The following is a 55,987-nucleotide window of genomic DNA, read 5'->3' as shown; positions in this document are numbered from 1 at the left end:
AAGCCGCTGAAATGTGCGAATATTAGCGGTAAGCTATCGATATAAAAACGCTCGTCCTCAAACGAAACAACCCGTCGCAACATATTCCAATAGGCGAAGTTCGCACCAGGGTCCCTAACGATAGAAATCTTACTCGTAAACGATGGTATTAGGTCTATGAATTTCTGGTCTGCGAAAACACCTTCTTCGATCAATGTCACGCAGTTAAATTGAAGCTTCTCAGCCCACCAATCAACTAGTGGAATTGATTCGGCAGATGCAGCGATGCCGATGAAACCTAAATTGAAGGTGCCGTGCCGAAGTATTGCAATATCGTCCGGTAGATCAGATTTGACTGTCGGCTTCAAAAGGTGGGGCGTCAAAATGAAATCAGACCCAGCTTCCATAAGCCCAAAGTATCGGTCAAGCGTTTGAAAGACAGCTATGTCGCTGTCAAAATACAATACCTTTTCGTAGCCCATTTCAAAGAGGTACTTAAAATAATAGGGTTTTACAGCTGTACATAAATTGAATGCGCTGTACCGAAATAGAAAGCTCTTTTCATCAGGCAGCCTAATATCCTCGACAGATATAATTTTGCAACCCTCAGGGTAGCTGCCATCATGCGCCCGATCAACAAGACCTAAGATGAGATCGCACTCTGGATTATGTGTTCTCAGCGTTTCAAATAGCAGACATGCCCACGGAAGCTTCTGGTTCGTGGTCAGGGTGAAGATAGCGCGACGCAATTTATTCATGACGGGATCATAGCGAGGGCAATCAGGCTCTATAAGATGCCGAGTACCATTGAGGCTTGGCGTGAGTCACGGAAAACCCGCGCATGATCGGCTGACATGAAAGAGGCAGCCGCGTTGTCTGCCGCCCAGCCAACAAGATCGGACTGTCCCCGCTCCCCCATGATCTGATCGGGATGGGGGCCGGCGGGTGGCCATCGCAGTGAACGACCCAACGCTTCGCGATTCGGACGAAGCCCTGCTGCTCAATCTCGCTCCGAACCTGCGGCACAGCCGGAACCGCAATTCAGCTCGCTTCTTTTTATCCAGGTGATATCTGAGCGGAGCGCAGCATGCCCACGAGAACGATCAGGCCCGTCATCAAACTCCCCAACGGCCAGGAAATCACTCCCGTCACGGTACTTGCCGACGGCAAGGTGCTGATCAGAGAGGTCAAGCTGAGCGACTGACGACGGGCCGCGTGCGACGCCGGCAGCATTGTTGAGCATGCGTTTCGCCTCTCGCCGCGGGCCGTGGTTTTCAGAGGCATCAGACGTGCGAGAGCGCAATCTGCAAAGCTGACAGGTCAGCTGGGCGCCCCCTCGCATGGATCGCCCGGCTGAGCCGCTGTACGCAGCCGGCATGTCAGCCAGCCCTTCACCCCTCCCGGATGCCGTCGCTCGTTGGCGCAGCGCCCTGGAGAACCTGTCGCCGCATGCCTCGCCCTGCCGCTACCTCGTCCCGGCAAAATGGGCGGCGATTCGCGAGGAGGCGATTGCTTTCTGCAATCAGCACGGCGCCGAAGCTCACCGCCTCGGCTGGACAGCGGCCGAACTGTTCGCAGTTCACCCAGAGCATGGGACGCTCCGCATCGACTACTGCGGGGCCCTCATGATGCCCGGGCTGAACCCGACGGCCGTTGAAGTAGACCGGATTGTAACGGATCGCGGATCCGCCCGCCGCAACAAGCCGGGGCAGGTATGGGGCGTGCCGGTTTGGGAGTTCGCCCGCAAGAGCAGCAAAGCCCAGTAGCGCTGGCTCTCGAGGCTCACACCGCATCCGTTCGGTTGGCCGCCTGTCCGAGCCGCCTCGAAACATTCCGAGTCTATTCCAGCCCGCCCGGTTCGCCGTGGCGGGCCTTCTTTTGTCTCACTTCGCGCCGAACTTCAGCGGCAATAATTTGGGCCTCTCAATCAATTTCTCTCCGTCGAAAGAATAATTGAGGGTTTTCACAATCGTAACTATTTCAGTGTGCAGCGGCTCTAGTTTCAAAGTCTCGTTAAATAGATAGAACGTATCTTCATAAAATGAGTATACGTTTAATCTAAGAAAATGCTTAGCCTCGCTCACAACGGCGTTCAGATGGCTAATTCCGAGACCCTTCATTATCGAGATTGGCTGACCGTTCGCTTCCACGACCGCCTTCGAAAACCGTTCGTCATAATGCGCGAGGGCATTCCTGACGCCCCGTTTTCGCAGTTGAGTCGCCGTTACGCCGCTGAGCTTCCTGCCAAACTCCCTAACTCTATCGAGTCTTAGTTCAGCCGCAGATTTTGACTCGCTCGGCGACTTATCCGCATCATTAAACAAACAGCCGTAGGCAAGCGCCTGATTGAACGCAATCCTGAGCAGCGCGTCCGATATACCATCTTCACTTAAGACATATCCGTATTGGCGATCCTCGAACTTTTCAACTGTAGCCTGTGTCTTGTGTCCGATCTTCCAAATAGCCTGTATGTCATTGACTATATCGCTTAGTGCGTCGATGCCTGCGTCAATAATAAACTCGTGCTTGTCAGAAAATTCGCGTCTCATCGGATAATTGGCTCCTCGAATCGATCACTCTCCAATCCGATAGATTATTGAGATCGGCATTTCACGGGCCCCGGCTTCAATATTGACCTGTTGCCATCACAAGATTTATCTCATGTCTCAATGACGAGATCGAAGGCTCGCTCACGGGGCATCGACCCCATAGGCTTTCACCGTCTCCCGCCCCTCTACAGTGAGAAACCAAGCCCGGCCCTCACGGTGCGCGGTTCGTGAAGCCGGGCGCTCCTCGACCAACCCCATCTCGACAAGCAGCGACATTGCGCTCGGATAGGCGGTGATCCGCAACCCGCCGGGCGTCGACGCGATGGCGCGCAGGGCCGCCAGTTGCTTGCCTCGGAGAGGCGGGACAGGAGTGTCCGCCCAAGCCGTCTTCCTCATTGATGATTTCCACCAGCGTCCACAGCCGTCCACATCGCCCCTCAGGTCTACGTCCGGCAGGAGGATGCCGCCGGTTGAACTACCGCCTAAGGTCAGGCTTGTTCCCGATGTGTTCTAGTCGGGTTCGGGCCGGATGCGAGAGATGTCGAGCGGATTGGTTGGGGATTGGGATCGAGGCCCCGCTTGCGAAGGCTCACGCCGATGAGCCTGCGACGCGTCGCAACGCTACCGGCCGAGGGGCCAAGCACCGTGCGCGTCCCCCTCGTCGGGCCCGCGCTGTGTGCCGGCTTCCCGTCGCCCGCCGACGATTTCCTGGAGGGCGCGCTCGAACTGCCGCGCTGGCTGGTGCCGAACCCGCCTGCCACCTTCCTGATGCAGGTGCGCGGCGAGAGCATGCGCGGCGCCGGCATATTCGACCGCGATCTGGCCTGCGTCGATCGTAGCCTCACCGCCCAACACGATAGCGTGGTCGTGGCGGTGGTCGATGCGCTGCTGAGCTGCAAGCGCTACCGCATGGAAGGCAACAGGCCGCGCCTCGCCTTCGATAACCCGGACCTGCCGACCTTCGCCGTCGACGAGGCGAGCGAAGTCGAGATCTGGGGCGTGGTGCGCTTCACCGTGCGCTGGCATCTCGCGCGGGGGCGGCTGACGTGAGCAGACCGGGCGACAGAGCGCGTGATCGGATCGGCGGCGGCCGGGCCGTCGCGTTGATCGACGGCAACAGCTTCTATTGCTCCTGCGAGCGCGTGTTCGATCCCAAACTCGCCCGCGTGCCGGTGATCGTGCTGTCGAACAACGATGGCTGTGCGATCGCCCGCACGAGCGAGGCGAAAGCCCTCGGCATCCGCATGGGCGAACCGTTCTTCAAGATCCGTGATCTCTGCCGGACCCAAGGCGTGCGGGTCTTCTCGTCCAACTACACGCTCTATGGCGACATGAGCGGGCGCACGAACGCCGTCTACCGGCAGTTCAGCCCGCGGGTGGAGATCTACTCGATCGATGAGAGCTTCCTCGACCTGTCGGACGTGGCCCCCTTGCTCCGGGGCGAACTAGCTCGTGACCTTCGCGCCACCGTGCGCGCCTGGACCGGCATCCCGACCTGCGTCGGGATCGGGCCGACGAAGACGCTGGCCAAACTCGCCAATCACATCGCCAAGACCGTCCCCGATCTCGATGGCGTCTGCGATCTGACGGATGTCGCCGCCTATGAGCACTGGCTGTGCCGGGTGGAGGTCGGTGAGGTCTGGGGCATCGGCCGGGCCTCGCTCGCCAAGCTGGAGGCGATGGGCGTCGAGAGTGTCGCGGATTTGCGGGACCTCGATCCCCGGCCGGTCCGCAAGGGCCTGACCGTGGTGGGCGAACGCATCATCCACGAACTGCGCGGCCTCGCCTGCTTGCCGCTCGACCTCGTGCCGGCCCGGCGGAAGGGCTGCGCCGTGACGCGCTCGTTCTCCGCACGCATCACTGACCGGGCGACGCTGGAGGAAGCAGTTGCTGCCCACGCGACCCGTCTCGGTGAGAAGCTGCGTCGGGAAGGCCTCGGCACCGATCACGTCACGGTCTTCTATCATACGAGCGAGCACGACCGGGACGCGCCGCAGCGCTCGGTGGCCACCACCGTCAGCCTGCCGGAGCACAGTTCGGACACGCTGGCGCTGATCAAGGCGGCACGGCTCGGTGTGGCGAAGACCTGGCGCGAGCCGAGTTCTGACCGGCCGGCCTGGCGCTATTCGAAGGCCGGCGTGGTGACGAACGATCTTGCGCCCCTCAGTCATAGCCCGCGCGCGTTAATCGGCGCGCTCGATCGCGAGCGCTCCGGTCCGTTGATGGCCGCGATGGACGCCTGCAACTCGCGGTGGGGACGTGGCGCTGTCGTTCCTGCGAGAGCAGGGCTGACGACGAAACGGGACTGGAACACGAAGTTCGAGATGCGGACGCCTCGCTATACGACGCAGGTGTCCGAGCTTCCTGTCGCTTTGGCCTGACCGCTGGGGCGAGCGAGGATGAGGCGGCGTTCGACGTGGCGTTGAAGATGATCGCTAAGAGTGTGCCGCAACCGAAAGGCAAGGCACCTTAGCCACCGGCATTGCTGACACCTCAGTTAAAGCAAAGTCGACGCGGAGCAGGATGAGGCCGGTCCCGTCTGTAACCTCAAGGTGCCAGTCATCGCAGGACAGAGCGCTCTTTGGATCGTCCTTTAGGATCTCGCCGGCTAGTCTGATCGCTACGATCCGTGCAGTTGCCCAATCGGGGAATTCACTGCCATCAACGTCTAATATACCTAAACCGTCATGAACGTTGAAATGATAGCGCGCCACCTAGAGCCTCCAATGGAAGGCGGGGGGTGTAGCCCTCACTTGCCAGCACGCCTTCAGTGAAGCCAGCAATTGATAGCTACATGGCACGCTAAAACTTGGCATGCACTTTACTGGATTAGCTTCTGATGTGCTGTGGCGATCCGCCACGGCCAAGCTGGTTCGCCGTTAGCAGCATCTGCGACCGCTATAATTGCCCTACTGCACCCTCTCGCTGACCGGCTGGAAGCCACGCCGGGTCGCGAGCCCGATCAGCTCCTCGTCCGTCATGATTAGGTCACCGATCCGCCAGCGCTCCATGTCAGGTCCGTCCGGCGTGATCGGCCAGCCGAGGGCAATAAGCGCCTCGGCCGCGTCTTGCGCGGCAAGGGTGGTGGTGATCGCGGCCTCGTCCATCGCCGCGAGATAGGGCGACAGGGGAGGGCGGCGATCCCGCGTCTAGGGAACGCAGTGAAGCAAGATCAACGGCCTACCAGGGCTTCCCAAGCTGAATGTCGTCGGTTCGATCCCGATCGCCCGCTCCAACTAACCCGCTGAAGCGTATGCTGTTCTGACAGTCTACCGCTGATCTCGCGTCCCCCATCGTACCCCAAAGCGTCCCTTATGGCTGTTCCGCGCCCGTTCCGGCCTTGCGGTGCGCGGCCCGCATCGTCGCGACTGCGCGCGATTTGCCGACTGCGCCGCGTGAGTAGCGCAGGGTGGTGGCGAGCTGGGCGTGAGCGGCTGACGAGCGGATCGCGTCGAGATCGGCGCCCGCATCCTCGGCTTCCGTGATGGCGCCGGCCCACGCATCCATGTTCCACACATTGTCCGGCACGCCGGCCGCCCGCGCCACGATCCGCCACTCTCGACCGTAGGCCGATTCCGCGTAGGGGCGCCCGGCCAACTCGTCTATGATCACCGGCCCGACGCGCCGACCCATGGGAAGCGGGCATCCGGCTGGCCGCGATGGGCGGACCATTGAAGCATCTCGGCCTGGAGACGAAGACAGGCGGCCTCGATCAGGACGCGGCCGGCCGGATCGTCGAGGCCGTAGGGCAGGCGAACGGTGGGCGGGCGATAGCCTGCTTTGACGAGATCACTGCGCGCGCACCAGTAAAGGCGTCGGCTTCCGTCGCGATTCGGCTTCGATTTCAAGCCGGGGGCTTTGAGATCAGAGGGCATTGAGGTTCTCCACGCCGTCGATGGCGGATGCCTCGACCGCGGAAAGACCGTAGCCGTGGGCGAGGTGTGGGGCATCGGCCGGGCCTCGCTCGCCAAGCTGGAGGCGATGGGCGTCGAGAGTGTCGCGGATTTGCGGGACCTCGATCCCCGGCCGGTCCGCAAGGGCCTGACCGTGGTGGGCGAACGCATCATCCACGAACTGCGCGGCCTCGCCTGCTTGCCGCTCGACCTCGTGCCGGCCCGGCGGAAGGGCTGCGCCGTGACGCGCTCGTTCTCCGCACGCATCACTGACCGGGCGACGCTGGAGGAAGCAGTTGCTGCCCACGCGACCCGTCTCGGTGAGAAGCTGCGTCGGGAAGGCCTCGGCACCGATCACGTCACGGTCTTCTATCATACGAGCGAGCACGACCGGGACGCGCCGCAGCGCTCCGTCGCCACCACCGTCAGCCTGCCGGAGCACAGTTCGGACACGCTGGCGCTGATCAAGGCGGCGCGGCTCGGCGTGGCGAAGACCTGGCGCGAGCCGAGATCTGACCGGCCGGCCTGGCGCTACAGCAAGGCGGGGGTGGTGACGAACGACCTATGGCCACTCGCCGACAGCCCCCGGGCGCTGATCGGCGCGCTCGACCGGAAGCGCTCGGAGCCGCTGATGGCGGCGATGGATGCCTGCAATGCGCGATGGGGCAGGGGGGCCGTGGTGCCGGCGCGGGCGGGGCTCACGACGAAGCGGGAGTGGAACACGAAGTTCGACATGCGGACGCCGCGGTATACGACCCAGGTGGGTGAGCTGCCGGTGGCGCACGCCTAAAGCACAACGCAACGGAATGAGGACGCCTTGGGCCGTCCTCATCTTCCATGCGATGCACAGCAGGGTCTGAATGCGACCCACCTCGGTCGCAGGCGGCAGCCAGCCGAATTCTCCAAAAGCGGACACTTGGAGGGTCAGCGAAAGCGTGACGTGTCCGGTAGGTCGATAGACCAAACTCGACCTTTAGAGCGCTCTTAGCCCATCGGATCCGGCTACCCTCGGCTATTGTCTTTGAGGCTAATCAAGAAGCCTAAAAATTCCACAATGCCATTAGGCGTTCACGAAGACGCGAACGAAACGTCTATTAGGGGATAAGACACTTGGGCGTGTTATGAGATACTCGGCCGTTCAAATATAGAAGGCCCCGCCCGGGGCCCGCAAGGAGCGGCCGGGGGAACACGAAGCATGAACCGTTTCCGTCTAGCCGTCCTCGGCGTCTCGCTCGCCGTGCTGCCCGTTGCCGCGCACGCCAAGGTCTTCGAACTTCCTGAAGAGAAACCCGCGATCACGGTCACCTTACCGGACGCGTGGTCCCCCGAGGAGATCGAGAAGGGCGCCCAGGCCAACTCGCCTGATGGCTCAATCTTCGTCTCCCTTGAGATCGAGAAGGCGAAAGACACACAGAAGGCGGTCCTCGACGCCATCGTCTGGCTGCGGAAGAAGGGCGTCAAGTTCGACCAATCCTCGCAACGAAGGAAAGAGGGCGAAATTAACGGCTTACCTGTGGTTCAGCTCGAGTTCGACGGTAACGACAATGACGGCCCCACGTCTGTGGCACTCTCGATTTTTGTTCTTTCAAGCGAGAGAATTGGCATCCTCACGTTCTGGGGCTCGCCGAAGGGGCAGAAAAAATACGCGAACCAACTTGAGACAGTTCTCAAGAGCCTTCAGCCGCTGGGCCAACTAGGACCCAAAGCCGCTACGACTGCACCGTCCAGTGCGCCCGCTTCGGTGTCGCAGGCTCCCGCCACCGCGACCGTTGCAGATCTAGAAACTCAGGAGAATGCTACTGCAGCGGTTTGGGAGCGCCTGCCGTTTTCGTCGCGCCATGCCATGTTCGTGAACCGGGGGGCGAACGCCTACGGCGACTACGACGCTCGTTCATCGAACGTGTTTGAGCCAGGCGAGAAGCTGCTCACCTATCTTGAGCCGCTTGGGTATGCCTGGGCCGCCAAGGGCGACGGCTACCGTTTCGGTGTAAGTATCGATTTCGAGATCCTGTCCACGGACGGAAAGATCCTCACCGGTCAAAAAGGGATTCTGAAGCAAGAGTTGGACAGCCACTACCGCAACCGCGAGTTCTTCGTGAACAGCACTATGAGTATGGACGGCGCTCCCGCTGGCAACTACGTGCTTGCTTACATTCTGCATGACCTTGTCAACGGTCGCACGACGCGAGTGGAACAGCCGTTCACGATCAAGGGCACCGCGGCTGAGACAAAATAAGATTGGATGCTCCCCCGCCCCGTGTGCAGATCGGGGCGGGGTCTAGCCCCCGGTCTAGAACCTCAATGACACCGGGTCGCCCCGCTACGCACTGAAACGCCCGCGTCGTATCTCCCATTTGGGATATACGGCGATCACCTGATGAACTCGCAACCCCGCCCGGCTGCTACCGCGGCGGGTCTTTTCGTCGGAAAGCTCAACACTCGCTAGTCCCGCAATTCGTCATCGGCCAAGTGGTGTCATGGCTCTGGTGTTTCGAATCGCGCAGCTAGAACAATTACTGCGATGGCATTCCGAAGGGTCTTCTTGGGTGAGCCTAACCGCTGGCCGAGATCGAACTCACCACGAGATGCGGTGATGGCCGCTGCAATATCGACGCTATGGCCGCTGTCGTAAGGATAGGGGTCTCACGGCGGATCGAGACATACCGGTCAATCGCCGCGACGATCTCCGCGTTGGTGATCATGCCGGATCTGCGCGGATCAGCGAGGGTCGATAGCTGGGTAGAAGGAGCTGCTCTTTGGCTTAAATGGCCGAAATCAGAAAGGCGGGAAACCCACCCCGAGCAGCCATTCCAAGCGAGGCCCAACCTCGCGATCTGAACTGTCGTCGCCGCGTTTCGAATACAGCGACCTGTAATCACTCTGACCGGCAGCGTGTGAGTTTGAGCCGTTTCTTGCGAAAGCGGGCCGTCCAACCACTCGCACCGCTCCGAGTATCTGTGTAAAACATTCATTCAGCTCGCTACACTTTCGTGTGAAAGATCGAAACTACACACATTATTAAGAAGCGCAGTTCTTGTCGGAAATCAAATTATAAGAGCGCGCTTAGCAAATATTAACGGATAAATTACCGATCTATGCGATATAATACATCATCGATCTGGGAAATGCGGCTGCCGTTAAAATGAAAAATATTCGGATACTTCCGAAAATCTCTGCGGCAATCGCCTTCATTGCCGTAATCGTCGGTTGCTGTGTTTGGTACGCGCAAGGACGTATGACGCAAATCGATGATTCCTATACTAGATTTATCGACAACGAAGCGGAAGCCGCAACTGTCGCGCGGCGTACTAATCGCCTTATCTTCGAATTAAATTACTGGGTTTACAGAATAATTGCGGAGACCGAGGACGGCCAGATGCAAGCCGCCAACAAGGGCTTCGAAACAGCTCTGCCGAGGATGGCAGAGAGCCTTGCGACCCTCCGCGAGAAAGCGCCGACTTTCACGGCACGCATTGATGCCCAATCGGCACGGATCAACCGCTTTACCCGCGACGTCAGCGAGGTTCGCCGCCTCGGCACGTCCAATCAGAATGCTGAAGCGATCGCTCTCGTTCACAGTGCGATTGACCCGACCTTCAATACTATGGTCGAAGAGGGTAACAAGCTCGGTGATGATATTCAGGAGTTCATGCGCACGGGCTCTGCCGATCTCACCCATCTGACCAACACCACCCGCTATACGCTGATGGGTCTCAGCGCCTTGGGCCTGCTGGTCGGGCTCCTCGTCGCTACTTTGGTCTCGGTCATCGGTATCACGCGTCCTCTCGGCAACCTCGTTTCGGTGTTGCAGCGTATGGCGAAGGGCGAGATCGATGCGCAGATTGCCGAAGCCAACCGCGGCGACGAGATCGGCGCTGTTGGCAAGGCCGTCGAGGGCATCAAGGAGATGGTGACCCGCAAGGCCCTGGAAGAAGCCGAAATGAAGCGGTTAGCCGACGAGGCGGCCGCCCGCGAGCGCAAGCGCACCATGATCGAGTTGGCTGACAGCTTCGAGCGGTCAGTCGGTGGGATCGTCGGAATGGTGTCGTCGTCATCGACTGAACTTCAGGCGACAGCGCAGCAGATGACTTCGACCGCCGCCGAGACGGCCAGCCAGTCGATCACCGTCGCCGCCGCCGCTGAGGAGGCCTCGTCCAACGTCAACACCGTCGCGGCGGCAGCCGAGGAGCTGGGCTCCTCGGTTCAGGAGATTGGTCGGCAAGTGCAGGGTTCGGCTGGGCTGGCCCAAGCCGCTGTGGGTGAAGCTGCGCAAACCGCGCATCTCGTCCAGGCTCTCAAAGCCACTTCGGCGAAGATCGGCGAAATGGTTGGCCTGATCTCTGGGATCGCCGGTCAAACCAATCTCTTGGCCCTCAACGCGACGATTGAGGCGGCGCGCGCCGGCGCGGCCGGCAAGGGCTTCGCGGTGGTGGCGACCGAAGTGAAGGCCCTGGCCGAGCAGACCGCCCGTGCTACACAGGAGATCGCCAGCCAGATTGGCGAGATCCAGGGGGTAACGGACCAAGCGGTGTCGGCCATCGGCAGCATCACGCACCGCATCCAGGAAATCGACACCGTCGCGACCAGCATTGCGGCAGCCGTCGAAGAGCAAGCCGCCGCGACCCAGGAGATCGTGCGTAACGTCTCGCAGGCTGCGACCGGCACATCGGAAGTAACCGGAACCATCGCGGGCGTGGCCCAGGCCTCGGAGGAAACCGGAGCGGCGGCTAGCCAAGTGCTGTCGGCTGCTTCGGAATTGTCGCGGCAATCAGAGCATCTCAACGCCGAGGTTACTCGCTTCCTCGCAACCGTCCGCGCAGCCTGATCTCCGTTCTCAGCTTCGTTGCGCCGAATAAGTGCTCGCTTCCATTCCGTTCGGGTTGGAAGCGGGCACACGGTTTTCAGCCAATCCTGTCATTCGCTCAGTGGTTCGAGGTCGCTCATCACTTCAGCGAACGAACCGGGGTATGGGGTACGAGGGCGAGTAAAATCAGAGGCCTGTCAGGGCTTCCCAAGCTGAATGTCGTCGGTTCGATCCCGATCGGCCGCGACGGCACGGCGGCCCTCCGGCGATCGCTGCGATTGCTGATTGAGGGCATCGTCTGCCGAAGCAGTTTCCCGCTCGTCGTGTCCACTGGCGACGGCCGGACATGACGCGGGACGAAACCGCATTCCATGACCACAAATACTTTCAAAGTGGAAACTGAAATAATTCAGTTAAGTGCGAGTATTATGCCGTCCGGCCAAGATAGCGGCCATGAACGGCAAATTTCGACTGCCGCACCGGCATCGAGCAGATCGCGCACTCGTTCTTTGAACTGTACGCGTGATCGGCCGCGCGGACGGAAACTCTTGCTCGATGCCGCGTGAACCCCTCGCGCTCGCGCCGACTTGGCAGAGAGACGAGACCGCCGCGGAGGTTCGGCATGATAGAACCCGTTGACGCAGAGCCGAGTGACATGGCCGACCAGCTCGCCGCCCTGCGAGCTGATAACGCGCGCCTGCGCCGCCTGCTCGACGAAGCAGGCTTGCCCGACAGTCTGCGCCACGGCGTGCGAAACACGATGGCGATGCTCCGCACGATCATGCACCAATCGGCTGAGAGCGCTGACGAGATCGACGCCTATGTCGCTCATCTCGACGGACGCTTCAAAGGCATCCTGAGGGCGCAGGCCATCACTGACGCCTTCGGCGAGGCGGACCTGCAAACCCTCGTCTCCGACGAATTGATGGCCCACCTCGTGCGCGAGGGCGAACACGCCACGATCGCCGGTCCACGCGTGAAGCTCCGGCCGAAGCCTGCTCTGGTCCTGGCGCTGGCGCTGCACGAGCTGACGAGTAACGGGATCGAGCATGGCTCGCTGTCGCTCCGGCAGGGGCGGGTGACGGTGACGTGGCGGATCGAACCGAACGATCCTGAGCCGATCCTGGCCCTGACGTGGAAGGAGACCGGAGGCACGGCGGTAACGTCACCCGTCCGCCAAGGCTTCGGTACGACAGTACTGAAGGAAATGCTGGTCTACGAACTCGAAGCGCAATCGACGCTCACCTATGAGCCGGACGGGCTCAGCTGCGCGCTCCTCGTCCCATTCACGGCTCGGATCGGACGCCTCGCTCCGACGGACGCAACGCATCGGGAAGCCGATGAACGCGATTGAGGCAGCCCCGGAGAGTTTTTCGCTCGCAACTCTGCCTTCCTGCCCCAAGCGTTTGAGCGCGACGCGGCGGGTGCGGCGCCCAATGCCCGGCGGAGAACGACCATGACAAATCGCGACATCGTCGTCATCGGAGGATCATCAGGTGCGACCGCCTCGCTCAAGGTGATCCTCGGCGCTTTGCCAGCAGATCTGCCGGCGGCGGTCTTCATCGTCCTGCACATTCCGGCTCGCAGCATTGGGCTGCTCGCGACCGTCACAGCGGCTGCCGCACACCTGCCCGTCCACGCCGCACGTGACGGCATGATGATTACCCCCGGCAACATCTACCTCGGCGTGCCCGACCATCATCTTATCGTGCGAGACGGGCAAATCAGGCTTGGCCGTGGCCCTCGTGAGAATATGGCCCGCCCGTCCATCGATCCTCTGTTCCGCTCTGCTGCGGCGACCTACGGCCCCCGGGTCATCGGCGTCTTGCTCAGCGGCCTGCTCAACGATGGTGCCGCCGGTCTGGAGGCGATCAAACGCTGCGGGGGCGTGGCGCTCGTACAAGACCCGGCGGACGCCATCGCCGATGAAATGCCCCTCAGCGGCATGGCTGCGACGACCGTCGATCTGGTTGCGCCGAGTACGCGTCTCGGCGACGTTCTGTCCGAGCTCGTTCAAGAATCGCCCGGACCGCGCCTGCCGGTGCCGCCGGAGATTCGCTTGGAGATCGACATCGCCGCCGGTGAGCGGATCGACAGCGACGTGTTGCGCCGGATCGCGGATCCTGCGGCGCTGACCTGTCCGCATTGCAGCGGGGTGCTGTCGAAGGTCCGCGATGCTAAGCCGCTACGCTTTCGCTGCCAAGTCGGACATGCCTACACAGCGGAGGCAGTGGCCAGGGAGCAGGAGAACGCCGTCGACGAGGCGCTGCGCATCGCGCTACGCATCATCGAGGAACGAGCCGAACTCGTTGCCCGCATGGCGCAGGATGGACGAAGCTCCGGACGTCTTGCCGTTGCCGAAATGTACGACGAGCGCGCGGTCGAATACCGCGAATATGCCGACACGATCCGCCGGGCGGTCCTCCTGTCCCTCCCTGCGCCGGAACCATCCGGAAGCGAGGGCGCACAGGAAGAATAGGACCTGAGACCTCGACCGCACTCCATCCGCGCTGTGGTACGAGGGCTTCACGCTTCCTATAGGGAGGCGAATGGAGCGGCGGCGCCGCTCTTCCCGCATCTCGCGCATCACAGCGATCCAGCATGTCCGAAGCCGATATACGCTCGTCGAGGACGACCGCCTATCTCACCCTGAGCGCGTCGGCCGCGAGTACCGGTCCGCTGCAACGAATCCTCACTGGAATGCCGCGCCTGGATGGTCTGGCGGTGATGATTGCTCTGCAGCACCGGGAAGCCCTTGATGAGAATGGGTTTCAGCTCGCTCTCGCCGCCGCTGGCATCGAACTGACAGCTGTCCAAGACGGTGCCGCCATCGAAGGCGGGCACATTTATCTCGTCGGAGCCCACCTCGTCGCGAGTGTCGAGAATGGACACTTCCGTACTCGTCCTGCGGACGAGGCCGGAGGCCGGGGCGTGATCGACAGCTTCCTTGTCTCGCTTGCCCGCGACGAGGAGGGACGCAGCATCGCGGTGGCGCTGGCTGGGACCGATGGGGACGGAACGCTCGGCTTCAAGGCGATCAAGGAGGCGGGCGGCCTCACGCTCGCCGAGGAAACTGATGAGGCCAGAGCCGGCGAGCTGACTTCCAGCGAGAGTCCGGCGGCGCTGGCGGATGCGGTCTTATCCCTCGACGATCTCATCCAGCGGGTCGCGTCCGCGGCGCGCCAGCTGGCCGCCGAGGGTGTCGCCACTCCGGCCGCATCCAAAGCCGCCCTCGCGGCCATCGCGGGGGTGCTCCGCAACAAGACCGGCCACGACTTCCACGGCTACAAGCCCGGCACCTTTCTGCGACGGGTCCAGCGGCGGATGCAGGTCCTCGCGCTGACGAGGGTCGAAGACTACGTTGAAGCCCTGCGCAACAGGCCGGAGGAAGCACAGGAGCTCTTCAACGATCTGTTGAACGGTGTGACCCAGTTCTTCCGCGATCCGAAGGAATTCGAGATCCTCGAACGGGAGGTGATCCCGAAGATGTTCGCGGAAAAGACACGAGACGATCAGATCCGGATCTGGGTGATCGGCTGCTCGACCGGCGAAGAGGCCTATTCGCTGGCGATCCTGCTGCGCGAGCACATGGCCGGGCTCGATGTCGTGCCCCAGGTCCAGATCTTCGCGACCGACCTCGACGGGCGCGCGCTGGCCTCGGCCCGGGCGGCGCGCTTCGCTCATACGATCAGTGAGACCATGTCGCCTGAGCGGCTGGCCCGCTGGTTCGTGAAGGAAGGCAACACCTATTGCATCGTGAAGGAGTTGCGCGAGATGTGCATCTTCTCGCAGCACTCGATCATCAAGGACCCGCCTTTCTCACGGCTCGATCTGATCTCGTGCCGCAACCTGCTCATCTACCTCGACGCCGAGCTTCAGAGCCGGGTCGTCCCGCTGTTTCACTTCGCCCTGAAACCAGAGGGCACCTTGTTCTTAGGAAATTCCGAGAACGTCTCGCGCCACACCGACCTGTTTGCGCCGATCGACAGCCGCTCGCGCATCTTCCGGCGTCGGGAGACCGGCACGCGCATCCTGCCGGACTTCCCGTTCGTGGCGCCGGATCGCCGGATCGGGACGACGATCGTCCCCGATGAGCGGGCCCGGCCGAATGGAGTGACGCTGACCCGGCGCGCCGAACGCCTCGCGGAACGCTTCGCCCCCGCTTACGTGATCACCGATGCGTCGTTCAACGTTCTGCATTTCTCCGGACGGACCGGGCGGTACATCGAGCCGGCCGGCGGCACTGCCACCCTGAACCTGTTGCAGGCTCGCCCATCCGGACCTGCGGCTCGACCTGCGCGCAGCGCTCGCAAAAGCCGATGAGACGGCCGAGTTAGTGCAGGTCGAAGGCTTGCAGGTCGGCCAGAACGGGACGCGCTTCTCGGTCGACATCGTCGTCGAACCCATGCGGGACGATCCCGACGCGCACGGCTATTTCGTGCTGTTCAAGGATGGCGGTCCGAAGGCGGCCGAAAAAGGCGGCAGCGCCGCAGGTGTTTCAGGCACCCTCGAGCATACAAGGCGTCTGGAGGTCGAGCTTACTGCCACACGCGAGCGTTTGCAGGCCACGATCGAGGAGCTGGAGAGCACCAACGAGGAATTGAAATCCTCCAACGAGGAATACCAGTCTCTCAACGAGGAACTGCAATCGACCAACGAGGAGCTGCAGACCTCCAAGGAAGAGCAGCAATCCGTCAATGAGGAGCTCACCACGGTCAATGGTGAGCTTGGCCACCGCGTGCAGGAACTGGGCCGAGCCAACAGCGATCTGAAGAACTTCCTCGAGAGCACCCAGATCGCGACGATCTTCCTCGACAACGATCTGCGGATCACAAACTACACGCCCGCCGTCACCGAGATCTTCCACCTGATCGAGACCGATACGGGACGACCGATTGCGCATATCAAGTCGCGCATTGCCTACGAGGAGTTGCAGGACGACGCCCGACGGGTGCTGCGTACCCTAAGCGTGGTCGAACGCGAGATCACCAATTCGACGACGGGAGCCCAATACCTCGTCCGGGTGCTGCCCTATCGCAGCATCGACAACTTCATCGCCGGTGTCGTGATCACCTTCGTCGACATCACGGAGCGCAAACGGGCCGAGGAGCGTCAGCGCGCGAGCGAGCGCCGGCTCGTCGCGCTCGTCGAGGGCATCCCGCAATTGGTCTGGCGGGCGGCTGAGAATGGGCGGTGGACCTGGGCGAGCCCGCAATGGTCCGCTTACACTGGACAGACGGAGGCGCAGAGCCGGGATCATGGCTGGCTCGATGCCGTGCACGCGGACGATCGTGGACCGGCCATGGAGGCGTGGCGCGATGCGGCCCGGACCGGCGCTCTGCAAATGGAAGGACGCCTGCGCAGCGCCGTCGATGGCAGTTACCGCTGGTTTCAAACCCGCGCGATGCCGGTGCGTGGCGAGCGTGGAGAGGTGGTCGAGTGGCTCGGCACCTCGACCGACATTGACGATCTGCGCCGGATGCAGGAGCAACAGTCGGTGCTGGTCGCCGAGTTGCAGCATCGCACGCGAAACCTGCTTGGCGTCGTCCACTCGATCGCACAGCAGACGCTCGCAGCAAGCGACACGCTGGAATCCTTCACGACCGCGTTCAACGAAAGGCTGGCGGCTCTTTCTCGCGTGCAAGGCCTCCTTTCACGTGCCGGGGAAGAGCCGATCACGCTGGGGACCCTCATCCGGATCGAGCCGACGCGCTCGCAGCCGCAGATCTACGCGAACGCATCGTACTCGACGGCCCCGACGTCCGCATCCGAAAGGGGGCAGTTCAGATCTTCGCGCTGGCCCTGCACGAGTTGGCCACCAACGCCCGCAAGTACGGCGCTCTCTCCAGCGCGCACGGCCAGCTCACCGTCAGGTGGTGGACGCACGAAAACGACGGGCAGGAACCGCGGCTCACGCTGGAATGGGTGGAGACTGGGATCGACAAGCGGCACAGCGCGGAAGGCGCGGCCCTGAGGAACGGTTACGGACGCGAATTAATCGAGAATGCGCTTCCGTTCGCGCTCGATGCCACGACGCGTTACGAACTTAACGAGACCGAGGTACGTTGTCTTATCGAGCTTTCACTTGCCTGAGGCTTTGTAGGAGCTGACGATGACGATGGGCACACCGAGCCATGGGCCGGACGCTTTGTCGGGTCCTAAGGTACTCTTGGTCGAGGACGATTACTTCATCGCCGTAGAGATGCAGCGGATGTTGTCGAAGGGTGGCGCTCAGGTGCTCGGTCCTGTGGCGAGCGTCGACAAAGCTCTGACGCTGATAGCGGCTAATTCCGAGATCGATGCGGCTGTGCTCGATGTGAACCTGCGCGACATCATGGTCTTTCCCGTGGCGGACGCCCTCGAAACACGCGGTGTACCGTTCGTCTTCGCCACGGGCTATGAAGGAACCGCCATTCCCGCGCGCTATGCCCATGTTCAGCGCTGCGAGAAGCCGGTGGACATGGATAAGCTCGCGCAGGTCCTGTCAAACGAAATCAAGACCAGCTGAAGTAGTGTTATTCATACAAGATTTCGTCCCGGGAGGTTGATTTCGAAGCCATCGCCCGGATGCGGAACGGAAGCCCGATCCGCCATGTCGCCTTGAGAAAGGTCGCCGCATAACTCTTTCTGCGCAAGCATGTTCCAACGTAGCGGCAAAAACTTATATGTAGGAATGCTGATCCAATTTATAGATAGCATCTCATATAGATCTATTGTCAGATCATCATCAGCGAATTTGAGACAGGTGCTGATGGCCGGGAGAGCGATGTGCTTCCACCTGCAAGATACGGTGGAATGACATGGCGTCGATCTCCGATATCCACCCCAGGACGATGCTCATCCGGAAACTCGAGAGCATGGCGCCCCTCTCCCCACAAGAGCGGCAGGCGATTAAGGACCTCCCGGTTCGGATGCACGCCGTCAATGCCCGCCAGGACATCGTGCGCGATGGCGACCAGCCCCAGCACTGCTGCCTCATCTTGTCCGGCTGGGCCTGCCGCTACAAGTTGCTCCACGAGGGTAAGCGGCAGATCCTGTCGTTCCATATCGCTGGCGACATCCCGGATCTTGGGACCCTGCACATCCCGACCATGGATCATGGCCTCGCTTCCGTGACGAAGGCGACGGTCGGCTTCATTCCGCATGAGAACCTGCGCGCGCTGACCGAAGCCTTCCCGCGCATCGGCGCCCTCTTCTGGCGCGCGACGCTGATCGATGCCGGCGTCTTCCGGGCCTGGATCGTCGGCATGGGCCGCCGTTCGGCCTTCGAGCGCATCGCACATTTGTTCTGCGAAATGTACCTGAAGTTGCAGATGGTGGGGCTCGCGGGGGATCATCGTTGCCCGATGCCTGTCACTCAGGCGGATCTCGCGGACGCGCTGGGATTGACCTCGGTGCACGTCAACCGCGTCTTGCAGACCATGCGCGGCAGGGCTCTCATCACCCTCAGAAGCAGCACCTTGGTGATCGCGGCGTGGGACGAACTCATCCGCGTGTCCGAATTCGACCCGGCCTACCTGCAGATCGACCACGGCCTAGAGCCGCACGCGGACGTCGCTTGATCGGACCAAAGCCGAGAAGGCCACCCCCTTCGCGATGACGGCGTGATGCGAGTTCCCAATCTCTCCGAGAGCTTGAATCGTACTCCACTTCACCAAAGCAGACGCTGCGCGGCTGAGCGTTGCCGAGAGGCGCTACCATGAATCTTCGATCCGAAACCCCGCCGCCCCCCGGCAGCATGCCCGTAGAGGCACCACCTGCCTCCGATCGGCCGACCACGGCGATGCTGAAAGCGGACATCGACAGCGGTGCGACAGGCGACAAAGTGAAGGCTTACGATCCGGGGCTTTCCCAGCTTGGGACCGACGATGAGGCCGCCGGGCAGTCCCCGTCCCACGAGCGCATCGCTTTGGCGCGCAAGACTGAGTCGGCGCCTGCCCGGGTGCGGAGGGCGTCACGGCCGCACGGGCCGAACGCGTGGGTCGTGCCCAGCTACTGTGCCGTGATTGGCGGCGTCGGGGTCGTTCTGGGATTGTCGCTATGGCTCGTCTGATGAAGTCAGATCCCAGCCACCGGATATGGGTCGATATCACCATCGGCCTGTCGGCCGGTCTGATCGCGACGCTGGTCACGAATCTCGCCCAACACCCGTTGAAGCGGATTACCCCGGAACGCGTTCATCGCCATGAGAAGCGAGTACGCCCTGGCGAATCCTCGTCTTTGGTCGCGGGACAGAAGCTCTGCAACGCGATGGACATCGACCCCTCACCGAGCCGCCATGAGATGTCGGGCAAGGCGATCCACCTCGCCACCGGTATGGGCTGGGGACCGGTCTACGGCCTGTTGCGACGGTACGCCGGATTACGGCCGATCCCTGCCGCCCTGGCTTCCGGAACGGCGATGTCGTTGATCCTGGACGAATCCCTGGTGCCGGCTCTCGGCCTCAGCGCCCCCAATCATCACTACCCAATCTTCACCCGCCTGCGAGGCTTTGCGGCCCATCTCGTCTACGGAGCTGCAGTAGCGGCGGCGTCAGAGGGACTCTGCCGTTTGCTGGAAAAGCCTTCCGTCAGTTGGGGGCGCTCCCCGGTCCGGCGCGCCAGCAGCTGACTGGCGGGACGCACCACGATCAACGCAGGGCTCCTGCGGCAGGGGCCAATCGTCCACTTCTGGCTGATGGATGAGCAAAGCGAGACTATCGCACCGGTTCTGCCGAAACATTCGCGGGGCTAGGAGCGGGTGGACGACCGGTGCGCCATTCACGACATCGCCTCAGAGGCGAAGTCCGCGCGCAAGCCGCTCCTGCGCCGCCTTTATATCGAAGGTTCGGCCGGTCGCGGTCTCGATCCTGATGCCTTTGTAGCCCTCCTCGGCCCAGCGTAGGGCCAGGACTATCGCACTCGATGGTTGTACACGAGTTGCAAAGCAAGGTTCAGCATCTCGCTCAGCACGGACCTTATAGCACATGGCTGATGCTTCCCGATTCGCCCCCGCCAGAAATAAATAGCAATGTCTTCTCGGAAGGTACAGCATAAATAAGTATTTTGCGCAATACTATTTGGCGCAATCCCAGACAATTTAATCCAAGTTACGTCAAGTACAGTAGATACAGACGAGATGCCCCTCAACAACCAGTCACGCGGCAAGTCGGTGCGCCTGATTCAAAAAGGCTGCGTCAGGGCGTCGCGCATATCATAAGCTAATCCATTGAAGTGCACGACAAGTTGTCGTGTGGCATGTAGCGCATGGAATTCGCATCCACACAGGGGGCTTCGGCAATATGCGCTTAAAGCCTTTGCTTTGATCTGGAGAAGGCCGTGCCACGGTATCACTTCAACGTCTTTGACGGCTATAGCGGCTCTGATGAGGAGGGCTGCGAGTTCCCCGATTGGTCGTCGGCACGGCTGGCAGCGATCAAGTTGGCCGGCGAAATCCTTAGGGAAGATCCATACCGGATATTAGCGTGCCCCGATTGGCGGATAGAAGTCACCGATCAAACGGGCCTCGTTCTTATTCGTCTCGATTTTTGCGCGGTCGAATCACCAGTGGTCACACACGCTGCGCTTGCCTAGCGCGCTTCACCCTGCACCCATGGAAGCGACTTTGGGCGCACATATTTTGAACTGCAATCGCCCTAGCAAATTCGGGACCTGAAGTAGCGGCGCTGCCGATAGGCACAAACCGCCATATCGATTCAACTTGTGGAAGACGGTCCGTCTCTCACACGCTCATCTTCGGAGCGGTCAGTCCGCTTGCGACTACTCCGACACCGAATCAATATTGATGAGCCGTCGAACCTCCGACAGGACTATGGCAGCCTCAACTGGCTTTTCCAAGCGACGCGCTCCGGAATACTGGCTCGGTAACGTCTCCTGATCGTACCCCGTCGTGAACAGAAACGGGATGCCGCGTTCGCGCAAAGCGTCCGCCACGGAGAAGACCATGACGTCGTGCAGGTTCACATCGAGCACCGCAGCATCAATGTGCTCGGCGCCGTGGATCAGCGCCAGCGCATTCTCGACTTGCCCGGCCGGCCCCAACACTTCGGCGCCGTCGTCCGCGAAGGTACGGCGCATTATGTCCGCAAGGAAGTAGTCGTCCTCAACGATCAGCACGCGGCGCCCTACCAGTGTCATCGCCATCGCCAGTGCCCTTTCGATTGACGCTCTCTACTAGCGGTAGATCGATCGTGCAGACCAGCTCCGTCGCGCCGAGTTGGTAGGTCGTACGCGCTTGCAGCGCGTAGGGCAGCGCACGCTCGATCAGCTCGCGCCCATATCCGCCCGCCTGGGTCGTCGGGCTCTGCTCCTCCCGCGAGCGATCCAGATCGATCTCCCGCCACTCCAAGCCAAGCCGCCGACCGCTCTCGTCGCTATAAGTCCGCCAAGTGACTTTCAGGCGCCCCTTGCCGTTGGCGAGAGCTCCGTACTTGCACGCGTTGGTCGCCAGCTCATGGAGCGCCAATGCGAAGGTCTGCACCGTCCCTTTCCGAAGCCTTACTTCGGGCCCGTGCGTTCGGATGCGCTCCGACACCTCGCCAGCTCCGAGTGCAGCAAGTTCCGAGTGCAGTAACGTAGCGAGCGTGATCGGCTCATCGTCCGAGCGAGAGAGCAGCCCCTGTACGCGGGAAAGCGCTCCCAGGCGTTGGCTGAAAGCGACATCAAACTCCTGCAGGGTCTTGCTGTTACGAAGAGTCTGGGCGCTGATCGAGCGCACGACCCCGAGGAGATTGCGGGTGCGGTGCTGAAGTTCAGCGACCATCACGCCCTGACGCTCCTGATAGGCACGCAGATCGTCGACGTCGGTTGAGGTGCCCAGCCATTCCACGATGCGGCCGAACTCATCGCGGACAGCGGTAGCCCGGGACTGGAACCAGCGGTAGCGTCCGTCCGAGGCGTGGTAGATTCGAGCATCGATCTCCAGGCGACCAATGTCTTCGGCGGCATGCCACGTCTTGAGTGCGGCGGCGCGGTCGTCAGGGTGGTAGGCATCCAGCCAACCGTGCCCATGGCTGTCGACCTCCGATTGACCGGTATACGTCGTCCATTGTGGGCTGGCCCAGGTCCAGTGACCACCGTCGACCGCACGCCAAACGAGCTGCGGCACGCCCTCGACGAGCGCACGCTGGCGTGCCTCACTCTCGCGCAGGGCATTGTGAGCGCGCCGTTGCTCGATCAGGTCCGCGGCTTGGCGAGCGAGCAGGTCGAGGAAGCGCGTTTCTCTGTCGCTTGGGCGATGTCGCGGAGTACGCCAATGTGCGTTCAACATGCCGAGCGGAGTGCCCGAGCGCGACACGAGCGGCTGCGCTACTGCCGACTGGATGCCCTCATCGACGAGCAACTGGCAGCCTAAATCCGCGACCTCGTCGGGAAAATCGACGAAAGCTCGCTCGCCGGTCCTTAAAGCGAGGCCGCAAGCGGTCCGGCTGCCTGTGTCGACGAGGTGGAAATGGTCGTTCACCGTACGGGAGAAGTTCAGGCTTGCAATCAGCTTGAGTGCCTTCGTGGCTGGATCGTAGATCTGGATGGTTCCGGCATCTGCGTGTGTAATCGCGACGGTAGTGGATAGGACTTCATCGTAGATCGCCTCGAAGCTTTCTTCCGAAACCAAACGCTCGGCAAGGCTACGCAACCGTTGTGCGTCGACGAGATCGGCAGCCAGTAATCTCTCGCTTTCGCGCAGCCGCTCTTCCGCTTGCCGTTGGTCGGTGACATCGAAGCTCACGCCGTTGACGATCCACGGTCGCTCCGCCTCAACTCGCCCGCGCCAGCGCACCCAACATCCGTTGCTCGGGCCGCCGATGATTGCGAGTTGTCCGTCGAATGCCTCGCTTGCCTCCATGGCGCGCGTGATCATCTCGCTCATCTCGGCCTGGCCCTGTGGGGTCATGCGGTCCGTGAAGTCAGCAAGGCTGCGCGGCTCGTCCGAAGGAGGAAATCCCCAGAGGTCGAGGAACGCAGCGTCGCCCCAGATGAGTTTCTCGCGCAGATCCCAGCGCCAGGTTCCCATGCGCCCGCCTGCGATCGCGATGCGGCGAAGCTCCTCGCTCTTCCGAAGTGCAGCCTCTGTTCCTTTGCGGGCGCCGATGTCGATGTTGATTCCGGCCCACTTCCGGATGCCCCCTTCTGCATCAAGGATGGGAGCGGCGAGGACATTCGTCCAACGCCACCCACCGCCGGGTGCACGAAGGCGGAACTCGGCATTGACGCGCCCTCGAACAGCGATGGCCTCTCGCCATTGCCTTTCGGCGTAAGCGCGGTCGTCGGGATGAATGGCGTCCAGCCAGCCGAAGCCGAACCACTCCTCCTGTGTCTGGCCGGTGTAGGCTCGCCAGCTCGGACTGTCGGCAACGACGACGCCGGAAGCGTCTGTTTCCCACACCGCCTGAGCCCAGCTTTCGATCAGAAGGCGGTGTCGCGCCTCGCTTTCGCGTAGGGCTTGCTCCGCCATGCGCTGCGCTGTCGTCTCCTTGAGGGTCCAGAGGACGGCTGCGACAGAGCCGCTTTCCTCGCGGACAGGCGCATAGTCCACGTCGAACCATGCCTCTTCCAGGCGACCGTTCCGAAGCACTGGATAGCGTTGGCCGAGCAGGCGCGACGACTTCCCGGCCATGCCGACTGCCACATCAGCTTCGAACACTTCGCGTGAGCGTGCGAAGGTTTCGTAGGCGGAGCGCCCAAGCGCCAGCGTACCATGTTCCCTAAGCAGTTCGGTGAAGGGGTCGTTGTAGAGGAGAATGGCTTCCGGCCCCCAGACGAGGCTCATCATACTGGGTGAGCCCAGCATCAGATCGACGATCGACTTCAGGCGCTCAGACCAATCTTGAATAGGTCCGAGTGGGGTCGAAGCCCAATCGAAGTCCCGGATGCGTCCGGCCATTTCGCCCTCGTCGCGGGGCCATGGATTGTCGAGATGCGCCATGTGTCCACGAAGAGCGTGGAAAAGCGAGGGTCAACTGATCCAGATTAGTTTTCGTCCTATCCGTTTACAGATTACCGGCCGCACGAGGCTATCGATCTCTTCGGTTAGGGGGCCGGTATCCGATGCCGAAGCCAAATTGTTCTCCGTCAAACGCCTAGTTCGGCCCCGCCCTTGAGTTTGACTGGAATGGTCAGGTAGCGGACGCCATTCGCTTCGGCCGGTGGAAATTTGCCGGCACGCATGTTTACCTGGATCGACGGCAGCAGCAGGCGCGGGGCGGCCAGGGTTGCGTCCCGGGCGGTGCGCAGGGCGGTGAACTCATCCTCGGTGACGCCCTCCTTCACGTGAACGTTGCGGTCACGCTGCTCGCCGACCGTCGTCTCCCAGGCATACGCGTCGCGGCCCGGCGCCTTGTAGTCGTGGCACATGTGCAGCACCGTCTCCGGCGGCAGGGCCAACAGCGTGCGGATCGAGCGGTAGAGCGTGCGCACGTCGCCGCCGGGGAAGTCCGCCCGCGCGGTGCCGAAATCGGGCATAAACAGTGTATCGCCGACGAAGACGTGGCCACCGATGCGGTAGCAGATGTCGGCGGGCGTATGACCGGGCGTGTACATGACCTCGACGGAGAGGTTGCCAACAAGGAACGTCTCGCCATCCACGAAGAGGTGGTCGAAGTCACTGCCGTCGGTCTTCAGGTCGGTGGCGTTGAAGACCGGGCGGAAAAGCTTTTGAACTTCCTTGATGTGCTCGCCGATTCCAATCCTCGCGCCGGTCTTGGCTTTGACGTAGGGCGAGCCAGACAGGTGGTCGGCGTGGGCGTGGGTCTCCAGCGTCCAGATGATCGATAAGTCCGCCTCATCGGCGGCTTTCAGCATCGCTTCGACGGAGCGGGTGTCGACGCTGCCGCTGTTGTGGTCGTAGTCGAGCACCGGATCGATGAATGCCGCCCTCTTCGTCTCGGGATCGGCCACGATGTAGCTGACCGTGTTGGTGGGCTCATCGAAGAACGCGCGAATGACGGGCTCGGCCATGGAGTGTCTCCTCTCGTAAGGTTGCAGCGCCTCACTCAGCGGCTTGAGGACCGCTCCATGACGAGCCGGTACAAAAGCATCCCGCCCAGCATCGCGGCAACGAACAGGGCGATCTGCGGCAGGCCGAGGGTCAGGCCCGCCACGGCGGGACCGGGGCAGAACCCGGCGAGACCCCAGCCGATGCCGAACAAGGCCGCACCGCCAAGCAGGCGGGGATCCAGGCTCTGGTTCGTCGGCACGTCGAAGCGGTCGGCGAGGGCAGGGCGCTCCATCCGCGCCCTCAGTGCATAGCCCAGCGCCGAGACACTGACCGCGCCGCCGAGCACGAAGGCGAGGCTCGGGTCCCAGGTGCCCGCAACGTCAAGGAAGCCCAGCACTTTCTCCGGGTCCATCATGCCCGACAGGGCGAGGCCGAGGCCGAACAGCAGGCCGCTGGCGAGGGCCACGAGGAGACGGCGCGCGTTCATCGGGCCACTCCATGACGGACAAGGAAGACGGTCACGATTGCCGCGGCCATGAAGGTTGCGACCGCCGCGAAAGAGCGGGGCGAGAGCCGCGCGAGGCCGCAGACGCCGTGACCGCTGGTGCAGCCCGAACCGAGGCGTGTCCCGAAGCCGACGAGAAGCCCCGCCGCGACGAGCATCGGCCAGGACACGCCGATCCGAACCTGAGGCCAGTGGCCCGCTCCGAGGCGGAACAGGGCCGGGCCTGCGAGGAGCCCCGCGAGGAAGGCGGCCCGCCACGCCCAATCCCGGACTGAGGGACCGAGCAGGCCGCCCAGAATGCCGCTGATCCCGGCGATGCGCCCGTTGGCCAGGAGCAGCAAGGCGGCCGAAGCGCCGATCAGCGCGCCGCCCACCAGCGGGGGGAGGAACGCGTTCATGGCTCGTCTCCGACCGATCCGAATTGGGCCGCCTGCCCCAAGGCGCGGGCGCGGACATTACCCGTCCGCACGAAGGCCCTTCGCTGCGGGCGATCGAGGATCAGGATGTCCTCGATTGCGCCCAGGAGTGCATTCAGGCGCGAATCGTTCAAGCTATAGAACACCACCTTGTGCTCCCGTCGCGTTGCGACGACCTCGGCGTTGCGCAGCTCACCGAGCTGTTGGGAGAGCGTCGGCTGGCGGATGCCGAGGCGCTGCTCGATCTCCGAGACTGAGCACTCCTCCTTGGCCAGCAAGTAGAGGATGCGCAACCGGTTGGGGTTGGCAATCAGCTTGAGCAGATCGGCGGCGGCGATGGCCAGCGCCTCGTCGGTCCCGGAGGCCATCACGCTTCACCCAAGCGGTAGTACCAGTCGGTGCCGCAAGCGCCGATCTCATCACTTGTCATGGGCGGGTTCATCAGCGCCGGCTCGCCCGGCCGCCAGCCCTCCGGCGTCGAGACATCGTTCGCGTCGCTGGCCTGCAGGGCCTGCACCAAGCGCAGGATCTCATCGACACTCCGCCCCACCGTGAGCGGGTAGGCGATCGAGGCACGGACGATGCCCTCCGGATCGATGACGAAAGTGGTGCGCACCGTCGCGGTGGAAGTGGCCCCCGCCGGCAGCATGCCATAGGCGCGGGCAATGCCCATGGCCGGATCCTCGACGATCGGGAACGGCACCCGGACGCCGAAGCGCTGCTCGATGCTCTGTTGCCAAGCGAGGTGCGAGGACAGGCTGTCGACGGAGAGGGCGAGCAAGTCGCAATCCTGTGCCTGGAAGGCATCGAAAGCCCGAGCGAAGGCAACGAACTCGCTGGTGCAGACCGGTGTGAAGTCAGCGGGATGCGAGAAGAAGACGAGCCACCGGCCCCGATAGGCCGATAGCGTGCGCCCGCCCATCGTGGTCCGCGCGCGGAAGTTCGGCGCGCCTTCGCCAATGATCGGTGGGCACCCCGGTGGTGACAGGGCAATGTCTGTCTGGTTACTTTCAAATTTCATAAAACGATGTTCCAAGAAGTGGCGCCGGTGAAGGTGCCAACCACTGCACGTTGATTTACTTTTTCATATGACATACGTCTTGTCCAACAAAAACATGGATTGACACGGTTCGGCATCGGCGCGAGGTAAGCTCACGCTTCGCGACTCGGCCGCCAGAGCCGTCGTGCGAGCCATCCCTGTGAGGGACTGATCCGATGTTGGTCGACCATCTCCCGAGCGCGCTCGATCTCGCTCGCAGCCAGTTCGCCTTCACAGTCGTCTGGCACTTCCTGTTTCCCGCCTTCACCATCGGGCTGGCGAGCTATCTGGCCGTGCTGGAGGCGTTCTGGCTCGCCACCGACGAGCCGGTCTATCTCGACACCTACCGCTACTGGCTGAAAGTGTTCGCCGTGGCCTTCGCCATGGGCGTCGTGTCGGGACTGGTGATGAGCTACCAATTCGGCACCAACTGGTCGGTCTTTTCAGACAAGACCGGCCCGGTGCTCGGGCCTCTGCTTGGCTACGAGGTACTTACCGCGTTCTTCCTGGAGGCGGGCTTCCTCGGGGTGATGCTGTTCGGCATGGAGCGAGTCGGCCCGCGCTTGCACTTCCTCGCGACGGGCCTCGTGGCCTTCGGGACGCTGATCTCGGCCTTCTGGATCCTGTCCGCCAATTCCTGGATGCAGACGCCCGCGGGCTATTCGCTCGATGCCGACGGCCGGTTCGTGCCCGAGGATTGGTGGGCATTAGTCTTCAACCCGTCCTTCCCCTACCGTTTCGCCCACACCGTAACGGCCGCCTACCTGACGACGGCGATGATCGTGGGCGCGGTCGGCGCGTGGCACCTGCTGCGCGACCGCACGAATCCCCGCGCCCGGCTGATGTTCTCCATGGCCATGTGGATGGCGGCCATCGTCGCCCCGGTGCAAATGGTGCTTGGCGACCTCCACGGCGGGAACAGCTACCACCATCAACCGGCCAAGGTGGCGGCGATGGAAGGCCATTTCGACAGCGTAACCCGCGCGCCCTCGATCCTGTTCGGCTGGCCGGATGCGCAGGCGGGCAAGACCAAGTACGAGATCGGCATTCCCGGCCTAGCGAGCCTCTATCTCGCGCATGATCTCGACGCGAAGGTCACGGGCCTGAAGGACCTGCCGCGCGACACGTGGCCAACCAATCTACCGCTGGTGTTCTGGGCCTTCCGGGTGATGGTCGGGCTCGGAATGCTGATGATCGGCCTCGGGCTGTGGTCACTCGTTCTCCGCTACAAGGGCCATCTATTCGAGACACCCTGGCTGCACCGTTTCGCCGTGGCGATGGGCCCCTCGGGGCTGATCGCGGTGACGGCGGGCTGGGTGGTGACGGAGGCCGGCCGCCAGCCCTTTACGGTCTACGGCCTGCTCCGCACGGCGGACAGCGTCTCGCCCATTGCCGCGCCCGCCGTGGCGGCTTCGCTGGTGGCCTTCGCGCTCGTCTACTTCGCCGTGTTCGGGGCGGGCATCTGGTACCTGTTCCACCTGTTCAATCAGATTCCGCGCCCGCATGAATCCGGCCCACCCGTCGGCCAGCCGGTCCGCACGGCGGGCATCACCCCGGCGCCCGCCCTGTCCGGCGAGCCGCGCCTCTACCCGGCCGAGTGAGGAGAGCCCACGATGGAACTCGACCTCACCCTCATCTGGGCGATCCTCATCGCCACCGCCGTGTTCCTCTATGTGGCGATGGACGGGTTCGATCTCGGCATCGGCATCCTGTTCCCGGCGGTGCGCAGCAAAACCGGCCGAGACGTGATGGTGAACTCGGTCGCCCCCGTCTGGGACGGCAACGAGACCTGGCTCGTCCTCGGCGGTGGCGGGCTGTTCGCGGTGTTTCCGCTGGCCTACGCCACGATCCTGCCCGCCCTGTACATGCCGCTGATCCTGATGCTGCTCGCCCTGGTGTTCCGGGGGTGGCCTTCGAGATGCGCTTCCGCATGAGCACGCCGCGCGGGCAACTCTGGTGGGACCGAGCCTTTTCCTGGGGCAGCTACGTCGCCGCCTTTTGCCAGGGCATCGCGCTCGGCGCCTTCGTCCAGGGCATCAAGATCGCCGGCCGTACCTATGCCGGCGGCTGGTGGGACTGGCTGACCCCGTTCTCGGTGCTGACCGGTCTCGCGCTCGTCGCGGGTTACGGCCTGCTCGGGGCCTGCTGGCTGATCTGGAAGACCAACGGCGAATTGCAGATTCGCGCATACAACCTCGCAAAGCCGCTGGCGGTGGCGACGCTTGTTCTCATCGCCGTGGTCTCGGCGACGATGCTGGCGATCAGCCCCCCTTCCGCGCCCGCTGGCTCGGCCTGCCCGGGCTGTTCATCGGCGCACCGGTGCCGATCCTGGTCGGAATGCTAGGATGGCGCTTCGCCCATGCCCTGCAACGGCGAGAGGAGGTCACGCCCTTCCTCTGCGCGCTGGGCTTCTTCCTCCTGTCCTATATCGGGCTCGGCATCAGCATGTGGCCCTACATCGTGCCGCCGGGCGTCACGATCTGGCAGGCGGCGACGCATCCGAAATCACAGGCCTTCCTGCTCTACGGTGCCGCGGTGCTGGTGCCGCTCATTCTGGCCTACACGACCTACGTGTATTGGCTGTTCCGCGGCAAGGTTACGGCGGAAGCGGGGTACCACTGATGCGCAAGCTCGGCTGGTTCGTTCTGCTCTGGGCCATGAGCGTGGCGAGCCTCACGGCCATCGCCCTGCCGCTGCGGTGGCTGCTGAAAACCGTGTAGGGGCGGCAGCCGTATGAGCGGGCACTAACGTCGGACCGATGCTTTTAATCCGAAGTGAGGGCGCTAGCTTGTCCGGAGGCAAGCGGACACGGTCAGTGGAACGATCACTCCTCACGACGGATACCAAGACATCAATGGACGAGCGGCATGAGGGGGTGATCCGGGCTGCGGAAGAGGCGGTCCTCACACCCTTGGCCGACTTTCCGCGCATCGACCTCCGCTCAGGCGTGGAGCCGTGGGACAAGCGTCGCACGGCCGGGAAAATCCTGCGAACGGAAATTCCGCACGCGGCCCACGCCCCGCTGGCTGTCGGCCGCGACCGGCCGGACCCGGTGGCGCTCATCGAGGCGACCCACGAGGGACGGCAGCCTCACCTCATTCCGTTGCGTGTGGCCCGCATGGCCTCGTCGCCCTTCGCCTTCTTGCGCGGGGCCGCACAGGTCATGGCCTGGGACCTCGCCCAGGGCCCCCGAACCGCCATCGACGTGGTGATGAACGGGGACGCGCATATCTCGAACTTCGGCCTGTTCGGCTCACCGCAGGGTGACGTGGTGCTGGACCTCAACGACTTCGATGAGGTCACGGTAGGGCCGTGGGAGTGGGACCTCAAGCGCCTCTGTGCCAGCATCGAGGTCGCCGCGCGGGACGCCGACGTGCCCACCGCCGAACGCCGGGAGGCGGTTTTGAGCGCGGCGGCCGGCTATCAACTCACGATGGACGATCTCGCGCCTCGCGGATCACTCGATGTCTGGCAGCGCGCATCGCGGGCTGACGACCTCGACTTCGCCGGGGTTGAGATCGATGCGCGCTCACAGGCGGTCGTCGCGAAGGCCGTCGAGAAAGCGCGGCGGAAGAACAACCGGAGTTTGCTCGATCGGGTCGGCGAGCGCCGGATCGACGGCGGTTGGCGTTTCAGGGAGGAGCCGCCGATTCTCGTCCGCGTCGATGCAGACACACGCGAGGCGGTCACGACCGGCCTGGAGCGCTATGCCGAGACCCTGCCGCGCGAACGGCGTTTCATGCTCAGCCGCTATCAAGTGGTCGATGTCGCTCACCGCGTCGTCGGCGTCGGCAGTGTCGGTACACGAGCCTATGTCGCGCTGCTGTGCGGCAACTCGGATCAGGATGCGCTCTTCCTGCAGGTCAAGGAAGCGGTCCGCCCGGCCCATGCTCCCTACCTGCACGGCATGCCCGAGCCCTATGCCAGCCACGAGGGAGAGCGGGTCATCTACGGGCAGCGTCTCCTCCAGGCGGTGGGAGACCCGCTCCTCGGTTGGACCAAGATCGACGGAAGGCCGTTCTACGTGCGGCAAATGAAGAACATGAAGGGAGAGATCCCGATCTCCCGCATGACCGGCCAATCCCTGCTCTATTTTTCGCATGCCTATGGGGCACTTCTGGCCAAGGCCCATGCCCGGACCGGCGATGCCGCAGCGATCGCAGGCTATTGCGGCCACGAAGGCCGCGCCGATCTCCGCATGGCTCTCGCCGATTGGGCCGCTGCTTACGGCGACAAGAACTCGGAAGACTTCGAGACCTTCCGGGCGGCGATCGCATCAGGCAGGCTCGACGCCGCGGACGATCCGCATCTCTAGCGCGAGTTCTGTAAGGCTGGGATTACAGAACTCGCGCTAGCCTATCATCGACGAGCACGATCCTTCACCGAACCGGCATCGGCTTGGGTGAAAGATGCGTCAGGCCGCCCGCACCGTAGAAAGGAAGCGCGCGACTTCCGACGTGAGGTGTTCAGACTGACGCGAGAGTTCGGATGCGGCCCCCAGCACTTGGCTCGCGGCGGCTCCAGTTTCCTCCGCCGCCCCGGCGACACCGGCGATATTGCCGGTGACCTCGCCCGTCCCTGCCGCGGCTTGGGCGATGTTCCGGACGATCTCCTGCGTGGCCGCGCCTTGTTGCTCGACCGACGCGGCGATCGAGATGGCCACCGTATTGATCTCGCGGATGCGTCCCGTGATCCCACCGATCGAGGCAACGGCCTGTCCGGTCGAGGCCTGGATCTGCAGGATCTGCCCGGAGATTTCGTTCGTCGCCTTGGCGGTCTGTTCGGCCAGGGCCTTCACCTCGGTCGCGACGACCGCGAAGCCCTTACCCGCCGCGCCGGCCCGAGCCGCCTCGATCGTCGCGTTGAGCGCGAGAAGGTTCGTTTGCCCGGCGATGGTGGAGATCAGGCCGACGACGTCACCGATGCGGGCGACAGCAGCGCTGAGTTCGTTGACCAGGGCGCCCGCCTGATCGGCTTCGATTACAGCCTGCCGGGCGAGGTCGGCTGAGCCGTCGACCTGTCGGCCGATTTCCAGCACTGATGAGCCCAGCTCCTCGGCCGCCGCCGCGATCGTGTTGACGGTGGAGGCGGCTTCCTCGGCGGCTGCCGCCACGGTGGAGGATTGAGCGGCGGTTTCCGCCGCAGTGCTGCTCATCGACCCGGCGGTCGCCTGAAGTTCTGTGGCCGAGGACGACACCATGCCGATGACGCCGCCCACCGCCGCCTCGAACCCATCGGCCATCTCGCGCATGGCGCGCTTGCGCTGCTCCTCGGCGCTTGCGCGGGCCAGCGCCGTCTCCTCCTCGAGTTGACGCGTGTGGATGAGATTCTGGCGGAACACCTGAACGGTCTCGGACATGGCGCCAATCTCGTCGCCGCGGCCGCCATACGGAATTTCAGAGTTGGTATCTCCGCCAGCGAGCTTGCGCATCGACGCCGTCATGCGCTCGATCGGACGGGACACGCCGAGGAAGCTGAACGCCATCGCCCCGGCAGCGATGCAGATAGCCAAGCCCAGCATGATCAGGATGCTGCGCTGGGCCGAGGCCTGCTCGGACCGGGTCGCGGCGTCCGCCTGTTTGCCGGCCGCAAGATTGATATCGACGATCGCATTCGCTGCAGCAGAAACGGCGAGGTAATTGGCGTTCATCGGCCCCCGAAAGAACGCCATCGCCTCCTCGTATTTCTCAGGCGGGAAAGAGCGCAGCCGTTCACCATCCGCGCGCAGCACATCAAGCTTCGCCTTTAACGCGTCGTAAGCCTTCTGCTCCTCCGGCGAGGCGACGAGCGGAGCATAGGCATTCACCTTCTTGTCGCGCTCGGCCGAAAACTCCGTGACCTTGTCCCCGCTCTGCTTTTTGCCCGCCTCATTCTCGGCGGTCATGTAGCGGAATTGCCAAAGGCGCGTCCGCAAGATCAAGGCATTGATTCCGTGGGCCTCCGAAATGGAGGGGATCGTATTATCGAGAAGATGATCAGTAGCCTGGGAGATATTGCCGATTTTCCAGTAGGCGATGGCGCCCTGTAAAATCGATACAAGCAACATCGAACAAAATAGAAGTCCGAGCGCAGACCTGATTTTTAAAGAAAATTTACGCATGGTCCCGCTCCAAGATAGTCTGAAAAGGGAACACCAGCGATCTTAAAGGACGATAAAATTTGTGGTTAAAAGCTCGACTGTGTCACCGGGACGAGGCGCGCGGACATCCCGTTGCTTGGTGATCGCGTCTCCGGCGAAGGCGCCTTCTCGCTGATGGTGCTGAAAGCCGGACGGTTCGGTCAGGCAAGGGGGATGGTCAGCGACGCCGACAATCCTTCAGGTCGATAATCCAGCACGACCTCCCCCCGAGTTCCCGTGCCAGCCCATCTTGGATGAGGCGGGTGCCGAACCCCTCCGCTCCGGCGGCGTCACGGGCGGCCCGTTGCGCTCCGTCCATGTCAGGACAAGCCTCCGGAACAATCCGCATTCTTCGACGCGCCAAGCCAGGGCTAGGGTTCCTTCGGGCACGGAGAGCGCGCCGTGCTTGACGGCATTGGTGGCCAGTTCGTGGATGATCAGACTGATCGGGACGGCCTGGGCGGCCTGCAACGCGACGGACGGGCCGCCGAGGGCCAGTCGCTCATCAAGGCTGAAGGCTTCGAGTTCCGCAGTGAGCAGTTCTGGCAGGTTTGCTCCGTTCCAGCTGGCGCGGAACAGGATCTCGTTGGTTCGCGCCAGGGTGGTCAGCCGCGCGAGGATCCGTGCCTTGTAGGCGGAGACGTCGTCTCCCGCCCGACCGCTGAGACGCATGATCGCCTGCACCGTTGCGAACAGATTCTTCACGCGATGGTTGAGCTCGCCCATCATCAGATGAAGCCGCTCTTCCGCCTGCTTGAGGCCCGTGATCTCACGCGATATCGCGAGCAGGCGTTCCGGGCGTCCGTCGGCGGACAGCACGGGCGTCACACACACGTCCCACCATTTCGGCGTGCCTTTCATGGTCGGGCAAAACGCGACGAACCTCTCCCGCGAGCCGCTTCTGGCGCCCGCGATGGCGCGGTCGATATCCGAGCGAGCCGCCTCGGGCCAGAATTCGGCCCAGAATTCACCGCGCACCGTATCGAACTCCGCGATCTCCATGGCGCAGAGGCCAAGACCATTGATGAATTGGATCCGTCCCTCCAGATCGAGAACCTTGATGCAATCGGCGCTGCTTTCGACCACGCTGCGGGTGAAACTTTCGCCGACCTGAAGCAGATGCTCCACCTCTTTGCGTGCCGTGCAATCCTTGATGCTCGACAGGAAGTAGGACGGCCTGCCCTGTTCGTTGCGCACGAGGGAAACCGCAAGATACGCCCAGATGATGCGGCCATCCTTGCGGATGTAGCGCTTCTCCAGATCGTAGTGAGGAATGCGGCCCGCGAGCAGGTCTCGCACCTGCGCCGTGTCGGCCGCCACGTCGTCGGGGTGCGTGATCTCCTGAAAGGTCTTGCCGATCAGTTCGCTGCGGTCGTACCCAACGATCCCGCAGAACTGATCGTTGACCGCGCTGAACCGGCATCCCAGCGTGACATCGGCGATGCCGATCGGCGCTCGTTCGAACAGAGTGCGGAACCGCGCTTCGCTCGCCGCGAGGGCTTCCTCTACGCCCTTGCGGTCGGTGATGTCGGTATGCGTGCCCACGGCCCTCAAGGGCCGGTCGCTCGAATCCCGCTCCACGATCTTGCCGCGCGTCAGTACCCAGATCCAGCGGCGCTCCTTGTGCCAGAGCCTGTGCTCGGCTTGGTAGAAGGGGCTGACACCCCGGCGGTGCTCGTCCAGGGCAGCCAAGACGGCGTCCTTATCCTCCGGATGGACGAGGCGTTCCCAGGACGAGAAATGCTCCTTGAGCTCTCCGGACCGGTAACCCAGCATGTCGAGCCATCGCTGGCTGAACCAGACGTTCCCGCTGACGATGTCCCAATCCCAGATACCGTCATTGGCGCCTTCCAGGGCGAAGGCGAGGCGTGACTTTTCAGCGTTGAGGCGCGCCTCGCGCTCCCGGAGGTTTGCGGAGGCCGCGTCGAGGGCATCGCCGATCTGGCGAAGCTCATCGAAGAGCCCCGATGGACGGATCACCGCTTCGCCCCGTCCCAAAGCAGCCGTGGCCGACCGGAACTGGTCGAGCGGCCTTTTGAGAATGTCGGCCAGCATGAAGGTCAGGACCGCAGCGACGAGAGACAGGGGAATGCCCCTCGCCAGCACGTCGCGTCTGAGATCGGCGGCTGGGGCGAGGGCGACCGACTCATCCAGCCGCACCAGCACCGACCAACCGAGACCGTGGAAGCTGCGATAGCCCCGCGTCGGCAGCATTGCGGAGAGGAAAGTGCGTCCATCCTGACTCAGGATGCTTTGGGCAGCGCCGTTCGCCGGCGGTAAAACCGATCCGGCTAGGGGTTTGCCCATCTCGGAGGGGGGCCCGAGGAGCACGGTCCCGTCGCGAGACAGGATGAGTACCTCCGCGCCGGCAAGTTCGGCTTGAAGCGAGGAGCGAAGGCTTTCCTCGACCGTCGAGGCCCATTTCGAAGAGAAGTGCACGCCCAGAACGCCGACGGTCTGACCGGCTGCGTCCCTCACCGGCGCGGCGAGATCCAATAGGCGCAGGACTTCGTTCCGTTGGCCGCCACGCGCTTCCGCAAGGAGACGGCCTTCGTGCACATCTCCGGCATACGGGGTCTTGAAGCCCTCGGCGAACCAGGATCGATCACTCACATCCCGGCCGACCAGGAGTCCCTGGGTCGCCGCTCGTACGATGCCCCCCGATCCGCGTAGCCGACCCAGACGAAATCGCTATGACTGGCGAGCGCGCGATCGAGGACCGCCATCCGGTCCTGCTCGGACCCCTCGATCAGTTTCGCCGCGTCCAGGGCTGTGGTCACTTCGAGATCGCGCCAGCGGTCATACAGCCCCCGATCGAGGGTGGCTGCGACGAGCGTCCCGTGGCGGACCAGCGAAATGCCGATCTGCCGCTCCATCCGGACCCGTACGGTCTCGCCGATGATCCCAGCCAGAGCGAGGGTCGATGCCAAGCCTATCGCCAGGACGGCCAAAGCCAGCGTCTGCCGCATCGGCAGAGCGAGTTTCGCGCGCGCTCTCCCAGAATTCCAGGCTTGGATCGACTTCACAACCGCCCCGATGCTTCACCGAGCCAATCGACTGACCAAGCGGAGAGGGCGGGACATCACAACGTACGGGTCACGTCGCACTCACGCTTCTGCAGCAACGTGTACGCGAGTCCGCAACTTTTTCAAACTGTTTTAGAGAGGCTATAAACTGTCTTCCTTCTAAATCATGTCATATTTCTCATGCCAGATCTATACCAACCCCAGTTTGGTATCATCTGTATCATTTCCTCCAAAGGTACATCTTGGAGCCAAGTCTAGTCGCGCATTTTGTATCCCAACGGCGCGGCTTCGCTTCTCTCCATATCGATCGCGCGGGCTGCTTGGGACCGTCGTTCGAGCAACACGGAGATCGACCAGATCGCGAGACCGCCGAGCGCCAAGGCCACGCCCACCCATCCGGTTGCGGGGAGACCGAAGCCGGCGGCGAGCGCCAAGCCTGCGAGCCATGGGCCAAGAGCATTCGCGACGTTGAACGCGGAGTGGTTGAGCGCGGCGGCGAGGGTCTGTGCGTCTTCGGCGACATCCATGAGGCGCGTCTGCAGGATGGTAGCGAGCCCGCAACCGCAGCCGATGAGAAACACCGTCGGCGTCAGCGTCCACAGGCTGGCCGAGGCGAAGGGATAGAGTGCGAGAGCCGCCGCGCTCCACACCAGGGTCGCTCCAGCGGCAGGCATCTGCGCTCGGTCGGCCGCCCAGGCACAGACGAGATTGCCGATCGTCATGCCGAGCCCGAACACAGCCAGGACGGCCGGGATGGCGGCGGGAGACGCGTGGGTCACGTCCAGCAGCGTGGAAGCGAGGTAGGTGTAGACCGAGAACAGCCCGCCGAAGCCGATCGCGCCAGTGGCCAGGGTCAGCCAGACCTGCCCGCGTTTCAGTGCGCCGAGTTCACGCAGGGGGCTCGCCCCCTCCGCCGGCTCCCCAAGAGGCGCATGAACGCGCACGAGGACGGCGGTGAGCAGAGCAAGCAAGGCCACGAGGCCAAAGCTCCAGCGCCACCCCACGAACTGGCCGATGCCGTTGGCGAGCGGCACCCCCACCACGGTGGCGATGGTCAATCCCAGAAGCACGCGCGAGACGGCCTGCGAGCGGCGTTCACGCGGTACGAGCGAGGCCGCAACAAGGGCTGCGACCCCGAAATAGGCGCCGTGGGGCAGGCCCGCGAGAAAGCGGAAGGCCAGCATCCACCCGTAGGTCGGCGCCAGGGCCGAGAGTCCATTGCCCACGGCGAACAGGCACATGAGACCGATGAGGAGCGTCCGCCGGGCGACCTTCGCAGCCAGCACGGCGATCACCGGCGCGCCGACGACGACCCCAAGGGCATAGGCGCTTATCACATGTCCGGCGGTGGGTGGATCGAGGCCGAGATCGGGCGCGAAGTCCGGCAGCAGGCTCATCGCTGCGAACTCTGTAGTGCCGATGGCGAACCCGCCCATGGCGAGGGCCAAGAGCACCAAGGTAGGGTTGCTTCCGGGCGCCGCCTTCGACGGCGCAGCCGTTGCCGCGACCTCCGCGTCGAGCGGGGTCGTGTTGGAATGGTCGACAAGGGTCATCAAGCAGCTCTGGCCGTTCAGTGCCGGTCACCGTGTGGTGTCCTTTCCTTCATAGCGAAGGGGCGGCCCTTGTTTCGGTAGGGCTGACCTGCGTTTGGGAGGGGCTGAGGCTGACCGCGGCTCAGCGTGACTGCTTCGCGACAACGTGAAGTCCTACCCGCAGCGCCATCATGATCGATGACAGTTGTCCCACGTCGGCGATGGGCCGACAGGGAGGAGTTCGATCATGCGTCATGGCATCGGCATTTTCGCCGCTCTCGCCGCCTGCGCGCTCGGCGCGGGAACGACCCTCGCGGCTACCAATGGGGATCTGAAAAGCGAGGGGCCGACACAGCCCGCCAAACTTCAGGACGGACAATATACCGACAAGAATGGCGATCCGACCTACCACGTCACCAATGGGGGCAAGACGGTCGATTGGTACACGATGTCAGGCTACGTCCGGTACAATTCCAATTGCATCGTGTGCCATGGACCGGATGGCATGGGCTCGACCTACGCGCCGTCCCTTGTCGATGCCCTCAAGGGGATGGACTACGCGCATTTTGCCGGCGTCGTCGTCGGCGGCAAGAAGGATGTGAACGCCTCGCAGGAACTGGTCATGCCCGCTTTCGGCGATAACCGGAACGTCATGTGCTACCTGCCCGACATATACACTTATCTGCGGGCGCGGTCCGACGGCGCGCTCGGCCGCAACCGCCCATCCGACCACGAGCCCAAGCCCGCTGCCTTCACCAAGGCGGAGGATGCCTGCATGAAATGAGCCGGTGACCCCGCCGAGGGGATCGGCGGCGCAGAGCCTGCATTACGGCGTTTTAATCAATCGGACATGCGACCAACAGTCTCCAGATCTATTATCTGAACACGGAATGAATTTGGCCTAAGCAAAACGAAGCCTTTCATCCCGCAGATAAAATGGAGATAGGAAGATGTCTTACTGGAAATCCATGACTGCGGCACTCGTTCTGACGACCGCGCTCTGCGGCACCGCTTTCGCCGCCGAGCAGATGACGCAGCACCAGACCACTTCCTCGCAAACCGCCATCGACCGGGATGTCGGTAAGCTTTCGAAGGATGGCGCGCAGGGCTTTCGGGATCTCCAGATGACCCGGCTCGCCATCTTCGAGGCCAATCCGGCCCAGGCCAAGGATATGATCGCCAAGGCGCAGGCCGCCTTCTCCAAGGTGAAAACGGACGAGACGGTGTTCACGAAGGCGGAAGCCGAATTGAAGACCCCGGCCGACCTCGCAAACAAGGCAAAGCCTCAGGCTTCGGCCACCGACGCCAAACCGACATCCAAGGAGCAGGTCGCGTGGGTGCCTGTCGATGCACAACTGACCCTGGGTGACGACTTCGTCGCCACGCCCGCGAAGGCGTCGGCGGTCACCGAGGCGAATTCCAAGCTCGCCCACGGCGACCAGAAGGGTGCCTTGGAGAAGCTGAAGCTCGCCCATGTCGACGTCAATTTCACGATGGCCGTTCTGCCGCTGAACAAGACGGTCGCGGATATCGATCAGGCCTCCTCGCTGATCGGGCAGGGCAAGTATTATGAGGCGAACGCGGTTCTGAAGTCGGCGCAGGACGGGATGCGCTTCGATGTGATCGACGCGGTGGCCGTTCCGCAAGCTTCGGCCTCGAGCGCCGGAACCGCATCCTCACAGACGACCGGCAGCACCACGAGCGCCAAACCCGCGAAGTAATCAATGGCCTTGGTGCTGGCGCGCGGACCCGGCGCGCCAGCCCATCAGAATCCTGCGAAGTTCGAATAGGAGGCGTTGTGGCCGCAGGTTGTCCCTCCGGCCGATGCTGCGACAGTCGCCGCGATCCAATCCCCGTTGCTCGCTCCCGAGGGCCGACAGTCGCGCGCCAAAGCTCTTTCCTGTCTACGCCAGAGCCAGAGCCGAAGCCTGTGGACCCACCGAACCATGAACTGCCTCCACGGTGTCGTGGCCGAGTGTGCCGCCTGTATCCGGCCAGCGCAACGCTCCGACCGCGGCGGAAGCTTGGGCAGAACCGCACAAGCTTTAATCCCAGCCGCCGGGTGTGCGGAAGCACGCTGCTCCGGAAAAATCGTCCCTATATTGGAATCACGCAAGAGGGAATAGGCCGAACCACTCGGACTGTATTGCGTAAGGAGTATGCAAAGACCATGAAGACCCGTATCGCCGCTGTCGTCACCGCTTTCATCCTTGGCGCCGCTCCGATCTCGTCCGCCATGGCCACCGATCGTTCCGCCTGGACGGGGCTCACCCCTTACGACGTCGAGACCACCGGCTCGCTTTCTGCCCCCTTCGGCGCAGGCTTCGACCGGAACCCCGCGACCTGCCCGATGAGTTCGGCTGCCGAAGGCAACGCCAATCAGCAGAACTTCCCCGTGAAGCAATACGGCCAGACCAGCGGCGGCAACCGCTGCTGAGCCGAGAGGAAGACAATCATGCTGAAGTTCTTTTCTTACGCGATGGCGACCGTCTTCGCCGGAAGTCTCGTCATGACCGCCATCGGTTCGGCAGGAGTTCTGATCGGACTGTGATGACCCGATGACGGCGCCGGACTTCGGCACCGGCACAACGGCGAGGCGCGAGCCTCGCCGTTTTCGTTGATCAGACCGTGTTCGCGAAACCTACGCCGCGATCTTCTTGCATTCTGCCGCGCAGGCGCGGCAGGAATCGCGGCACGCGCGACACTCCGCATTGTCCGGGAACTTGCTGCATTCCGTCTCGCAAGCGGTGCAAACTTCCGCGACCGCCCGCGCCATCGCGCGGGTGTGGGGCGAATTGAGTGCGGCCATGGATTGCAGGGCCGTGCAGGCGTGAATGAGGTCGGTCACCGACTTCATACAGGCGACCATGCTGGTGTCGTTCATCGCAATCATGCCGAAGCAGTGCCTCAGGCAGGCTTGCCCGGTTTCGACACAATCGCCGCTCGCCTTCGTCAAGGCGGCGTAGATCGGCGGATGGTTGTGTCCACCAGCAGCTGTGGTCGAGCCGTGGTCGTGAGAATGGTCGTGCTCGGCGGCCTTTGCCGACGCCCCCACGCTGGTCGCGAGACCCGCCATCATACCCGCAGCAATGAACCGACGCCGTTCCATTCCAAAACCCCCGTTTGTCTCGCGAGCCGGGTCGCCTGACAGGCGGCCCGTACCCTCCGGGACAGTGTAGCGAGCGAACCCTTTCCATCCACCACACCGGCCCGAAATGGAGTTTGCCCGATAGGCGAGGCAACCGGGGGGGGAATCGATAATTGGTATGACCTCGGACGTTGCCCCCTCTTGGCTCCCCGTTTATCGACGCCAGCGATGAGGGGACCATGGACGCCGAGATCGAACGGCTAAGGCAGCGCGAGCGGGAGCTCGAGGAGCGGATCGCGAAGCTCGAAGCCGAGCGGGCCAGCGGCCTGCGTCGCCCGGAGGCCGGCCAACGCACCTCGGCCGCATCGCCGGAGCTTCTCTTCACGGCAGCGGAAAAGACCCGCATGCCGCAGATCATCACCGATCCCAACCTGCCGGATAACCCGATCGTCTTCGCTAACCGGGCGTTCCAGATCCTGTGCGGCTACGACGCGTCGGAATTGCTGGGCCGCAATTGCCGATTCCTGCAGGGCCCCGGCACCGACCCGGCAGACGTGGCGAAAGTCCGTGATGCGATCGCCGGGCGACGCGACGTCGTTGTCGAGCTCTTGAACTACCATCGCGACGGCACGCCGTTTCGCAACGAGTTGTACATAAGCCCGGTCTTCGACGCGCACGGCGACCTTCGCTACTTTTTCGCGAGCCAACTCGACGTCACCCGCTTCCGCACCGCCGAGGGCGTGCTGGCCGAAAGCGAGTCCCGCTACCGGGCCTTGTTCGGTGCCGTCGATAGCGGCTTCTGCATCGTCGAGTTGCGCTTCGACGCCGAGGGGCGCGCGGTGGATTACCGCTTCATCGAGGTCAATCCGGCTTTCGCGACGCAGTCCGGCCTCACGAACGTCGCCGGGAAATGGGTAAGCGACGTCGTGCCCAATCTCGAACCCTTCTGGCTCGAGACCTATGGGGATGTGGCGCGGACGGGGACTGCGATCCGCTTCGAAAGCGGCGCCGTCTCGATGGGCCGCTGGTTCGATGTGCACGCCTTGCGGGTCGGCGAACCCGAGTTGCACCGGGTCGCCATCCTATTCAACGACATCACGGATCGCCGCCGCCTCGAACGGCATCTCGAAGACGCCGCACAGCAGCGTACCGACGAACGAGACATGGTGTGGCGAGCGAGCCGCGACCTGTTCGTGGTGTGCGGCCTCGACGGTTATTTTCGGAAGGCCAACGCAGCCTGGACGGAAATGCTGGGCTGGTCCCTCGATCAGATCGTTGGCCAGCGTTTCGATGCCCTAGTGCATCCGGAGGATCGCGCGACAGCGGCGCACGCTTTCGAGACGATCAGCAAGGGCGAAGCCGTCGACGATATCGACGTGCGGCTTCTCGCGAAGGACGGAACCTATCGCTGGATGTCGTGGAACGGCTTTCCGACCGGCGATCATTTCTACGCCGCGGGTCGCGATATTACCGAGCGCCGGGCGCTGGAAGAGCAGTTGCGCCAATCCCAAAAGCTGGAAGCCGTCGGCCAACTGACGGGCGGCGTCGCGCACGACTTCAACAACCTGCTGACCGTCATCAAGTCATCGACCGACCTGCTGAAGCGGCCGGGCCTCGCGGAGGAACGTCGCCAACGTTATGTCGGTGCGATCTCAGACACGGTCGAGAGAGCGGCCAAGCTCACGGGCCAGTTGCTCGCCTTCGCCCGGCGGCAAGCACTTCGGCCTGAGACATTCGCGGTGGATCGCGCCGTGGCGGCGGTGGCCGACATGGTGCGCACGCTGACCGGCGCGCGGGTGAACATCACCCTCGATCTACCCGGCGAAGAGCAGCGCGATCTGCATGTGAATGCCGATCCGAGCCAGTTCGATACGGCACTCGTCAATCTCGTCGTCAACGCGCGTGACGCCATGGCGGGGGAGGGGAACCTTCATATCCGCCTCTATCGGGCGATGAATATTCCAGCCGTGAGAGCGCATCCACGGCAGCGCGGCGATTTCGTTGCGGTCGCCATCGCGGATACGGGCGCGGGCATCCCGCCCGAGAATCTGGAACGCATCTTCGAGCCGTTCTTCACGACCAAGGGTGTGGGCCAGGGCACGGGCCTGGGCCTCAGCCAAGTGTTTGGCTTCGCCAAGCAATCCGGTGGCGAGATCATCGTGGAGAGCGAGGTCGGCAAGGGCACGATCTTCACCCTCTTCCTTCCCCGCGTCAGCGATGCGGAGGTGAGCGACCCCGCAGCTGAGCCCGAGCCGCTGGCCGAGGGGCACGGCACCTGCGTTCTTGTGGTGGAAGACAATCTCGACGTCGGCGCCTTCGCCGAGCAGGCGCTCAGCGAACTCGGCTATTCCACCGTGTGGGTCACGGATGCGAGTAAGGCACTCATCGAGCTGGAACGGGTGCCCTTCCGCTTCGAGGTCGTGTTCTCGGACGTGGTGATGCCCGGCATGAACGGCGTGGAACTGGCGGAAGAAATCCGGCGGCGGCGCCCCGAACTTCCGGTGGTTCTCACCTCCGGCTACAGCGACGTGCTCGCGGCCCATGGCACACATGGGTTCGACCTGTTGCGCAAACCTTATTCCGTCGCGGATCTGTCTCGCATTCTCCGGCGGGCCGTGCAGGATGCGAAGGCTCGAGCCGCGCAAAGGAATTCGTAGGGTTCGGCCGATACGCGTCTTCGCGCATCGGCCGAATGGAAGGATCAGCCTTCCTTGAAACCGTATTCCGGCGTGTCCTCGTCGTTGCCATAATACTTGTACGGCAGGAACTTGCCGGACATGCTGAGCTTGACGCGATCGCCCTTGTTGTTGGCCTCGCGGGCCATCTCCATGTTGAAATCGATGGCCGACATGATGCCGTCGCCGAACTCTTCCTGGATCAGTTCCTTGAAGGTCGTGCCGTAGACCATCACCAGTTCGTAGAACCGGTAGATCAGCGGATCGGTCGGCGGCATGGAGGGGATCGAGCCGCGGTAGGGCGGCTCGTTGATCATGCGTTCCTCGGCCTCGGTCAGGCCGAACAGTTCGGCCGCGCGCTTCGCCTGGGCCTTGGGCAGCTTCATCTGCCCCATACAGGCGGCGGTGATCAGGAAAGGCGACAGGCCGCCGATCTCCTCGTGAATGTACTTCCAGCTCCAGCCCTTCTCGCGCTTGATGTCGAGAAGCTTCTCGGTGAGGTCTTCGCGCTTCATCGGCCTTCCTCCACACAACGCCCGGTCTGCCGGGGCAGGACGCTGGAGGTTGGCAATCGGCGTGCCAGGAAGAAGTGGGGGATAAAGACATCTCGAAACAATGACTTAGCGTTCTCTCCCTGAACACGACTTTTCGTAGCAGACGAGATATCGTTGCGGAATGACGAAAAATCGTAGCCTACCATCAGCTAGCCTCGGCGTAGTTTTCGTTGAAGCCCCTGAGGCGATGCTCGTCATCGACCCGGGCGAGGACCGGGTGATTGACACCAACCCGGCGGCCTCGCGGATGCTCGGCACTCCCCGCGATGGGTTACGCGGATCTCGCCCGAGCGACCTCTTTCCAGGCCAGCTCGCAGCGCTCACGGTCTTCACGCAGGCGGCCCTCGCCAAGGGACGATGGTGGACGCAGGCGCTCGTCCCCCGTCATGCGGAAGGACGGACATTGAGGGTCGAGACGGAGGGATCAACTCTTTCCGGCCCATCACAACGTCTCCTCGTGACGCTCATCGATCTTGAGGAAAGGCAGCGGCGGCAGGTCGATGGCGAGGCCGATGCGTATATGCGCGCAGGCCTCCCCGAGTGGCAGCGCATGGAGCGGATCTTCCGCGATATCGAGCGCGGCAACCAGTTGATCCTGCGGGCAGCCGGCGAGGGCATCTATGGGGTAAACGCCGAGGGGGTCACCACCTTCGTCAACCCGGCCGCGGAGCGCATGCTCGGCTGGAAGGCGAGCGATCTGGTGGGCAAGGACATGCACGCCAGCGTCCACCACACCCACGCAGACGGATCGCATTACCCGCACCGCCATTGCCCGATCTACGCGGCCTTCCGCGACGGGGCGGTCCACAAGGTGGACGACGAGGTCTTCTGGCGCGCCGACGGTACGGCCTTCCCGGTGGAGTACACCTCGACGCCGATCCGTGACCGGGGCCAATTGCTCGGGGCGGTGATCGTGTTCCGCGATATCAGCCAGCGCCGCGAGGACGAGGCGAAGCTGAAGAGCGCGCTCGCCGAGGTCGGTCTCCTGCGCGAGCGGCTCGAACAGGAAAATGCCTATCTCAAGGAGGAAATCCGAGCGGCCCGCCATCACGAGGGCATCATCGGCGCCTCGCCAGCGACGGAAGCGACTTTGCGGCAGGTCGATCTCGTGGCGGGCACGGACGCCACGGTATTGATCACCGGCGAATCCGGCACCGGCAAGGAGTTGATTGCGCGGGCGATCCACGAGGCGAGCCGACGCAGCGGCCGTCCGCTGATCCGCGTGAACTGCGCCGCCATTCCGCGCGACCTGTTCGAGAGCGAGTTCTTCGGCCATGCGAAGGGGGCCTTCACCGGTGCCATCCGCGACCGGATTGGGCGGTTCGAACTGGCCGATGGCGGCACGCTGTTCCTCGACGAGGTCGGGGAGATCCCCCTCGATCTTCAGAGCAAGCTCCTGCGCGTGCTTCAGGAGCGCGTCTTCGAACGCATCGGCGAGGCGAGGACGCGAGCGGTCGATGTCCGCCTCGTAGCCGCCACCAATCGCGATCTCGGCGCGGAGGTCCGCCGGGGGCGCTTCCGCGAAGACCTGTTCTTTCGCCTCAACGTCTTCCCGATCCAGGTCCGGCCCTTGCGCGAACGGCCGGAGGACATCGCGCCCATCGCGCAGCATTTCCTGCAGGCGGCCGCTCGTCGGCTCAGGGTGCCGGAACCTCGCCTGACCGAGGGGGATGTCCGCCGCCTGTGCCGCTACCCGTGGCCGGGAAACGTCCGCGAGTTGGAGAATGCCATCGAACGGGCGGTCATCCTCTCGACGCGGGGCCGCCTGCGTCTCGATCTGCCGGAGACGGAGGCCGGTCTGCGGACAGGGCCGGTCGCGACGGGCGTGGCACCCGCCGCGCGTCCGCCGAATGAGAACGAGCGACGTACCCGCGACCGGGCGGAAATCGAGGCGGCCCTGGCGATCACCGGTGGCCGCGTGTTCGGGCCCGGCGGCGCGGCGGAACTCCTGGGCGTCAAGCCGACGACGCTCGCCTCCCGGATCAAGGCTCACGGCATCGTCCGCTCCTGAGCGACGAACGGGGTGATCCCGCGCACGGAAGTGTGATCGACGGACGCAAAGCGACTCGTCATTCGGCGCGAACGGACTTAGTTCGTTGAGACAAGCGGAGTCCGGGCAGCGAGTCGCCCCAGAGGCAAAGCCTCCGCGTACCCCACGCGGTGGTCCCCTGGCGGTGAATCCGTTCGGCTGCGCGAGCGCGTTTCAGCCCCGTGTCCATGCCGCCAGAACTCCTTCTCGTCACGGCTGCGATCCTGCCTTTCCTCGGCAGCATCGCCGCGATCTGTCTGCCGAGCGAGGCGCGCAGCGCAGCGGCTGGCGTAGCGGGTTTCGCCACGCTGGCGGCCCTCGCCTGCATCGCGCTCCTGTATCCGCTGGCCACGGGTCCTGACCCTGTCACCTTCGCGCTCGACTGGCTTCCAAGTCTCGGCGTGCGGTTAGTCCTTCGCCTCGATGGCTTGGCCTGGATCTTCTCCGTACTGGTGCTGGGGATCGGCGTGCTCGTCGTGCTTTACGCGCAATATTACATGGCCAAGGCCGATCCGGTGCCTCGGCTATTCTGCTACCTGCTCGCCTTCGTCGGCGCGATGCTTGGGATCATCCTCTCGGGCAACCTCATCCAACTCGTCGTCTTCTGGGAACTGACAAGCGTCGTCTCGTTCTTGCTGATCGGCTATTGGTCCGACAATGCCGCAGCCCGCGACGGCGCGCGGATGGCGGTGACGATCACGGCGGCGGGCGGCCTGTGCCTGCTCGTCGGGATGGTGATGCTGGGCCAGATCGCCGGAAGCTACGAGCTCGACGCGGTTCTGGCAGCAGGGGAAGCGATCCACGCGAGCCCGCTCTACGTGCCGACACTCGTGCTGATCTTGCTCGGGGCGCTGACGAAATCGGCGCAATTCCCGTTTCACATTTGGCTACCACGCGCCATGGCGGCTCCGACGCCGATCAGCGCCTACCTGCATTCTGCGACGATGGTGAAGGCGGGCATCTTCCTGATGATCCGCCTCTGGCCTGTCCTGTCGGGCACGGAGAGCTGGTACTGGATCGTCGGCTCTGCGGGCATGATCACGATGCTGGTCGGCGCATGGAGCGCGATCTTCCAGCACGATCTGAAGGGGCTGCTCGCCTATTCCACGATCAGCCATCTCGGGCTGATCACCCTGCTGCTCGGCCTGGACTCTCCGCTGGCTGTCGTGGCGGCGATCTTCCACACGGTGAACCACGCGACCTTTAAGGCGTCGCTCTTCATGGCCGCCGGGATCATTGATCACGAGACCGGCACACGGGACATGCGGCGCCTCAGCGGGCTGTGGCGGGTCATGCCCTATACCGGCACCCTCGCGATCATCGCGGCGGCCGCGATGGCGGGCGTTCCCCTGTTGAACGGCTTCCTGTCCAAGGAGATGTTCCTGGCGGAAGCGGTCGATAACACGGGCGACCATGCTCTCAACCTCGCGCTGCCCGTTCTCGCGACCGTGGCGAGCGCCTTCACCGTCCTCTACTCCCTGCGCTTCATCCGGCAGACCTTCTTCGGCCCGCCGCCGCATGATCTGCCCCATGCCCCGCATGAGCCGGTGCGCTGGATGCGCATCCCGATCGAGGCGCTGGTCCTGGCCTGCGTCGCCATCGGTCTCGTGCCCAACCTCACGATCGGCCCCGTGCTGGCGGGGGCGGCGAGGGCGGTGCTCGGCGACCGGACACCGGATTACGACCTCGCGATCTGGCACGGCTTCAATGCGCCGTTGGCGATGAGCGTACTGGCGCTGGCAGGGGGCGCCGCCCTCTACGCGGCGTTCGGCAAGCGGATCAACACCAATCCCCGTGGCGGCCCCTGGCTACCGGACCGGCTCGATGGCGGCTGGCTCTTCGAACAGATGATGACGCGCATCGTCCTCGGGGCCCGCTGGCTGGAAGGGCGACTCGGCTCGGAGCGCCTTCAGCCGCAGTTGCGGATTCTGTTTCTCGCCGCCCTCCTTGGCGCGACCGTCACCGGGCTCGGCCGCGGCTTGAACCTGTTCGAGAAAGGCAAGCTGACGGAGTTCGACCCTGCCTTCGGCCTGCTCTGGTTGGTCGGCGCCGCCTGCGCCATCGGCGCGGCCGAGCGGGCGAAGTACCATCGCCTGTCGGCGGTGATCCTGCTCGGCGGCGCCGGGCTCACGAGCGCCGTGAGTTTCCTCTGGCTGTCGGCGCCTGATCTCGCGGTGACGCAGATCCTGATCGAGATCGTCACCACGGTTCTGCTGCTGCTCGGCCTGCGCTGGCTGCCGAAGCGCGACGAGGCCATTCCGACACCGGCTTCCGAGCGGGCGCAGGCCCGGCGGCGCCGTCTGATCGATCTTTGCATCGCGCTCGGCGTCGGGATCGGCTTGGCGGGACTGTCCTACGCGGTGATGACCCGCCCCCGGTCGAGGGCATCAGCCGATGGTTCGTGGAAGAGGCCTATCCTCAGGCGGGCGGGCGCAACGTCGTCAACGTGCTGCTGGTGGATTTCCGCGCCTTCGACACGATGGGCGAGATCTGCGTGCTCGGCGTGGTCGGGCTCACGGTCTTCGCGCTCCTGCGCCGATTCCGCCCCGCACCAGACAGTCAGGAACGCCCGGCTCAGCAGATCCGGCACGATGCCTATGACCGCGACCGCGAGGGCCGCGAGCCGGGCCAGACCGCCGCGGATGCCCTGCTGGTGCCGCAGGTGGTCATCACGTGGCTGTTCCCCTTCGTCGTGCTGCTGGCCCTGCACCTGTTCCTGCGCGGGCATGACCTTCCCGGCGGCGGTTTCGCGGCGGGCATCGCGCTGACCATCGCCTTCATGCTGCAATACATGGCGCGCGGCGCCGAATGGGTGGAGGAGCGCCTGCGTCTGCAGCCGATTTCGTGGATCGGAGTCGGACTTCTGGTGTCGGTGCTGGCCGGCGCCGTGTCGTGGTTGTTCTCACACCCCTTCCTCACGGCGTCCTTCGCCTATTGGGAGGCGCCGATCATCGGCAAGGTGCCGCTCGCCTCCGCGCTCGTTTTCGACCTCGGGATCATGATCCTCGTTGTCGGCGCGAGCGTGCTGATGCTCGTCGCCCTGGCGCACCAATCCCGGCGGCGGACCCGCGCCGCCGAGGCGGAACGCGCCGAGCGCGAAGCCGAGGGGGAGATCGCCTGATGGAACTCGTCCTGTCCCTCGGCATCGGCGTCCTTGCCGCCGCGGGCGTCTGGCTGATCCTGCGCCCGCGCACCTTTCAGGTCGTCCTCGGCCTGTCGCTCCTGAGCTACGCGGTGAACCTGTTCATCTTCGCCATGGGGCGGCTCACCGTGGGCGCGCCGCCCGTTCTCGATGCAGCACCCAACGTCGTGTCGGTTGATGACCCGGTGCCTCAGGCCCTGGTTCTGACCGCCGTCGTCATCAGCTTCGCCCTTACTGCCTTGTTCCTCGTGGTGCTGCTGGCTGCGCGCGGCGTCACCGGCTGCGATCACGTCGACGGGCGCGAGCCGCATGAGGCCGAGCCCCATGCCGGGAACCCGCATCCATGAACCCGGTCATGACGAATCTTGCCGTCGACAGCGTCTGGAGCGACCACATCGTCGTGCTGCCGATCGTGCTGCCCATCGTCGTGGCGGGCGCGATGTTCCTGCTCGACGAACGCCGCCGCACCCTGAAGGCGGCCCTGTCCTTCGCCACCGTCCTGGCGCTGGTGGGCATCGCGTTCTTCCTGGTCGGATGGGTGACGGAGGCGCCACGCGTCTACCGCGTCGGCAATTGGGCCGCGCCCTACGGCATCGTGCTGGTGGCGGACCGCCTTTCAGCGATGATGCTGGCCCTTTCCAGCGTGCTGGGGCTCTGCGCCCTCGTCTTCTCCTTCGCCCGGTGGGGTAGGGCCGGCCCCCGCTTCCACGGTCTGTTCCTGCTGCTGCTGATGGGCGTGAACGGGGCCTTCCTGACGGGCGATCTGTTCAACCTGTTCGTGTTCTTTGAGGTAATGCTCGCAGCCTCCTACGGGCTCGTGCTGCATGGCTCGGGTGAGACCCGGATCCGCGCGGGGCTCGGCTATATCGCCGTGAACCTCGTGGCGTCGCTGTTCTTCCTCATCGGCGTCAGCATGATCTACGGGACGATGGGGACGCTCAACATGGCAGACCTCGCCCGGCGGCTCGCGGGCGCAGGCTCCGATACGGGCGACCTCGCTCTGTTCGAGATCGGTAGCGCGATCCTCGGACTCGCCTTCCTGATCAAGTGCAGCGCGTGGCCTCTGGGCTTCTGGCTACCGACGACCTATGCGGCGGCGAGTGCGCCCGCCGCCGCCATTCTGGCCATCCTCAGCAAGGTCGGCGTTTACGTGGTGGTGCGGCTGAGCCTGCTCGTCTTCGGTGAGGGCCTGTCGCAAGGCTTCGGGCAGGCCTGCCTGTTCGGCGCCGGGCTCGCGACCATCGCCTTCGGCACTATCGGCCTCGTCGCCGCTCGCGACCTGACCCGCGCCGCAGGATACGCTGTGATGGTCTCTTCCGGGACGATCCTGGCGGCTCTGGGGACAGGCAGCGACGCCGCGCTGGCCGGGGCACTGTATTACCTGTTCGGCTCCACACTCGCGGCCGGGGCGCTGTTCCTTCTGGCGGAGGTGCTTCAGCGTGGGCGAGATCCTGAGGATCACGCGGTTCCCGTCTTCGCGGACGAATACAGCGACCCCTTCGATGATGCGGATGCCGTCGAGATCGGGCGGGTGATCCCTGCTGGCGTTGCGATCCTCGGGGTCGGTTTCCTGCTCTGCACGCTGATGCTGGCCGGTGTTCCACCGCTGGCTGGCTTCGTGGGCAAGCTCGCGATCTTCGTCGGGCTGTCGGCGGGTACGCCCTCGGCGGCGGGATGGTGGCTCATCGCGGCCCTCACTCTCTCGAGCCTCGGCACGCTGATGCCGCTGGTGCGGCTCGGCATCCTGAACCTTTGGATCGAGCATGAGGCCGAACCGCCGAAGCTGACGAGGTCCGAGTTCGCAGCGATCTCGGGGCTGATGGCGACCTGCCTAGCCTTGTCCATCTGGGGAGGGCCGGCACTGGCCTATGCGGATGCCACGGTGGGCTGGCTGACTCAGCCGCAGAGTTACGTTCGCGCCGTGCTGGGCGATCAGGGGAGGCCCGCCACGTGAGCCGGATCCTGCCGCACCCGTTCCTCTCCGCCGCCCTCGTCGCCACATGGCTGCTCCTGAATGAGCCGCCGACACCCGGAAGCCTGCTTCTGGCACTCGCCGTCGGCATCCTGGTGCCCTTCGTCATGCGCGCCATCGAGGCACGTCCCGTTCGGGTACGCGCGCCGGGTGTCGCGATTAAGCTCCTCGGCGTGTTTCTTCTCGACATGGTGCGATCCAACATCGATGTAGCCCGGATCATTTTGGGCTTGAGGCGGGGCGAGCGGCGGACCGGCTTCGTGGCAATCCCCCTCGATCTGCGCGAACCCTTCGCCCTCGCCCTCCTGTCCATCATCCTGACGGCCACGCCCGGCACCCTGTGGGTGCAGTACGATTCCGATACGCGCCGATTGCTCCTTCACGTCCTCGACTTCACGGATGGCGAGGAGTGGATACGCCGGGTCAAGGACCGCTACGAACGGCCGCTGATGGAGATCTTCGAATGAGCGCCGCAACGGTTCTCGATTGGGGGCTCGGCCTTGCGCAGGCGATGCTCGTTCTCGCCATGGCCTTCGCCGCATGGCGGATGCTGCGCGGACCGCGCGCGCAGGACCGGATCCTCGGGCTCGATACGTTCTATCTTAACGGCATGCTGGCCATCGTCGTTCACGGGATGCGTACCGGAAGCGGGCTGTATTTCGAGGCCGCTTTCATCATCGGCATGCTTGGTTTCACCGCGTCGGTCGCACTCGCCAAGTTCCTGATGCAGGGCGAGGTTATCCGATGAGCCCGGCGAACGTGCCGCTCTGGGCGGCGTTCATCGTCGTCCTGCTGGCTTTGGCGGGAGCTGGACTTTCGCTCACCGGGGCCTTCGGGCTCATCCGGCTCAAGAGCTTCTACGAGCGGGTCCATGCGCCGACGCTCGGCGCGACGCTCGGCATGGCCCTGATCATGGGCTCTTCGGTGCTGCTCCTGTCGATAACGGAGGGCCATCTGGTGATGCAGGAAGTCCTGATCGGCGTCTTCCTCACGGTGACGACACCGGTCACGCTCATCCTGCTCGCGCGTGCCGCCGCCCACCGCGACAGGTACGAGAACAATCCCGACGCTCCTCCGAAGATGTGAGGGCTTCAGCAACCGTTGCAGATGCTGTCGAGGACAGAATCCAGCTGCTTCTGTCGTTCGGTACGGGAGTTAGGATCAATATCGGGGGCGGCGCTGCGACCGGGCGGGACTGTCTGGCCTACGGATGACCGGTAAGGCGCGTTCGCCGTGGTCTCGGGGCCGCCGCCGGTTCCCGTATAGCCGGCCGCCATGCCGATCGCGGGGCCAACGATGACGCCGAGCGTCGCGATGGCGACTATGGCGGCGTGACGGGTGAAGCACTGTGAACGCTGCATCGTGGAAGCACTCCGCGCTGTCTCGTGTGTCGGGATCATGCGGGGTCGGGCGCGGCCCCCTCGCCGCGCCCGCAAGCGTCATTAGCAGCCGTAGCCGCCAGAGGTCTGGCCGTATTGCTTCACCGGACGGGTCTGCTGGTTGGCGTTGCCCTCGGACGCCGAGCTCATCGGGCAGGCGTCGTAGAAGGGAGTGTCGTGCACGCCGAGCGGGGCGTTGATCGGAGCACCGTAGGGCGCGAAGCCGGTATAACGGGCGCCGAAATCATAGGCGGAGGCCGTCGAGATCGAAGCGGCGCCCATGGCAAGAGCGGCAACGGCAGTGGCGATACGGGTCTTCATCATGATCTCTGCCCCTTCAGACTGCGCTCGAACCGTCGATGCGCTGGATGTCTGAACAACAGCAACATTGGCGCGACGTTCCTGATCACTTGTGCTCTCGCGCACATCTGAAGAGCTGCAGTTTTAGCTGGTTATAGACGGAGATAGCGATGTAGGATTTTGCATTCAGGATGCGGATCTTGTCAGCGGGGCTGGGCTATCGCTGCCATCCGCTGCACGGTTTCGCCGTCGCCGATCGTACCGCCGCGATATATCTCGGCTTCGGGGTCGATCACGAAGGCGACGACCAGTGATGGTTGGCTTGCACGGATCGTAGTGGCATCGCCGGATAGACACAGGCCGGTCTCGCCCTCGCAGAAGCGCGTGCCCTCCGCCTCGATGCCACCTTCGAAGACGAAGAAGTAGGTGTCGCAACGGGACTCCTTCGGCAGAGCGACCTCCTCGCCCGCGTCCAGGCGGATGTCGTGGCACGTCACGCGGTTGCGGACGTGGAAGGGGGCGATGCTGCCGGGCGGCCCGAAGAGGAGGCGCCACGTCCCATCCTCATGGGCGGGGAGGGGACCGAAATGGATTCCGGGTTCGAGGTCCGGCGCGTGCGGGCGCACGAAGATCTGAAGCATCCGCAGGGGCGGATCGCTCGCCAGGACCCGCTCCTCGTGCTGGAAGCCCCGTCCAGCGTTCATCACCATGAGATGGCCCGCATCCACGACGAGATGCTCGCCGTTCGGATCGTCGTGGCGCATGCAGCCCGCCGGGACCCAGGAGATAATCTCGTCCTGCACATGCTCGTGAAGCTTGATGTGCGTGCCCGGCGCCAGGAACGATTCCATGATGGCCGCCAGCGGTCCGAGGCCGTGATCGGCGTGGCCGGGCTTGAGGTGCCCGGGCAGATAGGCCCTGGCGATAAAGCCACCGCTCTCGATGGCATTCTCGGTGACCCGCACCGCCTTCTCGATCATGGACCACCCTCCCAGCGTGAACATCGCCTGGGGCAGAACGTGCGCGGCCCCGGCCGGTGCCCTTCCTCCGGGAGGCGGCCTCTTACGGAGGCGGCATGACCGCCGAGAGTGTCTTGTGAGCCGTCTCGCCGTTCCGGATGCCTTCCCATCCGAGCCAACCGGTATACAGGCCGACCAGCACGATCAGGGTGGACGAGGCATAGGGTGCCCACCGGGCGAAGGAGCCAAATCCCGACCAGCGTGAAGCGACATGCTTGACGCTGAGCGCCGCCAGCACGCCCGCGGACACCATGGTCAGGGCGAGCCCGATGCTGAAGCACAGGACCAGCGCGAAGCCGAGGCTGAATTGCTTCAGTTGGATGCACAGCAGCAGAACGGTGATCGCGGCGGGGCAGGGGATCAGGCCCCCCGTCAGGCCGAACATGACGATCTCGCCGGTCGTGACGCTGCGGCCTGAAAAGCGCCTCCGGATCTCATCGGCATGGGCGCGGGCGTGGGCATCGTCCTCTTCGCTGAGATCAAGATGCGCGTGATCATGCGCGTGATCGGCGTCATGGCGATGATGGTGATCGTGGTGGTGGTGAAGGTGCTGGTGCTGCTCGCGCCATGTTCGCCAGGCCATCCAGGCCGCGATGACGACGATCAGGACGGCGGAAGCCAATTGGAAATACGGCTCGGCACTCTCGCCGAGCGACTGACCGAAATACTGCCCGGCCAGCGCAATGACCCACACCACAGCCGTGTGAGAGAGCGTCGCGGCGAGCCCGAGCAGGACCGCCTGGGTCACGGTGCCCCGAACGGCGATGATGAAGGCGGCCATCATCGTCTTGGAATGGCCAGGCTCCAACCCGTGCAGGACGCCGAGCAGGATCGCGGTCGGCACGAACAGCCAGGCATGCGCGGTGCCTTGCTGAAGCAATTCAGGCAGCGAGGTCATCGAGGATTCCTCGTCATTTCAGGTAGGTCCGCACGACGTCGATGAGATCGGCCGCGCCCTTCGCACGCTCGGCATCCGGTTCGTTGTCCGGATTCACGACGTGGTGGCGGATGTGATCTTCCATCAGTTCGGCGGTCAGGCCGTTGATTGCCCCGCGCATGGACGCGACCAGCATCAACACGTCCGCGCAACCAAGTTCGGCGTCGAGCGCCCTCTCGACCGCCTCCGCCTGCCCCTTGATCCGGCGAACGCGCGCCAGGAGCTTGGTCTTTTCCTTGATCGTGTGCGCCATCGAGAGGACTTTCACGGACAGATGGATATATAGGGGGGTACCCTATCCCGTGTCGAGTGCCATGCCCAAGGACAACCCCTGCGTTTCCGTCTGCGAGTTCGACGGCAGGACCGGCTGGTGCATCGCCTGCGGGCGCACGATCCCGGAGGCGCGGGCATGGCGGAAGATGACCCCGTTCCGGCGCACTGCCCTCATTCGGGAGTTGCCGAGGCGGGTCGAGCAGCTCGAAGCGAAAGCCTGCGAAAGGCTAAGGCGCGGCTAGCGCTCGCCCTTGTGACGCGCCGTGAGACCGCCATGGTTGAGGCGGCGGAGGGAGACCTGAAGACGCGCCTGAGCCGCCTTCACCTCGTTGAGCGCCCGATGCGTGTAGTGGATATGCGCCTCGGCAGCCTCCGCCGCCCGCTCCGCATCTCCGGCCATCACGCTTTCGTAGATCTCGCGATGCTGTGCCCTCAACTGGTCGCGGGTCTCGGGGCGCTCGAACAACGTCTCGCGATTCTCAATCACGCCCTGCCGGAGCATGCCCGACAGCGCGCGCATCGTGTGCAGCACGACGAGGTTGTGGCTGGCCTCGTAGACCGCGATGTGCAGGTCGACATCCGCCTCCGCTTCCTCGCGGTGGATACCCTCATCATGGGCGCGGTCGATCCGCTCCATGCAGGCGGTCAGCCGGTCGCGATCCACGGCGTTGGCTCTCTGCGCGGCGAGGCGCGCAGCCATCCGCTCGGTCGTGGCGCGAAATTCGAGGTAATCGTCCACCACCTCGGCGTGCGAGGCGATCAGGGCAATGAGCGGGTCCAAGATTTCCCGCCCGAGCGGTGCCACCGAGCGGCCCGCCGGCGTCGA

The 55,987-nt window shown here is 63.7% G+C and carries 52 protein-coding genes and 4 pseudogenes (2 of these 56 running past the window's edge); 30 read left to right on the top strand and 26 right to left on the bottom strand.

Translation table 11 applies throughout. From position 1 onward, the window contains the following. Positions 1 to 737 carry the 5' portion of a putative nucleotide-diphospho-sugar transferase gene (locus ACFQE0_RS26055; RefSeq protein ID WP_378974881.1) on the bottom strand. It extends 487 nt beyond the left edge of the window, so 737 of the gene's 1,224 nt are visible here — the first part of the coding sequence; the start codon lies at positions 735 to 737; its stop codon lies off the left edge, out of view. Between the two features lie 582 nt (positions 738 to 1,319). Between ACFQE0_RS26055 and ACFQE0_RS26050 the strand changes: the two genes are divergently transcribed. Further along, complete coding sequence (locus tag ACFQE0_RS26050; protein WP_378974879.1) at positions 1,320 to 1,745, top strand: hypothetical protein; 426 nt, start codon at positions 1,320 to 1,322, stop codon at positions 1,743 to 1,745. Positions 1,746 to 1,862: 117 nt separating this feature from the next. On the opposite strand, the gene ACFQE0_RS26045 is transcribed toward ACFQE0_RS26050, so the two are convergent. Together ACFQE0_RS26045 and ACFQE0_RS26040 are read right to left on the bottom strand one after the other, a co-directional pair. Further along, positions 1,863 to 2,528, bottom strand: coding sequence for a hypothetical protein (locus tag ACFQE0_RS26045; protein WP_378974877.1), 666 nt, complete (start codon positions 2,526 to 2,528; stop codon positions 1,863 to 1,865). 141 nt (positions 2,529 to 2,669) lie between these two features. After that, positions 2,670 to 2,924: a hypothetical protein gene (locus tag ACFQE0_RS26040; protein ID WP_378974875.1), complete on the bottom strand. Its 255-nt coding sequence runs from the start codon at positions 2,922 to 2,924 to the stop codon at positions 2,670 to 2,672. 201 nt (positions 2,925 to 3,125) lie between these two features. Here ACFQE0_RS26040 and ACFQE0_RS26035 point away from each other — a divergent pair, with 201 nt between their 5' ends. Together ACFQE0_RS26035 and ACFQE0_RS26030 are read left to right on the top strand one after the other, a co-directional pair. Next, positions 3,126 to 3,578 carry a LexA family protein gene (locus ACFQE0_RS26035; RefSeq protein ID WP_378974873.1) on the top strand — a complete coding sequence of 151 codons (453 nt, stop codon included), beginning with the start codon at positions 3,126 to 3,128 and terminating at the stop codon, positions 3,576 to 3,578. Next, positions 3,575 to 4,909: a Y-family DNA polymerase gene (locus tag ACFQE0_RS26030; protein WP_378974871.1), complete on the top strand. Its 1,335-nt coding sequence runs from the start codon at positions 3,575 to 3,577 to the stop codon at positions 4,907 to 4,909. The genes ACFQE0_RS26035 and ACFQE0_RS26030 overlap by 4 nt, the downstream gene beginning before the upstream one ends. Positions 4,910 to 4,963: 54 nt before the next feature. On the opposite strand, the gene ACFQE0_RS26025 is transcribed toward ACFQE0_RS26030, so the two are convergent. The 4 genes from ACFQE0_RS26025 to ACFQE0_RS26010 form a co-directional block, all read right to left on the bottom strand. Next, the gene (locus ACFQE0_RS26025) at positions 4,964 to 5,242 is read right to left on the bottom strand and encodes a DUF6894 family protein (protein ID WP_378974869.1); all 279 of its coding nucleotides are present in this window, start codon (positions 5,240 to 5,242) and stop codon (positions 4,964 to 4,966) included. 195 nt (positions 5,243 to 5,437) lie between these two features. Then, the gene (locus tag ACFQE0_RS26020) at positions 5,438 to 5,635 is read right to left on the bottom strand and encodes a hypothetical protein (protein ID WP_378974867.1); all 198 of its coding nucleotides are present in this window, start codon (positions 5,633 to 5,635) and stop codon (positions 5,438 to 5,440) included. A 205-nt stretch (positions 5,636 to 5,840) separates the two neighbouring features. Further along, the gene (locus ACFQE0_RS26015; RefSeq protein WP_378974865.1) at positions 5,841 to 6,161 is read right to left on the bottom strand and encodes a hypothetical protein; all 321 of its coding nucleotides are present in this window, start codon (positions 6,159 to 6,161) and stop codon (positions 5,841 to 5,843) included. Further along, complete coding sequence (locus ACFQE0_RS26010; protein WP_378974863.1) at positions 6,137 to 6,403, bottom strand: hypothetical protein; 267 nt, start codon at positions 6,401 to 6,403, stop codon at positions 6,137 to 6,139. Before ACFQE0_RS26010 ends, ACFQE0_RS26015 begins: the two co-directional genes overlap by 25 nt. A 49-nt stretch (positions 6,404 to 6,452) precedes the next feature. Here ACFQE0_RS26010 and ACFQE0_RS26005 point away from each other — a divergent pair. The 11 genes and pseudogenes from ACFQE0_RS26005 to ACFQE0_RS25955 all read left to right on the top strand — a co-directional run. Beyond that, positions 6,453 to 7,211, top strand: a pseudogene (locus ACFQE0_RS26005) (DUF4113 domain-containing protein); the annotation flags it as partial. 405 nt (positions 7,212 to 7,616) lie between these two features. Beyond that, on the top strand, positions 7,617 to 8,657 hold the full coding sequence (locus ACFQE0_RS26000) for a polysaccharide deacetylase family protein (protein ID WP_378974861.1): 1,041 nt from the start codon (positions 7,617 to 7,619) through the stop codon (positions 8,655 to 8,657). Positions 8,658 to 9,563: 906 nt separating this feature from the next. Then, positions 9,564 to 11,246, top strand: coding sequence for a methyl-accepting chemotaxis protein (locus tag ACFQE0_RS25995; protein WP_378974859.1), 1,683 nt, complete (start codon positions 9,564 to 9,566; stop codon positions 11,244 to 11,246). A gap of 634 nt (positions 11,247 to 11,880) precedes the next feature. Further along, a complete protein-coding gene (locus ACFQE0_RS25990) occupies positions 11,881 to 12,579 on the top strand; it encodes an HWE histidine kinase domain-containing protein (RefSeq protein ID WP_378974857.1) in 699 nt (232 codons plus the stop codon). 102 nt (positions 12,580 to 12,681) lie between these two features. After that, positions 12,682 to 13,704, top strand: a complete 1,023-nt coding sequence (locus ACFQE0_RS25985; RefSeq protein WP_378974855.1) for a chemotaxis protein CheB — start codon at positions 12,682 to 12,684, stop codon at positions 13,702 to 13,704. A gap of 122 nt (positions 13,705 to 13,826) precedes the next feature. Next, a pseudogene (locus ACFQE0_RS25980) lies at positions 13,827 to 17,318 on the top strand (CheR family methyltransferase). A 19-nt stretch (positions 17,319 to 17,337) separates the two neighbouring features. Beyond that, positions 17,338 to 17,733, top strand: coding sequence for a response regulator (locus ACFQE0_RS25975; protein WP_378974853.1), 396 nt, complete (start codon positions 17,338 to 17,340; stop codon positions 17,731 to 17,733). Positions 17,734 to 18,025: 292 nt separating this feature from the next. Continuing rightward, positions 18,026 to 18,787 carry a Crp/Fnr family transcriptional regulator gene (locus ACFQE0_RS25970; protein WP_378974851.1) on the top strand — a complete coding sequence of 254 codons (762 nt, stop codon included), beginning with the start codon at positions 18,026 to 18,028 and terminating at the stop codon, positions 18,785 to 18,787. A 221-nt stretch (positions 18,788 to 19,008) separates the two neighbouring features. Next, positions 19,009 to 19,278 (top strand): hypothetical protein, encoded by a 270-nt coding sequence (locus tag ACFQE0_RS25965; RefSeq protein WP_378974849.1) that lies wholly within the window; start codon positions 19,009 to 19,011, stop codon positions 19,276 to 19,278. Continuing rightward, the gene (locus ACFQE0_RS25960) at positions 19,278 to 19,835 is read left to right on the top strand and encodes a hypothetical protein (RefSeq protein WP_378974847.1); all 558 of its coding nucleotides are present in this window, start codon (positions 19,278 to 19,280) and stop codon (positions 19,833 to 19,835) included. Before ACFQE0_RS25965 ends, ACFQE0_RS25960 begins: the two co-directional genes overlap by 1 nt. Positions 19,836 to 20,542: 707 nt before the next feature. Further along, on the top strand, positions 20,543 to 20,797 hold the full coding sequence (locus tag ACFQE0_RS25955) for a DUF6894 family protein (protein WP_378974845.1): 255 nt from the start codon (positions 20,543 to 20,545) through the stop codon (positions 20,795 to 20,797). Positions 20,798 to 20,983: 186 nt separating this feature from the next. Here ACFQE0_RS25955 and ACFQE0_RS25950 read toward each other — a convergent pair whose 3' ends face one another. From ACFQE0_RS25950 to ACFQE0_RS25920, 7 genes are all read right to left on the bottom strand, one after another. Beyond that, a complete protein-coding gene (locus tag ACFQE0_RS25950) occupies positions 20,984 to 21,340 on the bottom strand; it encodes a response regulator (RefSeq protein WP_378974843.1) in 357 nt (118 codons plus the stop codon). Beyond that, the gene (locus ACFQE0_RS25945) at positions 21,327 to 24,146 is read right to left on the bottom strand and encodes a PAS domain-containing sensor histidine kinase (protein WP_378974841.1); all 2,820 of its coding nucleotides are present in this window, start codon (positions 24,144 to 24,146) and stop codon (positions 21,327 to 21,329) included. Before ACFQE0_RS25945 ends, ACFQE0_RS25950 begins: the two co-directional genes overlap by 14 nt. A 146-nt stretch (positions 24,147 to 24,292) precedes the next feature. Beyond that, positions 24,293 to 25,177: an MBL fold metallo-hydrolase gene (locus ACFQE0_RS25940; RefSeq protein ID WP_378974839.1), complete on the bottom strand. Its 885-nt coding sequence runs from the start codon at positions 25,175 to 25,177 to the stop codon at positions 24,293 to 24,295. Between the two features lie 35 nt (positions 25,178 to 25,212). After that, a complete protein-coding gene (locus ACFQE0_RS25935) occupies positions 25,213 to 25,644 on the bottom strand; it encodes a DUF6691 family protein (protein WP_378974837.1) in 432 nt (143 codons plus the stop codon). Further along, the gene (locus ACFQE0_RS25930; protein WP_378974835.1) at positions 25,641 to 26,060 is read right to left on the bottom strand and encodes a YeeE/YedE family protein; all 420 of its coding nucleotides are present in this window, start codon (positions 26,058 to 26,060) and stop codon (positions 25,641 to 25,643) included. The genes ACFQE0_RS25935 and ACFQE0_RS25930 overlap by 4 nt, the downstream gene beginning before the upstream one ends. Further along, positions 26,057 to 26,446, bottom strand: a complete 390-nt coding sequence (locus tag ACFQE0_RS25925) for an ArsR/SmtB family transcription factor (RefSeq protein WP_378974833.1) — start codon at positions 26,444 to 26,446, stop codon at positions 26,057 to 26,059. Before ACFQE0_RS25925 ends, ACFQE0_RS25930 begins: the two co-directional genes overlap by 4 nt. Then, positions 26,446 to 27,099 (bottom strand): peroxiredoxin, encoded by a 654-nt coding sequence (locus ACFQE0_RS25920; RefSeq protein ID WP_378974831.1) that lies wholly within the window; start codon positions 27,097 to 27,099, stop codon positions 26,446 to 26,448. Before ACFQE0_RS25920 ends, ACFQE0_RS25925 begins: the two co-directional genes overlap by 1 nt. 194 nt (positions 27,100 to 27,293) lie before the next feature. On the opposite strand from ACFQE0_RS25920, the gene ACFQE0_RS25915 reads away from it, so the two are divergent. The 4 genes and pseudogenes from ACFQE0_RS25915 (at position 27,294) to ACFQE0_RS25900 (ending at position 31,432) form a co-directional block, all read left to right on the top strand. Continuing rightward, positions 27,294 to 28,718 (top strand): cytochrome ubiquinol oxidase subunit I, encoded by a 1,425-nt coding sequence (locus ACFQE0_RS25915; RefSeq protein WP_378974829.1) that lies wholly within the window; start codon positions 27,294 to 27,296, stop codon positions 28,716 to 28,718. 12 nt (positions 28,719 to 28,730) lie between these two features. Further along, positions 28,731 to 29,739, top strand: a pseudogene (gene cydB / locus ACFQE0_RS25910) (cytochrome d ubiquinol oxidase subunit II). Continuing rightward, the gene (locus ACFQE0_RS25905) at positions 29,739 to 29,837 is read left to right on the top strand and encodes a DUF2474 family protein (RefSeq protein ID WP_378974827.1); all 99 of its coding nucleotides are present in this window, start codon (positions 29,739 to 29,741) and stop codon (positions 29,835 to 29,837) included. Before cydB ends, ACFQE0_RS25905 begins: the two are co-directional and overlap by 1 nt. A 134-nt stretch (positions 29,838 to 29,971) precedes the next feature. Then, on the top strand, positions 29,972 to 31,432 hold the full coding sequence (locus ACFQE0_RS25900; RefSeq protein ID WP_378974825.1) for a DUF2252 domain-containing protein: 1,461 nt from the start codon (positions 29,972 to 29,974) through the stop codon (positions 31,430 to 31,432). 99 nt (positions 31,433 to 31,531) lie between these two features. Here the strand turns inward: ACFQE0_RS25900 and ACFQE0_RS25895 are convergent, their stop codons facing one another. From ACFQE0_RS25895 to ACFQE0_RS25880, 4 genes are all read right to left on the bottom strand, one after another. After that, complete coding sequence (locus ACFQE0_RS25895) at positions 31,532 to 33,217, bottom strand: methyl-accepting chemotaxis protein (RefSeq protein ID WP_378974823.1); 1,686 nt, start codon at positions 33,215 to 33,217, stop codon at positions 31,532 to 31,534. A 216-nt stretch (positions 33,218 to 33,433) separates the two neighbouring features. Further along, the gene (locus ACFQE0_RS25890) at positions 33,434 to 35,848 is read right to left on the bottom strand and encodes a PAS domain S-box protein (protein WP_378974821.1); all 2,415 of its coding nucleotides are present in this window, start codon (positions 35,846 to 35,848) and stop codon (positions 33,434 to 33,436) included. Further along, positions 35,845 to 36,204, bottom strand: a complete 360-nt coding sequence (locus tag ACFQE0_RS25885; RefSeq protein ID WP_378974819.1) for a hypothetical protein — start codon at positions 36,202 to 36,204, stop codon at positions 35,845 to 35,847. The genes ACFQE0_RS25890 and ACFQE0_RS25885 overlap by 4 nt, the downstream gene beginning before the upstream one ends. A gap of 311 nt (positions 36,205 to 36,515) precedes the next feature. Beyond that, positions 36,516 to 37,814, bottom strand: a complete 1,299-nt coding sequence (locus ACFQE0_RS25880) for an MFS transporter (protein WP_378974817.1) — start codon at positions 37,812 to 37,814, stop codon at positions 36,516 to 36,518. 226 nt (positions 37,815 to 38,040) lie between these two features. On the opposite strand from ACFQE0_RS25880, the gene ACFQE0_RS25875 reads away from it, so the two are divergent. From ACFQE0_RS25875 to ACFQE0_RS25865, 3 genes are all read left to right on the top strand, one after another. Next, positions 38,041 to 38,577, top strand: a complete 537-nt coding sequence (locus ACFQE0_RS25875; RefSeq protein ID WP_378974815.1) for a c-type cytochrome, methanol metabolism-related — start codon at positions 38,041 to 38,043, stop codon at positions 38,575 to 38,577. A 166-nt stretch (positions 38,578 to 38,743) separates the two neighbouring features. After that, positions 38,744 to 39,514: a YfdX family protein gene (locus tag ACFQE0_RS25870; protein WP_378974813.1), complete on the top strand. Its 771-nt coding sequence runs from the start codon at positions 38,744 to 38,746 to the stop codon at positions 39,512 to 39,514. Positions 39,515 to 39,963: 449 nt separating this feature from the next. Beyond that, positions 39,964 to 40,230: a hypothetical protein gene (locus ACFQE0_RS25865; RefSeq protein ID WP_378974811.1), complete on the top strand. Its 267-nt coding sequence runs from the start codon at positions 39,964 to 39,966 to the stop codon at positions 40,228 to 40,230. 204 nt (positions 40,231 to 40,434) lie between these two features. Here ACFQE0_RS25865 and ACFQE0_RS25860 read toward each other — a convergent pair whose 3' ends face one another. Beyond that, positions 40,435 to 40,902, bottom strand: a complete 468-nt coding sequence (locus ACFQE0_RS25860; RefSeq protein ID WP_378974809.1) for a four-helix bundle copper-binding protein — start codon at positions 40,900 to 40,902, stop codon at positions 40,435 to 40,437. Between the two features lie 218 nt (positions 40,903 to 41,120). Between ACFQE0_RS25860 and ACFQE0_RS25855 the strand changes: the two genes are divergently transcribed. Then, positions 41,121 to 43,538 (top strand): PAS domain S-box protein, encoded by a 2,418-nt coding sequence (locus ACFQE0_RS25855; protein ID WP_378974807.1) that lies wholly within the window; start codon positions 41,121 to 41,123, stop codon positions 43,536 to 43,538. 44 nt (positions 43,539 to 43,582) lie between these two features. On the opposite strand, the gene cynS is transcribed toward ACFQE0_RS25855, so the two are convergent. Beyond that, on the bottom strand, positions 43,583 to 44,071 hold the full coding sequence (cynS, locus tag ACFQE0_RS25850; RefSeq protein ID WP_378974805.1) for a cyanase: 489 nt from the start codon (positions 44,069 to 44,071) through the stop codon (positions 43,583 to 43,585). 160 nt (positions 44,072 to 44,231) lie between these two features. Between cynS and ACFQE0_RS25845 the strand changes: the two genes are divergently transcribed. The 7 genes and pseudogenes from ACFQE0_RS25845 (at position 44,232) to mnhG (ending at position 52,339) form a co-directional block, all read left to right on the top strand. Continuing rightward, a complete protein-coding gene (locus tag ACFQE0_RS25845; protein WP_378974803.1) occupies positions 44,232 to 46,121 on the top strand; it encodes a sigma 54-interacting transcriptional regulator in 1,890 nt (629 codons plus the stop codon). A 206-nt stretch (positions 46,122 to 46,327) separates the two neighbouring features. Then, positions 46,328 to 49,260: pseudogene (locus ACFQE0_RS25840) on the top strand (monovalent cation/H+ antiporter subunit A). After that, the gene (locus ACFQE0_RS25835) at positions 49,260 to 49,628 is read left to right on the top strand and encodes a Na+/H+ antiporter subunit C (RefSeq protein ID WP_378974801.1); all 369 of its coding nucleotides are present in this window, start codon (positions 49,260 to 49,262) and stop codon (positions 49,626 to 49,628) included. Before ACFQE0_RS25840 ends, ACFQE0_RS25835 begins: the two are co-directional and overlap by 1 nt. Before the next feature lie 8 nt (positions 49,629 to 49,636). Then, positions 49,637 to 51,235, top strand: a complete 1,599-nt coding sequence (locus tag ACFQE0_RS25830; protein ID WP_378974798.1) for a monovalent cation/H+ antiporter subunit D — start codon at positions 49,637 to 49,639, stop codon at positions 51,233 to 51,235. After that, a complete protein-coding gene (locus ACFQE0_RS25825) occupies positions 51,232 to 51,720 on the top strand; it encodes a Na+/H+ antiporter subunit E (protein WP_378974796.1) in 489 nt (162 codons plus the stop codon). Before ACFQE0_RS25830 ends, ACFQE0_RS25825 begins: the two co-directional genes overlap by 4 nt. Then, a complete protein-coding gene (locus ACFQE0_RS25820) occupies positions 51,717 to 52,001 on the top strand; it encodes a K+/H+ antiporter subunit F (RefSeq protein WP_378974794.1) in 285 nt (94 codons plus the stop codon). The genes ACFQE0_RS25825 and ACFQE0_RS25820 overlap by 4 nt, the downstream gene beginning before the upstream one ends. After that, a complete protein-coding gene (gene mnhG, locus ACFQE0_RS25815; RefSeq protein ID WP_378974791.1) occupies positions 51,998 to 52,339 on the top strand; it encodes a monovalent cation/H(+) antiporter subunit G in 342 nt (113 codons plus the stop codon). The genes ACFQE0_RS25820 and mnhG overlap by 4 nt, the downstream gene beginning before the upstream one ends. 5 nt (positions 52,340 to 52,344) lie before the next feature. On the opposite strand, the gene ACFQE0_RS25810 is transcribed toward mnhG, so the two are convergent. From ACFQE0_RS25810 to ACFQE0_RS25790, 5 genes are all read right to left on the bottom strand, one after another. Further along, entirely contained in the window at positions 52,345 to 52,614 is a 270-nt protein-coding gene (locus tag ACFQE0_RS25810; protein ID WP_378974789.1) for a hypothetical protein, read from the bottom strand. Positions 52,615 to 52,695: 81 nt separating this feature from the next. Next, positions 52,696 to 52,953 (bottom strand): hypothetical protein, encoded by a 258-nt coding sequence (locus tag ACFQE0_RS25805; protein WP_378975709.1) that lies wholly within the window; start codon positions 52,951 to 52,953, stop codon positions 52,696 to 52,698. A gap of 182 nt (positions 52,954 to 53,135) precedes the next feature. Further along, entirely contained in the window at positions 53,136 to 53,912 is a 777-nt protein-coding gene (locus tag ACFQE0_RS25800; RefSeq protein WP_378974787.1) for a pirin family protein, read from the bottom strand. Between the two features lie 82 nt (positions 53,913 to 53,994). Continuing rightward, on the bottom strand, positions 53,995 to 54,849 hold the full coding sequence (locus ACFQE0_RS25795; protein ID WP_378974784.1) for a nickel/cobalt efflux transporter: 855 nt from the start codon (positions 54,847 to 54,849) through the stop codon (positions 53,995 to 53,997). Positions 54,850 to 54,862: 13 nt separating this feature from the next. Beyond that, positions 54,863 to 55,141, bottom strand: a complete 279-nt coding sequence (locus tag ACFQE0_RS25790) for a metal/formaldehyde-sensitive transcriptional repressor (RefSeq protein WP_378974782.1) — start codon at positions 55,139 to 55,141, stop codon at positions 54,863 to 54,865. Positions 55,142 to 55,202: 61 nt separating this feature from the next. Between ACFQE0_RS25790 and ACFQE0_RS25785 the strand changes: the two genes are divergently transcribed. Next, a complete protein-coding gene (locus ACFQE0_RS25785) occupies positions 55,203 to 55,403 on the top strand; it encodes a DUF1289 domain-containing protein (RefSeq protein ID WP_378974780.1) in 201 nt (66 codons plus the stop codon). Here the strand turns inward: ACFQE0_RS25785 and ACFQE0_RS25780 are convergent. Next, positions 55,400 to 55,987, bottom strand: partial view of an FCD domain-containing protein gene (locus ACFQE0_RS25780; RefSeq protein WP_378974777.1) — the 3' portion only. Its footprint extends 198 nt past the window's final position; only the last 588 of its 786 coding nucleotides appear in the window; the start codon falls outside the window, past its right edge — the gene reads right to left on this strand; its stop codon occupies positions 55,400 to 55,402. The genes ACFQE0_RS25785 and ACFQE0_RS25780 overlap by 4 nt on opposite strands.

The organism is Methylobacterium komagatae (assembly GCF_042661665.1).
Taxonomy (GTDB): Bacteria; Pseudomonadota; Alphaproteobacteria; order Rhizobiales; family Beijerinckiaceae; genus Methylobacterium; species Methylobacterium komagatae.
The sequence above is the reverse complement of the archived record's forward strand: the minus strand, read 5'-3'. Positions and strand labels throughout refer to the sequence as shown.

Excerpts from the sequence above, each read along its gene's own strand:
- ACFQE0_RS26020 (WP_378974867.1), bottom strand. The coding sequence starts at position 5,635 with ATGGACGAGGCCGCGATCACCACCACCCTTGCCGCGCAAGACGCGGCC.
- ACFQE0_RS25975 (WP_378974853.1), top strand. The coding sequence starts at position 17,338 with ATGACGATGGGCACACCGAGCCATGGGCCGGACGCTTTGTCGGGTCCT.
- ACFQE0_RS25995 (WP_378974859.1), top strand. The coding sequence starts at position 9,564 with ATGAAAAATATTCGGATACTTCCGAAAATCTCTGCGGCAATCGCCTTC.
- ACFQE0_RS25795 (WP_378974784.1), bottom strand. The coding sequence starts at position 54,849 with ATGACCTCGCTGCCTGAATTGCTTCAGCAAGGCACCGCGCATGCCTGG.
- ACFQE0_RS26000 (WP_378974861.1), top strand. The coding sequence starts at position 7,617 with ATGAACCGTTTCCGTCTAGCCGTCCTCGGCGTCTCGCTCGCCGTGCTG.
- ACFQE0_RS25965 (WP_378974849.1), top strand. The coding sequence starts at position 19,009 with ATGCTGAAAGCGGACATCGACAGCGGTGCGACAGGCGACAAAGTGAAG.
- ACFQE0_RS25960 (WP_378974847.1), top strand. The coding sequence starts at position 19,278 with ATGAAGTCAGATCCCAGCCACCGGATATGGGTCGATATCACCATCGGC.
- ACFQE0_RS25990 (WP_378974857.1), top strand. The coding sequence starts at position 11,881 with ATGGCCGACCAGCTCGCCGCCCTGCGAGCTGATAACGCGCGCCTGCGC.
- ACFQE0_RS26040 (WP_378974875.1), bottom strand. The coding sequence starts at position 2,924 with ATGAGGAAGACGGCTTGGGCGGACACTCCTGTCCCGCCTCTCCGAGGC.
- ACFQE0_RS25885 (WP_378974819.1), bottom strand. The coding sequence starts at position 36,204 with ATGCGGCAGACGCTGGCTTTGGCCGTCCTGGCGATAGGCTTGGCATCG.
- ACFQE0_RS25935 (WP_378974837.1), bottom strand. The coding sequence starts at position 25,644 with ATGAACGCGCGCCGTCTCCTCGTGGCCCTCGCCAGCGGCCTGCTGTTC.
- ACFQE0_RS25920 (WP_378974831.1), bottom strand. The coding sequence starts at position 27,099 with ATGAAATTTGAAAGTAACCAGACAGACATTGCCCTGTCACCACCGGGG.
- ACFQE0_RS26050 (WP_378974879.1), top strand. The coding sequence starts at position 1,320 with ATGGATCGCCCGGCTGAGCCGCTGTACGCAGCCGGCATGTCAGCCAGC.
- ACFQE0_RS25845 (WP_378974803.1), top strand. The coding sequence starts at position 44,232 with ATGACGAAAAATCGTAGCCTACCATCAGCTAGCCTCGGCGTAGTTTTC.
- ACFQE0_RS25820 (WP_378974794.1), top strand. The coding sequence starts at position 51,717 with ATGAGCGCCGCAACGGTTCTCGATTGGGGGCTCGGCCTTGCGCAGGCG.
- cynS (WP_378974805.1), bottom strand. The coding sequence starts at position 44,071 with ATGAAGCGCGAAGACCTCACCGAGAAGCTTCTCGACATCAAGCGCGAG.
- ACFQE0_RS25830 (WP_378974798.1), top strand. The coding sequence starts at position 49,637 with ATGACGAATCTTGCCGTCGACAGCGTCTGGAGCGACCACATCGTCGTG.
- ACFQE0_RS25970 (WP_378974851.1), top strand. The coding sequence starts at position 18,026 with ATGGCGTCGATCTCCGATATCCACCCCAGGACGATGCTCATCCGGAAA.
- ACFQE0_RS25895 (WP_378974823.1), bottom strand. The coding sequence starts at position 33,217 with ATGCGTAAATTTTCTTTAAAAATCAGGTCTGCGCTCGGACTTCTATTT.
- ACFQE0_RS25940 (WP_378974839.1), bottom strand. The coding sequence starts at position 25,177 with ATGGCCGAGCCCGTCATTCGCGCGTTCTTCGATGAGCCCACCAACACG.
- ACFQE0_RS25800 (WP_378974787.1), bottom strand. The coding sequence starts at position 53,912 with ATGATCGAGAAGGCGGTGCGGGTCACCGAGAATGCCATCGAGAGCGGT.
- mnhG (WP_378974791.1), top strand. The coding sequence starts at position 51,998 with ATGAGCCCGGCGAACGTGCCGCTCTGGGCGGCGTTCATCGTCGTCCTG.
- ACFQE0_RS26010 (WP_378974863.1), bottom strand. The coding sequence starts at position 6,403 with ATGCCCTCTGATCTCAAAGCCCCCGGCTTGAAATCGAAGCCGAATCGC.
- ACFQE0_RS25835 (WP_378974801.1), top strand. The coding sequence starts at position 49,260 with ATGGAACTCGTCCTGTCCCTCGGCATCGGCGTCCTTGCCGCCGCGGGC.
- ACFQE0_RS25925 (WP_378974833.1), bottom strand. The coding sequence starts at position 26,446 with ATGGCCTCCGGGACCGACGAGGCGCTGGCCATCGCCGCCGCCGATCTG.
- ACFQE0_RS25905 (WP_378974827.1), top strand. The coding sequence starts at position 29,739 with ATGCGCAAGCTCGGCTGGTTCGTTCTGCTCTGGGCCATGAGCGTGGCG.
- ACFQE0_RS25855 (WP_378974807.1), top strand. The coding sequence starts at position 41,121 with ATGGACGCCGAGATCGAACGGCTAAGGCAGCGCGAGCGGGAGCTCGAG.
- ACFQE0_RS25870 (WP_378974813.1), top strand. The coding sequence starts at position 38,744 with ATGTCTTACTGGAAATCCATGACTGCGGCACTCGTTCTGACGACCGCG.
- ACFQE0_RS25875 (WP_378974815.1), top strand. The coding sequence starts at position 38,041 with ATGCGTCATGGCATCGGCATTTTCGCCGCTCTCGCCGCCTGCGCGCTC.
- ACFQE0_RS25945 (WP_378974841.1), bottom strand. The coding sequence starts at position 24,146 with ATGGCGCATCTCGACAATCCATGGCCCCGCGACGAGGGCGAAATGGCC.
- ACFQE0_RS26035 (WP_378974873.1), top strand. The coding sequence starts at position 3,126 with ATGAGCCTGCGACGCGTCGCAACGCTACCGGCCGAGGGGCCAAGCACC.
- ACFQE0_RS25810 (WP_378974789.1), bottom strand. The coding sequence starts at position 52,614 with ATGCAGCGTTCACAGTGCTTCACCCGTCACGCCGCCATAGTCGCCATC.
- ACFQE0_RS25785 (WP_378974780.1), top strand. The coding sequence starts at position 55,203 with ATGCCCAAGGACAACCCCTGCGTTTCCGTCTGCGAGTTCGACGGCAGG.
- ACFQE0_RS25860 (WP_378974809.1), bottom strand. The coding sequence starts at position 40,902 with ATGGAACGGCGTCGGTTCATTGCTGCGGGTATGATGGCGGGTCTCGCG.
- ACFQE0_RS26015 (WP_378974865.1), bottom strand. The coding sequence starts at position 6,161 with ATGGGTCGGCGCGTCGGGCCGGTGATCATAGACGAGTTGGCCGGGCGC.
- ACFQE0_RS25900 (WP_378974825.1), top strand. The coding sequence starts at position 29,972 with ATGGACGAGCGGCATGAGGGGGTGATCCGGGCTGCGGAAGAGGCGGTC.
- ACFQE0_RS25985 (WP_378974855.1), top strand. The coding sequence starts at position 12,682 with ATGACAAATCGCGACATCGTCGTCATCGGAGGATCATCAGGTGCGACC.
- ACFQE0_RS25805 (WP_378975709.1), bottom strand. The coding sequence starts at position 52,953 with ATGAAGACCCGTATCGCCACTGCCGTTGCCGCTCTTGCCATGGGCGCC.
- ACFQE0_RS25790 (WP_378974782.1), bottom strand. The coding sequence starts at position 55,141 with ATGGCGCACACGATCAAGGAAAAGACCAAGCTCCTGGCGCGCGTTCGC.
- ACFQE0_RS25865 (WP_378974811.1), top strand. The coding sequence starts at position 39,964 with ATGAAGACCCGTATCGCCGCTGTCGTCACCGCTTTCATCCTTGGCGCC.
- ACFQE0_RS25880 (WP_378974817.1), bottom strand. The coding sequence starts at position 37,814 with ATGACCCTTGTCGACCATTCCAACACGACCCCGCTCGACGCGGAGGTC.
- ACFQE0_RS25915 (WP_378974829.1), top strand. The coding sequence starts at position 27,294 with ATGTTGGTCGACCATCTCCCGAGCGCGCTCGATCTCGCTCGCAGCCAG.
- ACFQE0_RS26045 (WP_378974877.1), bottom strand. The coding sequence starts at position 2,528 with ATGAGACGCGAATTTTCTGACAAGCACGAGTTTATTATTGACGCAGGC.
- ACFQE0_RS25930 (WP_378974835.1), bottom strand. The coding sequence starts at position 26,060 with ATGAACGCGTTCCTCCCCCCGCTGGTGGGCGGCGCGCTGATCGGCGCT.